This is a genomic window from Stenotrophomonas sp. B2 (assembly GCF_014947095.1).
Classification (GTDB): domain Bacteria; phylum Pseudomonadota; class Gammaproteobacteria; order Xanthomonadales; family Xanthomonadaceae; genus Stenotrophomonas; species Stenotrophomonas maltophilia_P.
The window spans coordinates 114,733-172,403 of the sequence record NZ_JADCQA010000010.1 but is presented as its reverse complement, the minus strand read 5'-3'; the positions used below and the strand labels follow the sequence as shown (position 1 = coordinate 172,403).

At 67.6% G+C, this 57,671-nt stretch carries 44 protein-coding genes and 1 tRNA gene (2 of these 45 only partly in view); 30 read left to right on the top strand and 15 right to left on the bottom strand.

Annotated elements, in window-relative coordinates; genetic code table 11:
• The 3 genes in view from rdgB to rph are tightly spaced (each overlapping or abutting the next) and all read right to left on the bottom strand, a layout consistent with a single transcriptional unit that may run on beyond the window.
• Positions 1 to 303, bottom strand: the 5' portion of a protein-coding gene (gene rdgB, locus IMX13_RS13565; RefSeq protein WP_053519467.1) for an RdgB/HAM1 family non-canonical purine NTP pyrophosphatase. The gene continues 294 nt to the left of window position 1, outside the view; 303 of the gene's 597 nt are visible here — the first part of the coding sequence; it begins with the start codon at positions 301 to 303; the stop codon falls past the left edge of the window.
• Positions 300 to 689, bottom strand: a complete 390-nt coding sequence (locus IMX13_RS13560; RefSeq protein WP_053519466.1) for a VOC family protein — start codon at positions 687 to 689, stop codon at positions 300 to 302. Before IMX13_RS13560 ends, rdgB begins: the two co-directional genes overlap by 4 nt.
• Complete coding sequence (gene rph / locus IMX13_RS13555; protein WP_193396534.1) at positions 686 to 1,411, bottom strand: ribonuclease PH; 726 nt, start codon at positions 1,409 to 1,411, stop codon at positions 686 to 688. Before rph ends, IMX13_RS13560 begins: the two co-directional genes overlap by 4 nt.
• 123 nt (positions 1,412 to 1,534) lie before the next feature.
• Here rph and IMX13_RS13550 point away from each other — a divergent pair, with 123 nt between their 5' ends.
• On the top strand, positions 1,535 to 2,395 hold the full coding sequence (locus IMX13_RS13550; protein WP_053519464.1) for a YicC/YloC family endoribonuclease: 861 nt from the start codon (positions 1,535 to 1,537) through the stop codon (positions 2,393 to 2,395).
• Between the two features lie 33 nt (positions 2,396 to 2,428).
• On the opposite strand, the gene selD is transcribed toward IMX13_RS13550, so the two are convergent.
• The 8 genes from selD to fdnG all read right to left on the bottom strand — a co-directional run bounded on the left by selD (position 2,429) and on the right by fdnG (position 12,910).
• Positions 2,429 to 3,508, bottom strand: coding sequence for a selenide, water dikinase SelD (gene selD / locus IMX13_RS13545; RefSeq protein ID WP_111186784.1), 1,080 nt, complete (start codon positions 3,506 to 3,508; stop codon positions 2,429 to 2,431).
• A 26-nt stretch (positions 3,509 to 3,534) separates the two neighbouring features.
• A tRNA-Sec gene (locus tag IMX13_RS13540) sits at positions 3,535 to 3,630 on the bottom strand.
• Between the two features lie 24 nt (positions 3,631 to 3,654).
• Positions 3,655 to 5,586, bottom strand: a complete 1,932-nt coding sequence (gene selB / locus IMX13_RS13535) for a selenocysteine-specific translation elongation factor (protein WP_193396533.1) — start codon at positions 5,584 to 5,586, stop codon at positions 3,655 to 3,657.
• Positions 5,583 to 6,998 (bottom strand): L-seryl-tRNA(Sec) selenium transferase, encoded by a 1,416-nt coding sequence (selA, locus tag IMX13_RS13530; RefSeq protein WP_319637193.1) that lies wholly within the window; start codon positions 6,996 to 6,998, stop codon positions 5,583 to 5,585. Before selA ends, selB begins: the two co-directional genes overlap by 4 nt.
• A 13-nt stretch (positions 6,999 to 7,011) precedes the next feature.
• The gene (gene fdhE / locus IMX13_RS13525) at positions 7,012 to 7,995 is read right to left on the bottom strand and encodes a formate dehydrogenase accessory protein FdhE (protein WP_193396531.1); all 984 of its coding nucleotides are present in this window, start codon (positions 7,993 to 7,995) and stop codon (positions 7,012 to 7,014) included.
• Positions 7,996 to 8,269: 274 nt separating this feature from the next.
• The gene (locus IMX13_RS13520) at positions 8,270 to 8,917 is read right to left on the bottom strand and encodes a formate dehydrogenase subunit gamma (protein WP_193396530.1); all 648 of its coding nucleotides are present in this window, start codon (positions 8,915 to 8,917) and stop codon (positions 8,270 to 8,272) included.
• A complete protein-coding gene (fdxH, locus tag IMX13_RS13515; RefSeq protein ID WP_065181684.1) occupies positions 8,914 to 9,831 on the bottom strand; it encodes a formate dehydrogenase subunit beta in 918 nt (305 codons plus the stop codon). Before fdxH ends, IMX13_RS13520 begins: the two co-directional genes overlap by 4 nt.
• A 10-nt stretch (positions 9,832 to 9,841) precedes the next feature.
• Positions 9,842 to 12,910, bottom strand: a complete 3,069-nt coding sequence (fdnG, locus tag IMX13_RS13510) for a formate dehydrogenase-N subunit alpha (RefSeq protein ID WP_146256248.1) — start codon at positions 12,908 to 12,910, stop codon at positions 9,842 to 9,844.
• 351 nt (positions 12,911 to 13,261) lie between these two features.
• Between fdnG and gmk the strand changes: the two genes are divergently transcribed.
• The 13 genes from gmk to IMX13_RS13445 all read left to right on the top strand — a co-directional run bounded on the left by gmk (position 13,262) and on the right by IMX13_RS13445 (position 33,809).
• A complete protein-coding gene (gene gmk, locus IMX13_RS13505) occupies positions 13,262 to 13,927 on the top strand; it encodes a guanylate kinase (RefSeq protein ID WP_053519456.1) in 666 nt (221 codons plus the stop codon).
• Between the two features lie 110 nt (positions 13,928 to 14,037).
• Positions 14,038 to 14,337: a DNA-directed RNA polymerase subunit omega gene (rpoZ, locus tag IMX13_RS13500; RefSeq protein ID WP_005410877.1), complete on the top strand. Its 300-nt coding sequence runs from the start codon at positions 14,038 to 14,040 to the stop codon at positions 14,335 to 14,337.
• Between the two features lie 106 nt (positions 14,338 to 14,443).
• Positions 14,444 to 16,606: a bifunctional (p)ppGpp synthetase/guanosine-3',5'-bis(diphosphate) 3'-pyrophosphohydrolase gene (locus tag IMX13_RS13495; RefSeq protein ID WP_053519455.1), complete on the top strand. Its 2,163-nt coding sequence runs from the start codon at positions 14,444 to 14,446 to the stop codon at positions 16,604 to 16,606.
• Between the two features lie 207 nt (positions 16,607 to 16,813).
• On the top strand, positions 16,814 to 17,200 hold the full coding sequence (locus tag IMX13_RS13490) for a RidA family protein (protein ID WP_053519454.1): 387 nt from the start codon (positions 16,814 to 16,816) through the stop codon (positions 17,198 to 17,200).
• 7 nt (positions 17,201 to 17,207) lie between these two features.
• Positions 17,208 to 19,319 carry an ATP-dependent DNA helicase RecG gene (recG, locus tag IMX13_RS13485; RefSeq protein ID WP_193396529.1) on the top strand — a complete coding sequence of 704 codons (2,112 nt, stop codon included), beginning with the start codon at positions 17,208 to 17,210 and terminating at the stop codon, positions 19,317 to 19,319.
• Positions 19,320 to 19,729: 410 nt separating this feature from the next.
• On the top strand, positions 19,730 to 20,668 hold the full coding sequence (locus tag IMX13_RS13480) for a nucleoside hydrolase (protein WP_053520044.1): 939 nt from the start codon (positions 19,730 to 19,732) through the stop codon (positions 20,666 to 20,668).
• Between the two features lie 88 nt (positions 20,669 to 20,756).
• Positions 20,757 to 20,999: a type B 50S ribosomal protein L31 gene (locus tag IMX13_RS13475; protein ID WP_005410871.1), complete on the top strand. Its 243-nt coding sequence runs from the start codon at positions 20,757 to 20,759 to the stop codon at positions 20,997 to 20,999.
• A gap of 296 nt (positions 21,000 to 21,295) precedes the next feature.
• The gene (locus tag IMX13_RS13470) at positions 21,296 to 22,573 is read left to right on the top strand and encodes a citrate synthase (protein ID WP_053520043.1); all 1,278 of its coding nucleotides are present in this window, start codon (positions 21,296 to 21,298) and stop codon (positions 22,571 to 22,573) included.
• Positions 22,574 to 22,860: 287 nt separating this feature from the next.
• On the top strand, positions 22,861 to 23,379 hold the full coding sequence (locus tag IMX13_RS13465) for a CS1 type fimbrial major subunit (RefSeq protein ID WP_053520042.1): 519 nt from the start codon (positions 22,861 to 22,863) through the stop codon (positions 23,377 to 23,379).
• Between the two features lie 53 nt (positions 23,380 to 23,432).
• Positions 23,433 to 26,192, top strand: coding sequence for a TcfC E-set like domain-containing protein (locus IMX13_RS13460; RefSeq protein ID WP_193396528.1), 2,760 nt, complete (start codon positions 23,433 to 23,435; stop codon positions 26,190 to 26,192).
• Positions 26,189 to 27,322, top strand: a complete 1,134-nt coding sequence (locus tag IMX13_RS13455; RefSeq protein ID WP_319637192.1) for a CfaE/CblD family pilus tip adhesin — start codon at positions 26,189 to 26,191, stop codon at positions 27,320 to 27,322. The genes IMX13_RS13460 and IMX13_RS13455 overlap by 4 nt, the downstream gene beginning before the upstream one ends.
• Before the next feature lie 22 nt (positions 27,323 to 27,344).
• Complete coding sequence (locus IMX13_RS13450) at positions 27,345 to 28,052, top strand: pilus assembly protein (protein ID WP_180875899.1); 708 nt, start codon at positions 27,345 to 27,347, stop codon at positions 28,050 to 28,052.
• 57 nt (positions 28,053 to 28,109) lie between these two features.
• Entirely contained in the window at positions 28,110 to 33,809 is a 5,700-nt protein-coding gene (locus IMX13_RS13445; protein ID WP_193396527.1) for an ESPR-type extended signal peptide-containing protein, read from the top strand.
• Between the two features lie 84 nt (positions 33,810 to 33,893).
• On the opposite strand, the gene IMX13_RS13440 is transcribed toward IMX13_RS13445, so the two are convergent.
• On the bottom strand, positions 33,894 to 34,541 hold the full coding sequence (locus IMX13_RS13440; protein WP_065181676.1) for a hypothetical protein: 648 nt from the start codon (positions 34,539 to 34,541) through the stop codon (positions 33,894 to 33,896).
• A 155-nt stretch (positions 34,542 to 34,696) separates the two neighbouring features.
• Entirely contained in the window at positions 34,697 to 37,117 is a 2,421-nt protein-coding gene (locus IMX13_RS13435; RefSeq protein WP_193396526.1) for a penicillin-binding protein 1A, read from the bottom strand.
• Positions 37,118 to 37,336: 219 nt separating this feature from the next.
• On the opposite strand from IMX13_RS13435, the gene IMX13_RS13430 reads away from it, so the two are divergent.
• The 13 genes from IMX13_RS13430 to tkt all read left to right on the top strand — a co-directional run bounded on the left by IMX13_RS13430 (position 37,337) and on the right by tkt (position 53,066).
• A complete protein-coding gene (locus IMX13_RS13430; protein ID WP_053518451.1) occupies positions 37,337 to 38,395 on the top strand; it encodes a pilus assembly protein PilM in 1,059 nt (352 codons plus the stop codon).
• Positions 38,395 to 39,234 carry a PilN domain-containing protein gene (locus tag IMX13_RS13425; RefSeq protein WP_065175741.1) on the top strand — a complete coding sequence of 280 codons (840 nt, stop codon included), beginning with the start codon at positions 38,395 to 38,397 and terminating at the stop codon, positions 39,232 to 39,234. The genes IMX13_RS13430 and IMX13_RS13425 overlap by 1 nt, the downstream gene beginning before the upstream one ends.
• Positions 39,231 to 39,887: a type 4a pilus biogenesis protein PilO gene (gene pilO / locus IMX13_RS13420; protein ID WP_053518455.1), complete on the top strand. Its 657-nt coding sequence runs from the start codon at positions 39,231 to 39,233 to the stop codon at positions 39,885 to 39,887. Before IMX13_RS13425 ends, pilO begins: the two co-directional genes overlap by 4 nt.
• The gene (locus IMX13_RS13415; RefSeq protein ID WP_053518457.1) at positions 39,887 to 40,420 is read left to right on the top strand and encodes a pilus assembly protein PilP; all 534 of its coding nucleotides are present in this window, start codon (positions 39,887 to 39,889) and stop codon (positions 40,418 to 40,420) included. The genes pilO and IMX13_RS13415 overlap by 1 nt, the downstream gene beginning before the upstream one ends.
• A 21-nt stretch (positions 40,421 to 40,441) precedes the next feature.
• Positions 40,442 to 42,412, top strand: a complete 1,971-nt coding sequence (locus IMX13_RS13410) for a type IV pilus secretin PilQ family protein (protein ID WP_053518459.1) — start codon at positions 40,442 to 40,444, stop codon at positions 42,410 to 42,412.
• Positions 42,413 to 42,585: 173 nt separating this feature from the next.
• Complete coding sequence (locus tag IMX13_RS13405) at positions 42,586 to 43,611, top strand: MoxR family ATPase (RefSeq protein ID WP_180875905.1); 1,026 nt, start codon at positions 42,586 to 42,588, stop codon at positions 43,609 to 43,611.
• Between the two features lie 8 nt (positions 43,612 to 43,619).
• The gene (locus IMX13_RS13400) at positions 43,620 to 44,549 is read left to right on the top strand and encodes a DUF58 domain-containing protein (protein ID WP_053518463.1); all 930 of its coding nucleotides are present in this window, start codon (positions 43,620 to 43,622) and stop codon (positions 44,547 to 44,549) included.
• Entirely contained in the window at positions 44,546 to 44,995 is a 450-nt protein-coding gene (locus tag IMX13_RS13395) for a DUF4381 family protein (protein ID WP_053518464.1), read from the top strand. The genes IMX13_RS13400 and IMX13_RS13395 overlap by 4 nt, the downstream gene beginning before the upstream one ends.
• Positions 44,992 to 45,996, top strand: coding sequence for a VWA domain-containing protein (locus IMX13_RS13390; protein WP_193396525.1), 1,005 nt, complete (start codon positions 44,992 to 44,994; stop codon positions 45,994 to 45,996). The genes IMX13_RS13395 and IMX13_RS13390 overlap by 4 nt, the downstream gene beginning before the upstream one ends.
• Entirely contained in the window at positions 45,993 to 47,798 is a 1,806-nt protein-coding gene (locus IMX13_RS13385) for a VWA domain-containing protein (RefSeq protein WP_193396524.1), read from the top strand. Before IMX13_RS13390 ends, IMX13_RS13385 begins: the two co-directional genes overlap by 4 nt.
• Complete coding sequence (locus tag IMX13_RS13380) at positions 47,795 to 49,489, top strand: BatD family protein (protein WP_193396523.1); 1,695 nt, start codon at positions 47,795 to 47,797, stop codon at positions 49,487 to 49,489. The genes IMX13_RS13385 and IMX13_RS13380 overlap by 4 nt, the downstream gene beginning before the upstream one ends.
• A 57-nt stretch (positions 49,490 to 49,546) precedes the next feature.
• Complete coding sequence (locus tag IMX13_RS13375; RefSeq protein WP_053518469.1) at positions 49,547 to 50,866, top strand: dicarboxylate/amino acid:cation symporter; 1,320 nt, start codon at positions 49,547 to 49,549, stop codon at positions 50,864 to 50,866.
• Between the two features lie 202 nt (positions 50,867 to 51,068).
• On the top strand, positions 51,069 to 53,066 hold the full coding sequence (gene tkt / locus IMX13_RS13370; protein WP_193396522.1) for a transketolase: 1,998 nt from the start codon (positions 51,069 to 51,071) through the stop codon (positions 53,064 to 53,066).
• A 118-nt stretch (positions 53,067 to 53,184) separates the two neighbouring features.
• Here tkt and IMX13_RS13365 read toward each other — a convergent pair whose 3' ends face one another.
• Complete coding sequence (locus IMX13_RS13365; protein ID WP_193396521.1) at positions 53,185 to 55,137, bottom strand: acetyl-CoA hydrolase/transferase C-terminal domain-containing protein; 1,953 nt, start codon at positions 55,135 to 55,137, stop codon at positions 53,185 to 53,187.
• A gap of 32 nt (positions 55,138 to 55,169) precedes the next feature.
• Positions 55,170 to 55,727, bottom strand: coding sequence for a flavin reductase family protein (locus tag IMX13_RS13360; RefSeq protein ID WP_193396520.1), 558 nt, complete (start codon positions 55,725 to 55,727; stop codon positions 55,170 to 55,172).
• Positions 55,728 to 55,848: 121 nt separating this feature from the next.
• Between IMX13_RS13360 and IMX13_RS13355 the strand changes: the two genes are divergently transcribed.
• The 3 genes in view from IMX13_RS13355 to IMX13_RS13345 are tightly spaced (each overlapping or abutting the next) and all read left to right on the top strand, a layout consistent with a single transcriptional unit that may run on beyond the window.
• On the top strand, positions 55,849 to 56,214 hold the full coding sequence (locus tag IMX13_RS13355) for a BlaI/MecI/CopY family transcriptional regulator (RefSeq protein WP_065181668.1): 366 nt from the start codon (positions 55,849 to 55,851) through the stop codon (positions 56,212 to 56,214).
• A complete protein-coding gene (locus IMX13_RS13350; RefSeq protein WP_193396519.1) occupies positions 56,207 to 57,460 on the top strand; it encodes a TonB family protein in 1,254 nt (417 codons plus the stop codon). The genes IMX13_RS13355 and IMX13_RS13350 overlap by 8 nt, the downstream gene beginning before the upstream one ends.
• Positions 57,457 to 57,671: the start of a hypothetical protein gene (locus tag IMX13_RS13345; RefSeq protein ID WP_193396518.1), read on the top strand. The gene runs 346 nt beyond the window's last position; the window shows 215 of its 561 coding nt (coding positions 1-215); the start codon lies at positions 57,457 to 57,459; its stop codon lies off the right edge, out of view. Before IMX13_RS13350 ends, IMX13_RS13345 begins: the two co-directional genes overlap by 4 nt.

Sequence of the window (57,671 nt, the reverse complement as noted above, 5' to 3'; positions counted from 1 at the left end):
CTTGGCGTTGTTGGCGGCGGCATTGGTCGGGTGGCCGGCATAGCGCGCGCTGTACAGGCCGGGTGCGCCGCCGAGCGCATCGACGATCAGCCCCGAATCATCCGCCAGCGCCGGCAGGCCGGTCGCTTCGCAGGCCGCGCGCGCCTTCAGCAGCGCGTTCTCGACGAAGGTCAGGCCGGTCTCGTCGACGTCGCCCAGGCCCAGTTCGGCGGCCGACGTGATCTGCAGCGGCAGGTCGGCAAGGATCTCCTGCATCTCCACCAGCTTGCCGGCGTTGTGGCTGGCCAGTACCAGTTTCTTCATTGACGGGGCTCCAGCAGGTCCCAGGTGTTGCCATACAGATCGCGGAAGACCGCGACCGTTGCATAGGGTTCTTCGCGCGGCGATTCCAGGAACTCCACCCCGGCGGCCAGCATCGCCGCATGGTCGCGGTGGAAGTCGTCGGTGTTGAGGAAGAACGCAACGCGCCCACCGGTCTGGTTGCCGATGCGGCTGCGCTGTTCCTCGTTGCTGGCGCGCGCCAGCAGCAGGGCGGCGGCGCTGCCGTCGGTCGGTCCGACCACGACCCATCGCTTGTGGCCCTGGTCGATGTCCTCCAGCAGTGCGAAGCCGAGCTTGCCGGTATACCAGGCGATGGCCTCGTCATAGTCGGCCACCACCAGGGTGGTCAGGGCAAGGCGCCGGTTCATGCCGACAGCGCCGCCTGCTGTGCGGCCAGCAGTTCGTTCACGCCCTTTTCGGCCAGTCCCAGCAGCGCGTCCAGTTCATCGCGGCGGAAGGCATGGCCTTCGGCAGTGCCCTGCAGCTCGATGAAGCCACCGCCATCGTTCATCACCACGTTCATGTCGGTGTCGCAGTCGCTGTCTTCGGCATAGTCCAGGTCCAGCACCGGAGTGCCGCGGTAAACGCCCACCGACACCGCTGCCACCGCACCCAGGATCGGGTTGCGCTTGATCTCGCCGCGCTTGATGAGCACGTTCACGGCGTCGACCAGGGCCACGTAGGCGCCGGTGATGGCCGCGGTGCGGGTGCCGCCGTCGGCCTGCAGCACGTCGCAGTCCAGGGTGATGGTGCGTTCGCCGAGGGCATTGCGGTCCACGCAGGCGCGCAGGCTGCGGCCGATCAGGCGCTGGATCTCCAGCGTGCGGCCGCCCTGCTTGCCACGCGCCGCTTCACGGTCGCTGCGGGTGTGGGTGGCGCGCGGCAGCATGCCGTACTCGGCGGTCACCCAGCCTTCGCCCTTGCCGCGCAGGAAGCCCGGAACCCGGTTCTCGACGCTGGCCGTGCACAGCACGCGGGTTTCACCGAAGCACACCAGTACCGAGCCTTCGGCGTGGCGGGTGAAGCCGCGTTGGATGAAGACCGGGCGGAGCTGGTCGGGCTGGCGGCCACTGGGGCGGGAATCGGACATGATGCGGGTTCCGTAAGGGCGGGGAGTACGCCGCCATGCCCGCGACCTTCACGGGGCGGGCAGGGGGGCTCTGGTGAGGGCGCTAGGGTACCATTCCCCCTTTGCACGCACCGGACACATTCCATGATTCGAAGCATGACCGCCTACGCGGGTGGCGAGCGGGTCACCCCGTGGGGCACGCTGGGCTGCGAGCTGCGCTCGGTCAACCACCGCTTCCTGGAGGTCGGCACCCGCCTGCCTGAAGAGCTGCGGGCATTGGAGCCGCAGCTGCGCGAGCGCATCGCCGCGCGCCTGAGCCGCGGCAAGCTGGATCTGGTGCTGCGACTGCGTGCGCCGGACGCGGCGGGGAATCTGCAGGTCGATGAGGCCCTGCTGGGCCAGCTCGGGCATCTGGCCCACCGCCTGACGTCGGATTTTCCCAACCTGCAGGTGAGCTTCACCGATCTGCTGCAGCTGCCGGGCGTGACCCGGGGCGAGGCCACCGATGCGGCGGCCCTGCAGGTCGAGGCGCTGGCCTTGCTGGATCAGGTGCTGGACGGATTCGTCGAAGCCCGCGAGCGCGAGGGCGGCAAGCTCGCCGCGGCCATTGCCGAGCGCGTGGATGGCATCGAGCGCATCGCGGGTGACGTCCGCACGCTGATTCCCGCCATCCGTGATGGCCAGCGTGCCAAGCTGGCTGCGCGCCTGGCCGATCTGCCGCATCCGGTCGATCCCGGCCGCGCCGAGCAGGAGCTGGTGCTGTGGCTGCAGAAGCTGGATGTGGATGAGGAGCTGGACCGCCTGTCGAGCCACATCGTCGAGATCCGCCGCGTGCTCACGCAGCGCGAGCCGGTCGGCCGCCGCCTGGACTTCCTGCTGCAGGAGTTCAATCGTGAAGCCAACACGCTGGGCTCGAAGTCGGTGGACAGCCGCACGTCCAATGCCGCGGTCGAGCTGAAGGTGCTGATCGACCAGATCCGCGAGCAGGTGCAGAACATCGAGTGATGCTGCGGGGCGCCTTCGGGCGCCCTCATCGTTTCAGCGCACGCTGACGCCGGCAGGCCCCGCCAGCAGGTGGCCGATCACCGCGGCCTGGGCAAACCCGGCGCCGGCAAAAACGGCATTCACCGCATCCACGGCGTCCGCTGCGCAGGATACGAGCAGGCCGCCGCTGGTCTGCGGGTCGGTCAGCAGTGGCTGCCAGTGGGCGGCCACGCCTTCGGCGAAATGCACCTGGCCGCCATACGAGGCCCAGTTGCGGTTGGATGCGCCGGTAACGCAGCCACGTTGCAGCAGGTCCAGGGTCTGCGGCAGCAGAGGCACCTGTGTGCTGTCCACCTCGGCGGCGACCCCGCTGGCACGACACACCTCCAGCAGATGGCCGAGCAGGCCGAAGCCGGTGACGTCGGTCATGGCATGCACGCCGTCCAGCGCGGCAAGGGGCAGGCCCACGCTGTTCAGGCGGGTGGTCGACTCGACCATCTGCCGGTAGCCCTCGGCATTCAGCACTTCTTTCTTCAGCGCCGACGAATACACGCCCACGCCCAATGGCTTGCCCAGCACCAGCACATCGCCGGCGCGGGCATCGGCATTGCGCTTGAGCCGCTGCGGATCCAGCACGCCGATCGCGGCCAGGCCATAGATCGGCTCCACCGAGTCGATGCTGTGGCCCCCGGCCACCACGATGCCGGCGTCGGCACAGGCACGTTCGCCGCCCTGCAGGATGCCGCGGATCGTGTCCTGTGGCAGCGTATTGATGGGCATGCCGACGATGGCCAGTGCGAACAGCGGCCGCGCGCCCATCGCATACAGGTCCGACAGCGCATTGGTGGCGGCGATGCGGCCGAAGTCGAACGGGTCATCGACGATCGGCATGAAAAAGTCGGTGGTGGCGACGATCGCCTGGCGATCATCAAGCCGGTAGACCGCGGCATCGTCACTGGTCTCGCGGCCGACCAGCAGTTCGGCCGGCGCAGGGAACGCCGGGGTGCCCCGCAGCAGTTCGGCCAGCACGCCGGGTGCGATCTTGCAGCCACAACCGCCGCCGTGGGCCAGCGAAGTCAATCGCTGCGGAGCCTCGGCCGACGGGGGGAGTGGGGACTGCACATGCGAGGCCATGCCGGCATCTCCTGCAGGAACACGAATGGCGGAAGGCAGCAGGAGTCGAACCTACCAGGGAGCGATCGACGCCCCCTGCTGGGTTTGAAGCCCAGCCGCATGCCCGGATGCGCATGCCTTCCGAAGGTACGGCGGTACCGGTGCAGTCAACCGTGGGCGGTGTTCCATTGCAGGTCGCCGCGCGGCCGATGCTGGTCACCGACGCGTCGAGTGTAGCCAACGCGATTGAAGAACTCCAAGATCTGGATGCTGCGCTTGCGGCCCAGGCCGATGGCATCGCGGAATGCTGCAGCATCCACCATGCCGGTTGCCTGTGACAGCCGGGCGACCGTTGCCGCCAGCGCGTCGATGCGGGCCGGTGCGTAGAACAGGTCCGGCACCACCTGGAACAGCTCGCCGCGCGCTGCGGCGCGACGCAGGACCGCACGCATCTCCTCCTCGGCGAAGCCGAGATCGGCCGCAAGCGTGCGCACCCAGGGCGGATCGAAACCACCGGCATCCAGACGCGGGAGCACGCGTTCGAGAAGCGCGCGCTCGCGTTCCGGCGGCGCATGGTCGTGGCCTGGCAGCCGCCACCACGCGCCCACGCGCTGCAACGCGCCATCGTCGAACAGGTCCTGCAGCAGCGCGTTCCAGAGACTGGTCGAGAGCGCGGGCAGGGTGCTGCGCTGCAGGCGCCCGCTGTCGACACCGGGCTCGTCCGGCCGTCGCTCGTGCCAGTCATGCAGCGAGCGGATCACCTGTTCGCGCAGCGCCTGCCAGTGCGAGGCGAGGATGATCACCGTGTCCTCGCGGGTGGCGATGCGCCGGGCATCTGCAGGGAGATCGATCTGTGCGGCCTCACGCCGGCAGTAGCGTTGCAGGGCGGCCAGCGCGATGCCGGCCGGTGCCTGCTGCAGCAGCGGCCCGACGCCGGCGCCGGCCGCGAGCTGTTCAAGGGCTGCCAACCACGCCCGGCGTGCCGGGCTGCGCCGACGTCGTTGCGGTGGATCGGGATCGAGCACGGTGCCGCCGCCCAGCGTATGCGCTGCAGCCGAATCGCGGGCGATGAAGCGGTCGCCGCACATCGCGCAGACCGGGGCATCGAACACCAGCTGCACCAGCTGGCCGTTGCCACTGTCTTCATCCTCCAGCAGCACCACATGGGCCTGCCGGTGCATCGTGCCCCAGTGGATGTGCAGCGGTGTCCAGTCGCGCAGGGGCCGCACCTGTGCCGCAAGGCGAAGGCGTACGTCGACCCGGGTGGTGGCCTGCAGCGCGCGCGGATCGGCGATCCAGTCGCCGCGGGTGATGCCGTCGCGGGCGATGGCGGCCAGGTTCAGGGCACAGCGCTGTCCCGCGGCAGCCTGTCCACTGGCCTGGTTCTGCGCATGGATGCTACGGATACGCACGTCGATGGCGGCCGGCATCAACTGCAGATGCGCGCCGACCGCGGCCACGCCGCCCTGTACCGCACCGGTGACCAGTGTGCCGTGACCGGCCAGCGAGAACACGCGATCCACCGGCATGCGGAACAGCTCGCTGCGGCGCTGGGTCGTCCCGCGGCTGTCGTTGCCGGCGGCCCAGGCATGCAGGTGGGCGCGCAGCGCATGGATGCCGGCATCCGCGCTGTCGGTGCTGTTGCAGGCGAATACCGCAGACCCCTGCAGCGGTGTGCCGGCCAGCAGGGCAACGATCTCCGCTTCGGCTTCGGCAATGCGCGCCGCATCCACACGGTCGATCTTGGTCAATGCCACTGCAGCGCGGTCCACACCCAGCAGCTGCAGGATCGACAGATGCTCACGGGTCTGCGGCATCACGCCGTCATCGGCGGCGATCACCAGCAGCGCCACATCGATGCCGGTGGCACCGGCCACCATCGTGTGCACGAAGCGCTCGTGACCCGGCACATCGACGAAGCCCAGCATCGCCGGAGGCCCCTCTGCGCGTGCGGCCTCCACCGGCACATAGGCATACCCCAGTTCTATGGAGATGCCGCGCGCGCGCTCTTCCTGCAGGCGATCGGTTTCGATGCCGGTCAGTGCCCGCACCAGGCTGGTCTTGCCATGGTCGATATGCCCGGCGGTGCCGACGATCATGCCTGCAGCGCGCTCCACTGGGCGAGGAAAGCAGCCTCATCCCCGTACTCAAGCCCGCGCAGATCAAGCCACAGCGCATCCTCGGCAATGCGCCCGAGCACCGGCCGTGGCAGGCCGCGCAGGCGCTTGGCCAGACGGTCCAACCCGGCAGCTGCAGCGACGCGGATGCGCAGGCCGGCGCTGGCCAGTTGCGCCTGTGGCTGCGCGCCACTGCCGACCTGGCTGTACATCGGCACCGCTTCAACCGCGTAATGCGCGGCCAGCGCCTGCTGCACGGAAGGCAGCAGGCGCTGTGCCTGCGCATGGATGTCTCCCTGTTCGCGGGACAGCGTGCGCAGGGTCGGCAGCCGCTGCGGCAGCAGTTCCGGTTCGCGGTACAGCGCCAGTACCGCTTCCAGCGCGGCCAGGCCCATCTTGTCCATACGCAGGGCGCGCTTGAGCGGATTGCGGTTGATGCGTGCGATGAGGTCGGCGCGGCCGGCAATGATCCCGGCCTGCGGTCCACCGAGCAGCTTGTCGCCGCTGAACGAGACCAGGTCGGCGCCCGCCGCCAGCGCTTCCTGCACTGTAGGTTCGCGCGGCAGACCGTGGGCAGACAGGTCGCACAGGCTGCCACTGCCAAGGTCCACCGCCAGTGGCAGCCCGTGCCCGTGCGCGATCGATGCCATCCGTGCAGTGTCGACCTTGGCAGTGAAGCCGGTGATGGCGTAGTTGCTGGCGTGCACTTCCATCAGCAGCGCGGTGCGCGTGCCGATGGCGCTGTCGAAGTCGGCCGGATGGGTGCGGTTGGTGGTGCCCACTTCGCGCAGCCGCGCACCGGCGCTGCGCATTACATCGGGAATGCGGAAGGCGCCGCCGATTTCCACCAGTTCGCCCCGCGACACGACTACCTCGCGGCGATTGGCCAGGCTGTTGAGCAGCAACAGGACTGCTGCTGCGTTGTTGTTGACCACGGTCGCTGCTTCGGCGCCGGTCAGTTCGCAGACCAGTGCCCGCACGCGCGCATCGCGGTCGCCTCGACGGCCCAGGGCGATGTCGAATTCCAGATCCACCGGCGCAGTCATTGCGCGGGTCACTGCGCGTACCGCGGCGTCCGGCAACAGCGCGCGGCCGAGATTCGTATGCAGCACCGTGCCGGTGAGGTTGAATACCGGCTGCAGATCCAGGCGTGCATCGGCTGCCAGCGCCGACTGCAGGGCCGCGACCACGCCGGGTTCCGCGACGGCCCGCTGCAGCTGTTCCGGTGACAGCTGGCCGCAGCCGCTGCGCTCGCGCAACCCCTGCACGTGCTCGCGCAGCAGATGGGCGATGCGGCTGCGGCCGTGGTCCCTGATCAGCGTCGACAACGCTGGCAGGCGCAGCAGGCGGTCCAGCGAGGGCAGGGCGCTGGCCGGGGCGGTGGGGGCGTGCACGCGAGGCATCGGTTCAGTCGCCGTCGGACTGCCAGAGCAGCGGATTCTGGCTGGCGCGCATGTAGCCTTCCTCGCCCAGCAACAGATCCAGCGCCAGCGTGCCGAGGTCGTCGGCGACCGGCTCCAGCGCCGGATCCTTCTCCAGATACAGAATCTTGCGGTAGCTGTGGCAGTGATCGCAGGTCTCGGCGCGGATCGCGCCTTCACGCACCACCTCGCCTGCATCGCCGTCGACCTCGGCCAGCGCGCGATAGGCGATGTCCTTGCCGGCCGCGCCGCATTGGCTGCACTGCACGCGCACGTAGTGCCACTGGCAGGCGCACAGCGAGCACGACAGATAGCGGTAGGAGGCGTAGGGTGGGCGCGCCTGCACCACACTGGCCACCGGCAACGAGCCGCACAGCGGGCACAGCCCGGGTGCATCGGCAAGCGGTTTCAGGTCGGTGGGGCGGAAGCTGGCCGCGAGTACGGCCCAGTACACCTGCAGCGCGTTCATCACCAGCAGGGCAGCGACCGCGTCCAGCGACGGTGCGTCGTCGCGCTCCAGCACCGCATGCGCCTGTGCATCCAGCCAGGTGTCAGCGGCCGCGGCAACCCGTTGCAGTTCCTGTCGGGTCTCCACAGGCAGCCCGGCTTCATCGGCGCAGTGCCGGCACAGCGCGCGCAACCAGTCGCGCCATCGGCCATCGAGCTGAAGCGTGTTGGCGGGCCGCAATGGCATGCCGGCGCTGGCCGCCGCGCTCGACTGCTGCGCGCGGGCCTGCGCCTGCAGCGCCTCGCGTTGCTGCGGCGTCAGTTCGTCCAGCAGCGCCTGTTGCGCATCGGCCAGTGCCGCCAGCAGCTGCAGGTAGCCACCGATGGCACTGCGTCCGGCCAGGCTGCGCAACCGGTCCGCACGTCCGCCGAACAGCGAGGGTGTATCCGGCAGGATGATGCGCGGGACATCGCGCGAGGCCAGCGTCTCGATCTCACCGGGTTCAAGGATGCGTTGCACCATGCGGGGCCAGCCGGAAGAACCAGCCTCCATCCTCGCCGTTGTCGACGCTGGCGTCCAGCGTGTTGCCGGCCATCTGAAAGGTCGGGGTCAGATCCGTTTTCCTCTGGAAAACGGATCTGACCCCATTGGTTGTTGCCGTGTTCATCGTGTCGACCAAGGTCGACACCCACCAACAGCAGCGGGACCCGCCCCGCCATCCTTCAGGAAGCCCGCTTTTGACGTTGACGGTGACGTTGACGTTGATCCGGCGGGTGCAGGGCCGCAGGCCCTGCCGTTACCCCTCTCCGCGCCGCCCGCGCAGGATGTCCCTGAACCACTGCCGATGGTGCTTGTAGGCCCACCCATAGGTCACCTTGCCCTGGGTCATCGCGCGCACCGAACCCTTGATCCAGATCGCGGCATAGATGTGCACCACGATGGCGCACACCAGTACCCAGCCAAACAGTGCGTGCACCAGCACCGAAAAACGGATCACGCCGATCGGGAACAGATGGCTGAAATACTGCCGCCAGATCACGAAGCCGGTCAGCAGCAACGCCGAAAGGCAGCCGATGATCGCCCAGAACAGCAGTTTCTGGCCGGCGTTGAAGCGGCCGACCGGTGGAAGTGTCTCATCCTCGTTGCGCAGCACCTCGCGCATGCCGCGCAGCCATGCGCGGTCGTCGGCGGTAGGCAGGTTGTCACGCCACATGCGGAAGGCGAGCAGGGCGAAGCCCACCACCATGGCCAGGCCGACGAAGGGATGCAGGATGCGTGTCCACGGCCCGCCACCGAACAGCACCGTCAACGGGAACAGCGCAGGGTGGAACAGGGCCAGGCCGGACAGCGCGGTCAGCACGAAGCAGATCGCCACGATCCAGTGGTTGATGCGGGTCGGAGCACGGTAGCGCACGATCTGGCGGGGGTGCGGGGCGTACTTCATGGCCGCTGCTCCTCTTCGATCTTCTTTGCTTCGTGCTCGGCCTGCTCTTCCTCCTCATCGTTGACCGTGTTGCGGCCGATGCCGATGTAGTGCAGGAAGCCCACGAAGGCTGTCGCGGCGATTGCCAGCACGCCCAGCGGCTTGGCCACCCCCTTCCAGACCTCGACCATGGGGCTGATGCGCGGGTCCTTGGGCAGGTCGGCGTACAGCTCCGGCTTGTCCACGTGCTGCAGCACGTACATCACGTGGGTGCCACCGACGCCCTGCGGGTCGTACAACCCGGCATTCTCGTAGCCGCGTGACTTCAGGTCCTCGACGCGGCCGGCGGCATGCTCGGTCATCGCCTGCTTGCTGCCGAACGTGATCGCCCCGGTCGGGCAGGTCTTCACGCACGCCGGCTCCTGGCCCACGGCCACGCGGTCCGAGCACAGCGTGCACTTGTAGGCCTTGTGATCCTTCTTGGAGATCCGCGGCACGTCGAACGGGCAGCCGGTCACGCAGTAGCCGCAGCCGATGCAGTTCTCCTCCTGGAAATCGACGATGCCGTTGGCGTACTGGATGATCGCGCCCGGCGACGGGCAGGCTTTCAGGCAGCCCGGGTCGCTGCAGTGCATGCAGCCCTCCTTGCGGATCAGCCACTCCAGCTTGCCCTTCTCGTCCTCGTACTCGCGGAACTTCATGACCGTCCACGACTGGTCGCTCAGGTCCGGCGGGTTGTCATAGCTGCCGACGCAGCTGCCGACCTCGTCGCGCAGGTCGTTCCACTCCATGCAGGCGACCTGGCAGGCCTTGCAGCCGATGCACTTGCTCACGTCGATCAGTTTGGCGACCTGCCCGGTGTGGGCGCCGCGCGCCTGCGGCGAGGGCGTGGTGGTGGCCGAGCGGCGGATGATGTCCAGCGATTGCAGTGACATGGCGTGTCTCCTACACCTTCTCGACCTTGACCAGGATGCACTTCGATTCAGGCGTCTGCGAATTGCCGTCACCGATGGCGTTGGTCAGCGTATTGGCGATGTAACCGGGCTTGGCAGCACCCAGGAAGCCCCAGTGGATCGGCACGCCCACCTGGTGCACCGTCCTGCCATCGATCTGCAGTGCCTTGATGCGCTTGGTCACCATCGCTACGGCTTCGATGTGCCCACGCTTGGAGCTGACCCGCACGCGACTGCCGTTGCCGATGCCCAGCTCGTCGGCCAGGGCTGCGCCGATCTCTACGAACTGCTCCGGCTGGATGATGGCGTTGAGCTTGCCGTGCTTGGTCCAGAAGTGGAAATGCTCGGTCAGCCGGTAGGTGGTGGCCACATGCGGGAACTCGTCCGGCGAGCCGATCTGCGCGCGGTCGCTGTCGAACACGCGCGCGGCCGGATTGTTCAGCGTCAGCGCCTGGCCTGGGCTCAGCGGGTTGCTGCGCAACGGCGTGTCGAAGGGCTCGTAGTGTTCCGGGAACGGGCCTTCGGCCATGCCGGCCTTGGCGAAGAAGCGGGCAATGCCCTCGGGATTCATGATGAACGGGCCCATGCCGCCGGCCGGGTCTTCATCGGCCTTGAAGTCGGGCACGTCGATGTTGCCCCAGTTCCTGCCGTTCCAGGCGAGCAGGGTGCGTCGTGGATCGAACGGCTGCCCGGCGACGTCGCACGAGGCGCGGTTGTACATCACGCGGCGGTTGGCGGGCCACGCCCAGGCCCAGCCCAGCGTGTTGCCGATGCCGGTGGGGTCGCTGTTGTCGCGCCGTGCCATCATGTTGCCGGTCGGCCCCCACGCACCGATGTAGATCCAGCAGCCGGAAGACGTGCTGCCGTCGTCGCGCAGGTCGCCGAACGCGGCCAGCTGTTCGCCGGCCTTGCGCACCAGCCGGGTCGGGTCCTTCGGATCGAACACATCCACCAGGGCCTTGCCGTTGTACTCCATCGCCAGTTCTTCCGGCGTCGGCAGTTTCGGGTCGGCGTAATTCCAGGCGAGGTCGCGCACCGGCTCCCACCACGCGCCGCCGTCCTTCTCGTACAGCGCCTTGATGCGGTGGAACAGCTCGGACATGATCTCGATGTCGCTGCGCGCTTCGCCCGGTGCGTTGGCGCCCTTCCAGTGCCATTGCAGCCAGCGCGAGGAGTTCACCACCGCGCCGTTCTCCTCGGCGAACGAGGTGGTCGGCAGGCGGAACACTTCGGTCTGGATCGTGCTCGGGTCGACGTCGTTCAGTGCGCCATGGTTCTGCCAGAAGGCGATGGTTTCGGTTTCCAGCGGGTCCATGCTGACCATGAACTTCAGCTTGGAGAACGCGCTGATCAGCTTGCCCTTGTTCGGTGCCGAGGCCAGCGGGTTGAAGCCCTGGCAGATGTAGCCATGGATCCTGCCTTCGTTCATCAGCTCGTAGGCCTGCAGCATGTCGTAGGGCTTGTCGAGCTTGGGCAGGTGATCGAAGCACCAGTTGTTGTCGGCGGTGGCGGCATCGCCCCACCACGACTTCATCAGACTGACATGGAACTTCGGGTAGTTCTGCCAGAACGACATCTGGTTGGCGCGCAGCGGCTTCTGCGTGCGCTTGGCGATGTAGGCGTTGTAGTCCTGCTCGTCCTGCCTGGGCAGTGTCAGGTAGCCCGGCAGCAGGTCGGACATCAGGCCGATGTCGGTCAGGCCCTGGATGTTGGAATGCCCACGCAGGGCGTTCATGCCGCCACCGGCCACGCCGATGTTGCCCAGCAGCAGCTGCACCATCGTGCCGGCGCGCACGTTCTGCGCACCGACCGAGTGCTGCGTCCAGCCCAGCGCGTACAGGATGGTCATCGCCTTGTCCTTGCCGGCGGTGGACGCGATCATGTCCCAGATCTGGCGGATGCTGTCGGCGGGCGTACCGCAGATGCGTTCGACCATCTCCACGGTATAGCGTGCGTAGTGCTGCTTGAGCAGGTTGTAGACGCAGCGCGGGTCCTTCAGCGTCGGGTCGCTGCGTACGTAACCGTCGTCGCCATACAGGTAGTCCCAGCTGGAGCGGTCATAGCTGCGCTTCTGCGGGTCATAGCCCGAGTACAGGCCGTCGGTGAAGGCGAATTCGTCCTTCACCAGGAACGACATGTCGGTGTAGTTCAGCACGTACTCGTGCTGGATGCGGTCCTCGGCCAGCAGGTAGTTGATCAGGCCACCCAGGAACACGATGTCCGTGCCGGTGCGGATCGGCGCGTAGACATCGGCCACCGCGGCCGAGCGGTTGAAGCGTGGATCGATGACGATCAGGCGGGCCTTGTTGTGTGCCTTGGCCTCGGTCACCCATTTGAACCCGCACGGGTGTGCCTCGGCGGCATTGCCACCCATTATCAGGATCAGGTCGGCATTCTTGATGTCGACCCAGTGATTCGTCATCGCACCTCGGCCTAGCGTCGGGGCAAGACCTGCCACCGTCGGGCCGTGTCAGACACGTGCCTGGTTGTCGAATGCGAGCATTCCAAGCGAGCGGACGACCTTGTGGGTCAATACCGCGGTTTCATTGCTGGTGGCCGAGGCCGCCAGCATGCCGGTGGTCAGCCAGCGGTTGACCGTCTGCCCCGCCTCGTTCTTCTGCACGAAGTTGGCGTCGCGGTCTTCCTTCATCAGCCGCGCGATGCGGTCCAGAGCGTCGTCCCAGCTCAGGCGCTTCCACTCGTTCGTACCCGGTGCCCGGTATTCCGGGTAGAGCAGGCGCGATTTGCTGTGGATGATGTCGGCCAGGCCGGCGCCCTTCGGGCACAGCGTGCCGCGGTTGACCGGATGGTCCGGGTCGCCCTCGATGTGGAAGATGCTCGGCTCGGCGTTCTTGGCGCCATCGCCGAGGCTGTACATCAGGATCCCGCAGGCCACCGAACAGTACGTACAGGTGTTGCGGGTCTCGGTGGCGCGGGTCAGCTTGTACTGCCGCACCTCCGCGAGCGCGATGCCGGGCGCGAAGCCCATCAGGGCCAGGCTGGAGCCCACCAGGGTTGTCCCGGTGACCTTCAGGAACTGGCGGCGACTCATCGAGGGCATGCCGTTCTCCTTGGATGGCAGGGAGGCGTGCAGGCCTCCGGGCTGTCGGTGGGTACGGCCGTCGAAGGGGAGAACCGCCAGCATGCCGCGAGCGTCTTTCCGGGAACGACCGCAATGCGCCGGTTATAGCACAGCCCCCCGCATGCCCATGTGGCACAAGGCCGGCCGGGTGTGGCCGGGCGCGGGGAGGGGCCGCTCTGGTAAAGTTGCGTGCCCGCACCCCGGGGAGCAGTCTGCCGGGCCTGGTTCCAGGATGTTCCGCGCAGTCCCCGCCGTCCTGGCGCGATCCTCCGCGCCATGTCTGGAACATCGAGGAAAAATTTTGCGAAATCAACCAGTTGGGTTCCGTGCATGAGCGCCCCGTCCACCCCGTCGGCCACCATCGCGCGCGGCACGCTGTACATCGTTGCCGCCCCTTCAGGCGCCGGCAAGAGCAGCATCGTCAACGCGACGCTGGCCCGCGACCCGCAGATCGCCCTGTCGATCTCCTTCACTTCGCGGGCCATGCGACCGGGTGAAGTGAACGGTGAGCACTATCACTTCGTCACCGCAGAGAAGTTCGAGCAGATGATTGCTGCGGGCGACTTCTTCGAGCATGCATGGGTGCACGGAGACTGGAAGGGCACGGCGCGGCAGTCGGTGGAACCGCAGCTGGCGGCCGGCCAGGATGTGCTGCTGGAGATCGACTGGCAGGGCGCGCAGCAGGTCCGGCAGCTGGTACCGGGCACGGTCACCGTGTTCATCCTGCCGCCGTCCAAGCAGGCCCTGCAGGACCGCATGCGCAAGCGTGGGCAGGACAGCGAGGCGGTGATCGCCCAGCGCCTGGGCGCCGCCCGCGACGAGATGCTGCACTTCAATGAGTTCGACTACGTCATCGTCAACGAGGTGTTCGACACCGCCGTGGACGAGCTGTGCGCGATCTTCACCGCCAGCCGCCTGCGCCGCGAGGCCCAGAAGGTCCGCCACGCCGGGCTGATCCAGGCCCTGTTGACCCCTGATCCGGGCGCAACTGACTGATTCCAAAAGAATCGGGTGAGGGCTGGCTTGATTTTGTCCAGCCCCTGCCGGTACACTCCGTCCCCTTTCCCTCATTCGACTGAGCGGCCGACCGGTCGCCGGGAGCCCGTATGGCCCGCATCACCGTAGAAGATTGCCTGGAAGTCGTTAACAACCGTTTCGAGCTGGTCATGATGGCCTCCAAGCGTGCCCGCCAGCTCGCCAATGGCGTGCAGGCCACGCTGGACAACAGCGAGACCGAGGACAAGCCGACCGTGCTGGCGCTGCGCGAGATCGCTGCCCGCAAGATCGACAACGCGCTGATCGACGAAGTCGAGAAGGCCGAGCGTGAGCGCGCCGAGCGCGAAGCGCTGGAGTGGGCCGCCGCGGAAGTGGTCGCCGATGAAGACATGTCCAAGAACGACGATTGATCGCATCGATCAACGTCATCGCTGGACACGCCGAACAGCCCGCCCCGTGCGGGCTGTTTCGCATTCAGGATTTGCCGTAAACGTCGCGCTGGAATAGGCTTCGGGCATGAACCCAGGCCCCACTGCCAAGGTCGCCGCAGCCCCCACTGCCGCCGTACCCGACTACGTCCTCCAGCTTGAACGCGCCGCCCATTACCTGCCGCCGGAGCAGCTGCCGCTGCTGCGCCGTGCCTGGGAAGTCGGGGCCGCTGCGCACGCTGGGCAGACACGCAAGTCGGGCGAGCCCTATATCACCCATCCTGTGGCGGTTGCGCAGGTGCTGGCCGAGCTCGGCCTGGATGTCGAAGCGCTGATCGCCGCGATCCTGCACGACACCATCGAGGACACGCCGCTGACCCGCGAGGCGCTGGCCGCCGAGTTCGGCGAGCCGGTTGCCGAACTCGTCGATGGCGTGACCAAGCTGGACAAGCTGAAGTTCCGGGACCGCCAGGAAGCTGCCGCGGAGAGCTTCCGCAAGATGCTGCTGGCGATGTCGCGCGACCTGCGCGTGATCATGATCAAGCTGGCCGACCGCCTGCACAACATGCGCACGCTGGGCGCCCAGAGCCGCGAAGCGAGGAGCCGCATCGCCCGCGAGACGCTGGAGATCTACGCGCCGATCGCGCAGCGGCTGGGCATGAGCCTGGTCAAGAGCGAGCTGCAGAATCTGGGCTTCAAGGCGTTGTATCCGTGGCGCCACGCGATCCTGGAAAAGCACATCCGCAGCCAGCCGGTGGTGCGCCGCGAGGCGATGGCGCAGGTGGAAGTGCAGCTGTCGCAGCGCCTGGCGAAGGAGGGCATCGAACACCGCCTGGTCAGCCGCATCAAGACGCCGTGGAGCATCTACAACAAGATGCGCGACGAGAACAAGAGCTTCGACCAGGTGATGGACGTGTTCGGGTTCCGCCTGGTCGTGCGCAGCGTGCCCACCTGCTATCACGCACTGGGCTCGGTGCATGCCACGTTCAAGCCGCTGGACGGCCGCTTCCGTGACTTCATCGCCATTCCCAAGGCCAACGGCTACCAGTCGCTGCACACCGTGCTGTTCGGACCGTACGGCTCGCCGATCGAGGTGCAGATCCGTACCGAGGAAATGGACCTGATTGCCGAGCGCGGCGTGGCCGCACACTGGACCTACAAGTTCGGTGGCGATTCGCCCAACAGCGCGCAGAGCCGTGCCCACGCGTGGATCGTCGAGTTGATCGATTCGCAGCGCGCGGCCGGCTCCTCGCTGGAATTCCTCGACAACGTGAAGGTCGACCTGTTCCCGGACGAGGTCTACCTGTTCACGCCGAAGGGGAAGATCCTGGCCCTGCCGCGCAATTCCACCGCGCTCGATTTCGCTTACGCCGTGCATACCGATGTCGGCAACATGGCGGTGGCCTCGCGCGTGGACAAGAAGCTGGTGCCGTTGCGCACCAAGCTGGTCTCCGGGCAGTCGGTGGAGATCATCACCGCGCGTTCGGCCACGCCCAAACCGCAGTGGCTGGAGTTCGTGGTCACCAGCAAGGCACGCACCGCGATCCGCCACCAGCTCAAGCAGCTGGAGCACGAGGACGCCGTGCAGCTGGGCCACCGCATGCTTGACCGTGCGCTGGAGGCGATGGATTCCTCGCTGGAGCGGCTGCCGAAGGGGCGCCTGGATGCATTCCTGGCCGAACACCGTTTCCCGCGCCTGGAGGCGCTGCTGGCCGAAGTCGCGCTCGGCAACTGGATGCCGACCCAGGCCGCGCAGGCGCTGATGGCCTATGCGGAACTGCGTGGCGGCCCGCATTCGCGCCACCACTCGCAGGAGAAGATCCTGATCAATGGCAGCGAGCGCGGCGTGGTCACCTTCGCGGGCTGCTGCCAGCCGATTCCCGGCGACGACATCATGGGCTACCACACCGCCGGCAAGGGCATCGTGGTGCATCGCATGGACTGCCCGAACCTGGCCGAGCTGCGCAAGTCGCCCGAGCGCTGGGTGCTGATCGGCTGGGATACCACCGTTTCCGGTGACTACGACACCTCGCTGGTGGTGGAAGTGGAGAACGGCACCGGCGTGCTGGCCCAACTTGCCGCCGCGATCGCGCAGAGCCAGTCCAACATCGAGCGCGTGGATTATCTGGATCGCGACTTCAACGCTGCCGTGCTGGCGTTCAACATCCAGGTGCGCGACCGCAACCACCTGGCCGAGGTCATGCGGCGCCTGCGCCGCCTGTCGGTCGTGCAGTCGGTGCGCCGCCAGTAAAGCCACGCCATGCGTGGATGACGTTCCGCGCACACGACGCACGAGGATGCGCCCGGCCCGGAGACCATGGGTGGATGGTGCACCGGTAGCGCCGGGCCATGCCCGGCGAGCGCGCCACGCAGCATGAACCAAACGTCGCCGGGCATGGCCCGGCGCTACCGGGTTGCTACAATCGCCGCTCTGTTTTCCAAATGCACCGGAGCGACCATGTCCCGCCAGATCATCAACACCGAAAAGGCGCCTGCCGCCATCGGCCCTTACTCACAGGCCGTGCGCGCCGGCAACACCGTGTACTTCTCCGGCCAGATCCCGCTTGATCCGGCGACCGGCGACATCGTCGGTGCCGGTGATGTCGAAGCCCAGGCCCGCCGCGCGTTCGACAACCTCAAGGCCGTGGCCGAAGCTGCCGGCGGTTCGCTGGACCAGGTCGTGCGCCTTGGCCTGTACCTGACCGACCTGGGCGAGTTCGCCAAGGTCAACGCGGTCATGCAGGACTACTTCCAGGCTCCGTTCCCGGCCCGTTCCACCATCGAAGTCTCCGGCCTGCCGAAGGGCGCCAACTTCGAGGTCGACGCGGTGATGGTCATCGACTGACGCCCCCGTGGCACGCAAGGCGGCGGTCACTCCGGTCCTGTCACCGTCCGGCGAAGCATCCCTGGCGATGCTCGCCGGCGTGGGTCCGGCCGTGGCCGCCAAGCTGCAGGCGCGTGGCCTGGCCACCCTGCAGGATCTCTGGCTTCACCTGCCGCTGCGCTATGAGGACCGGACCCGGCTGACCCGCATCGAAGACCTGCGATCCGGCGTGCCCGCACAGGTCGAAGTGCGCGTCGTCGCGGTCGAGCGCGGCATGCGCTACCGGCCGATGCTGAAGGTGGCGGTCGAGGACGAGGGGCAGGGCACCCTGGTGCTGCGCTTCTTCCATTTCCGCCAGCAGCAGGTCGGCCAGTTCGCGGTCGGCAACCGCCTGCGCTGTTTCGGTACGCCCAAGCCGGGCCACCTTGGCCTGGAGATCGTTCATCCCAGCTACCAGGTGCTGGGGCGCAACGATGATCCTGAACTTGGCGACCGCCTCGATCCGGTGTATCCCACGGTGGAAGGTGTGGGCCCGATGACGATGCGCAGGCTGATCGGCCAGGCACTGGATCGCCTCCCCGAAGAAGCCGCGCTGGAACTGCTGCCCGTCGGCTGGCTCGATGGCCTCGGCCTGCCGTCGCTGCGCGGTGCGCTGCTGACGGTGCACCGGCCGCCACCGGATGCCGACCTGGCCGCGCTGGCCGCCGGCACCCATCCGGCGCAGCGCCGGCTGGCGATGGAAGAACTGCTGGCGCACCACCTCAGCCTGCGTCGCCAGCGCATCGCGCTGCAGGCGCATCATGCGCCGCCGCTGGCCGGCCCCGGTGCGCTGGCCAAGGCGCTGCTGAAGCAGCTGCCGTTCGCCCTCACCGGCGCGCAGGCGCGCGTATTCAAGCAGATCCGCGAAGACCTCGCGCGACCTCGTCCCATGCTGCGGCTGGTGCAGGGCGACGTGGGTTCCGGCAAGACCGTGGTGGCCGCGCTGGCCGCCATGCTGGCGGTAGAGCAGGGCAAGCAGGTCGCGCTGGCTGCGCCCACCGAACTGCTGGCCGAACAGCATCTCAACAATCTGCGCGGTTGGCTGGAGCCGCTGGGTGTACGTATCGCCTGGCTGGCCGGCAAGGTCACCGGCAAGGCGCGCGCGAAGGTGATGGAACAGGTCGCCAATGGCGAAGCGCAGGTGGTGGTCGGTACCCACGCGCTGATGCAGGAGGCGGTGGTGTTCCAGGACCTCGCCCTGGCCATCGTCGACGAACAGCACCGCTTCGGCGTGCACCAGCGCCTGGCGCTGCGCGACAAGGGCGCCGGTGGCAACAGCGTGCCACACCAGCTGGTGATGACTGCCACGCCGATTCCGCGCACGCTGGCGATGTCCGAGTACGCGGACCTGGACGTATCGGCCATCGACGAACTGCCACCGGGCCGTACGCCGGTGCAGACCGTGGCCCTGAACAACGACCGCCGGCCGGAGCTGATCGAACGTATCGCCCTGGCCTGCGCGGAAGGACGGCAGGTGTACTGGGTGTGCACGCTGATCGAGGAAAGCGAAGAGCTGGATGCCACGCCCGCACAGGCCACCTTCGAATCGCTGCAGGCGCTGCTGCCGGGCGTGCGCGTGGGGCTGGTGCACGGGCGGATGAAGGCCGCCGAGAAACAGGCGACCATGGTCGCGTTCAAGGCCGGTGACATCGACCTGCTGGTGGCGACCACGGTGATCGAAGTGGGTGTGGACGTGCCCAATGCCTCGCTGATGGTGATCGAGAACGCCGAGCGTCTGGGCCTGGCCCAGCTGCACCAGCTGCGCGGTCGCGTCGGCCGCGGTTCGGCGGTGTCGCGCTGCGTGCTGCTGTACCAGGCACCGCTTTCGCAGATGGCGCGCGAGCGCCTGCAGACCATGCGCGAAACCAACGATGGCTTCGTCATCGCCGAGAAGGATCTGGAGCTGCGCGGGCCGGGCGAACTGCTTGGCACGCGGCAGACAGGCCTGGCCGGCTTCCGCATCGCCGATCTGGCACGCGACGCCGGCCTGCTGCCCGGCGTGCATGACCTGGCCGAGCGCTTGCTGTCCCAGCAGCCCGCACTGGCCGACCGCGTGGTCAACCGCTGGATCGGCACGGCCGTGCGCTACGCCTCGGCGTAAGCGGCCTCTGTGCGCTGCGCGCGGGAGTCGAGCATGGCTCGACTCTACAGACAGCGCTTTCGATCATTTCCATGTTCATCCACGCATTGCGTGGATGTGTCGACCACGGTCGACACCTGGCAGAGCAGAACGCCGTTCCGACAGACCGCGGGAAACTGTCGAAGGCGGGGTGGGTCCGGTTGCGGGGGCGTGAGCGCCATGGATGGCGCGACCGAGCCTCCAGAGATGGATTCACGGCGTCCCCCGCAACCGGACCCACCCCGCCATCCCCCAGGAAACCAGCTTTTGCCGTTGCTCTGGCGTTTGCTGTTGATCCTGCGGGTGCAGGGCGCAGCCCTGCCGAGCTCCCCCGGTCTTGCAACGGTCATCATCCCGGTCCACACTTCGTTGCCGATCTGAAGACGGCAACGATGACCCACAAGATCCCCCTGTTGATCGACACCGATCCCGGTGTGGACGACGCCCTGGCCCTGCTGATGGCCTTTGCCGATGAACGGCATGACGTGGTCGCCCTGACCATCGCCGCCGGCAATGTCGGCCTGCAGTACACCGTCCGTAACGCCCTCAAGCTCTGCGACATCGTCGGCCGTCCCGACGTGCCGGTGTTTGCCGGCAGCCCCGATCCGCTGCTGCATCCCTCCGTCGATGCCGCGCATGTGCACGGCCGTGATGGCTACGGCGATGTCGATCTGCCACCGCCGGGCCGACAGGCCGAAGCCGAGCATGCCGCGCTGGCGATCCTGCGCCTGTCGCACAAGCATGCCGGCGAACTGATGCTGGTGATGCTCGGCCCGCTGACCAACCTGGCGCTGGCGCTGAAGCTGGACCCGACCCTGCCTCAGCGCATCAAGCGCATCGTGGTGATGGGCGGCGCGGTCACCTGCCACGGCAACATCACGCCGGCGGCGGAGTTCAACATCGCCTTCGATCCGGAAGCGGCGCACGTGGTGTTCACCGCATTCAAGCACCTGCTGGTGTCGGACTGGGAAGCCACCGTCGCCCACGGCCTGCCGCTGCAGGAGGCCGAGACGTGGCTGCAGGCCGATTCGGAGCGCGCCCGCTTCTATGAGCTGATCTCGCGCAAGACCCGTGGCCTGTCCGAAGACAGCAAGGGCGGACGCTGGTACACCGCCGATGCCCTGGCCATGGCCTGGGCGCTGAACCCGGAAGGCCAGCTGCGGGTGGAATCGCGGCCGCTGAACGTGGAACTGAACGGCACGTTCAGTCGCGGCGCGACCCTCGTCGACTGGAACCGCCAGACCGGCCAGCCGGACAACTGCGACCTTCTGATGGCCTACGACCAGGCCCGCTTCGAAAGCCTTGTGCGGCAGGCACTTGGCGCGGACTGAGCGCGGATCCACGCAACCGGTTGCCCCAAGGGGCGGCCGGTGCTTATAATGCCGCTCTTGACCACCAGCCCATTTACGGTGTGAGCCCATGAAGGCCGATATCCATCCGAACTACCGCGACGTCGTCTTCCATGACGTCACCTCCGATTTCAAGATCCTGACCCGCTCCACCATGGCGACGAAGGAAACCATCCAGTGGGAAGACGGCAACGAATACCCGCTGGTCAAGGTTGAAATTTCCTCGGCTTCGCATCCGTTCTACACGGGCAAGCACAAGGTCATCGACACCTCGGGCCGCATCGACAAGTTCCAGAAGCGCTACGCGCGCTGATCTGTCGATCCCGCTCCGAACCGACGGCCGCGCTCTGCGCGGCCGTTTGTTTTTCCCCGGCGCCTGCCCAACAGGCGTTTGGATGGACAGAACACTGCGTTCGCGTGACAACGCTTTTGCCGATCCGGGCCACTCGCTGGCCGGGTTCCGGCCGCCTGCCGTCTACGACTTCCGTCTAGCACCGGGCAAATGCTGCTGTGCGATAATGGCGTGATCCACGACACAGGTCGTGGACGTCATTCACGTGCCTGACCAATGCGCTTGGGCAGGCGCCTTCCCATGAAGGAGCGCACACAGTGTCCGATCTTGATCAGGTCACGCTCAACGCCGGCGACACGTCGGTCGTTCTGCCCGTCATCAAACCCACCCTTGGCAACGACTGCGTCGACATCGCGAAGCTGACCAAGGAAACGGGGTACTTCACCTACGATTCCGGCTTCACCGCGACGGCCAGCTGCAAGTCCGCCATCACCTACATCGACGGCGACAAGGGCGTGCTGCTGTACCGCGGCTACCCGATCGAACAGCTGTCGGAAAAGTCGAGCTACGTCGAAGTGGCCTACCTGCTGATCAACGGCGAGCGTCCGAGCGCCGAGCAGCTGAAGGCCTTCACCGATGAGCTGGCTGCCGAGGCCAACGTCCCCGATTCGATCAACACCCTGATCGGCAGCTTCGCCAAGGATGCCCATCCGATGGCCATCCTGGCTGCCGCGATCGCGCAGCTGTCGGCCGTCTACCACGACGCGCTGGACCTGTCCGACGCCGAACAGCGCCGTCAGGCCGCTGTGCGCCTGATCGCCAAGGTGCCGACCCTCTCCGCGCTGATCTACCGTCACGGCAAGGGCCTGCCGGCCAACACGCCCGACACCTCGCTGGATTACGTCAGCCGCTTCCTGAAGCAGACCTTCGAGTCGGCCGACGGCCAGTACGAACTGAATCCGGACGTGGTCAAGGCGCTGGACCTGCTGTTCATCCTGCACGCCGACCACGAGCAGAACGCGTCCACCTCGACGGTGCGCCTGGTCGGCTCGACCGGTGCCAATCCGTATGCGTCGGTTGCCGCGGGCGTCACCGCGCTGTGGGGTCCGGCCCATGGCGGTGCCAACGAAGCCGTGCTGAAGATGCTGGAAGAAATCGGTTCGGCCGACAACGTGGAATCGGCCGTGCTCAAGGCCAAGGACAAGACCTCCGGCTTCCGCCTGATGGGCTTCGGCCACCGCGTCTACAAGAACTTCGATCCGCGCGCCAAGGTCATCGGCGAGATGACCAGCAAGGTGCTCAAGCAGCTGGGCGTGCAGGACCCGCTGCTGGACGTGGCCGTGAAGCTGGAGCAGGCCGCGCTGCAGGACGACTACTTCGTCGCCCGCAAGCTGTACCCGAACGTCGATTTCTACAGCGGCATCATCTACAAGGCGCTGCAGATTCCGACCGAGATGTTCACCGTCATGTTCGCCCTGGGCCGTACCTCCGGCTGGGTGTCGCATTGGCTGGAACAGCAGGTCGATCCGGAAATGAAGATCGGCCGTCCGCGCCAGGTCTACACCGGCAGCGACGTGCGCGACTACCAGGGCTGATCGCCCCGTAATCGCAACGTGGAAGAACGCCCCCGCAAGGGGGCGTTTTTTTTGCCCAGGCCAACGTTGCCCCTTGCCGGTGCGATGCCGAAAGCGTCGCATTCTGCTGGTCACGGCACGCGCGATGCGTGTGTGATGTCGCAGAAGTACGCGTAATCGGCAATCAAGAAACGTTGCATGTACACCGCAGGAGCCGATCAATACCTTGACCGCGCTGCTGGCAGGGCAGGTCCGTGCCGGCAGTGCTTCCATCCAGGAGGCAACCCAATCCATCAGAGAGAGAAACCATGTCGCACATGTTCAAGAAGGCCGCCCTGGCCGTGGCGCTCGCCGGCGCTTCGCTGACCGCGCAGGCCGCCGTGGAAACCAACATCACCGTGTGGGCGAACGTCGATCCGACCCTGTCCCTGCTCAAGGCCGACGGCACCGCGCTGCCGGACGCGGTGCAGCTGGTCTACCGCGCCGGCGGTGCCGGCCTGTCGTCGTGGACCGAAGATGTGCGCATCTTCACCAATGACACCGAGAAGGACGTCAGCGTACGCCTGGCGGCCGACGCCGTGCTGCGTCCCGACCTGGCCGCACCGGGTGCCATCAACGTGCCGCTGACGGTCAGCCTCAACGGCCGCGCCCTGGAGACCACCCCGATCGACTTCGCTGCAGACGACCTGTTCGACAGCGCGATTCCGGGTGCGTCGATCGCCATGCCGCTGCGCGTGCAGCAGACCGTGTCCGGCGAGATCAACTTCGCGGGCCTGTACAGCGGCACCGTTGCGCTGGTCGTGTCGCAGAACACCGCCGCGCCGTAATCCCCCACCGCGCCGGCCCGTGCGCGGGCCGGCCGGCCATCGGTTGTCTCCCCATGTTGATACCTGCACCTGCCCACAGCCGGCTGGCGGTCGCGCTCGCCCTGACGTTGGCCATTCCGGCCCTGCCGGCTGTCCACGCACGGCCGGTGCCGGCCGGTTTCGAAGACCTCGCCAGCGGCCAGACCGAGCGTGTCGAGGTACGCCTGTTCGGGCAGTGGGCCGGCCTGTGGTCCGCCTGGGTCACGCTGGATACGGTGCAGCTGGACCAGCCCGCGCAGGTACTGGAAGCCCTGGGTCTCAGCGCCGATGCGCGCGACGCGCTGCAGGCGGCACTGGCTGCACCGCTGCCGCGCAACAGTCATCTGGCCTGTCCCTACGGCCAACCGGATCCCGGCTGCGGCTGGATCGACAGTCCGGACGATCCTGCGCAGGTGCACGCCATCTTCGATGAAAGCGACGGGGTGTTGATGTTGTTTCCGGCACGCCGGTGGCTGCCACAGCAGAGCGCGCAGCGCTCGCCGTTCCACCAGGTGTCCGAGCAGGCACAGAACGCGCTGCTGCAGCAGCAGACCGTGAATTTCAGCGGGGGCGATGGCTATCAGGCGTTGAGCGTGCAGGGCAGCACGGTGCTTGGCGTGCTGCGCGATGGCCATGTCGCCAGCAGCTGGAACTACAGCCGCCAGGCGCGGCAGGGTTATCGCGCGCATGACCGCTTCCAGCTGGACGATCTCTACTATCGCCACGATCTTGCCCAGCGCCACTACGTGCAGCTGGGCCGCATGGACCGGCGCAATCTGTCCAGCCAGCAGGGCGGCACCTTCGGGTTCGGCATGCTGCCGCTGGATCGCTTCGAGGGGCTGCGCGTGGGTACCACGCAGGCCTACGTCGATACCGACGCGAACGTCACCTCCACCCCGTTGACCGTGCTGCTCGGCCGTGATGCACGCGTGGATGCCTTCGACGGTGATCGCCTGCTGCAGACCTTCTACCTGCAGGCCGGTGTCAACGATCTCGATACGCGCCGGTTTCCGCTCGGCAGCTACACCGTCACCCTGCGCATCTATGAGGATGGCCGCTTCGTGCGCAGCGAGGAGGCGCCCTTCAGCCGTGGCGGCGACTGGTCCGAGCGCAGCCTGCAGTGGTTCGTGCAGGGCGGGCGGCGCCGTGCGCATGCGACACGTGCAAGTGACATCGGCGATGCGTCCGACACGGCGGTACAGGCAGGGTTGCGCATCCCCCTCGCGCGCAACTACGGCATGACAGCGGGGATCGCCCGCGTCGCCGATACCGGTTACGGCGAACTGCGCCTGGAGGGACGCCAGCAGTTCGGGCGGCATGACCTGCAGGCGATGGTCGGCGTGCTGAACGGAGGCGACGGCAGCCACGGCCTGCAGCAGCAGCTGAGCTATCGCCACTACGCGTCCTGGAATGTCTATCGGCAACGCCTGCGTGGCGGTGCGTGCCAGAGCAGCACGCCGGTGCTGCATGACCGTTTCGGTTGTGTCGATGCGCTCAGTGCCTCGGTATCGGCGCCCCTGTTCGGCGGCAGCCTGTACCTGGGATACACGCGCCGGCGCAGCTTCACCCCGGAGTGGAGCCTGCCCGGCGAAGACGACGATGCCTGGACGGGCCTGCCGCCGGGCCTGTTGCCGCCTCATGTGCCGGCGCTGCGTCCTGCGCAGACCTCGCGCAGCCTGCAGGCCAGTTACAGCCGTACCCGGCAGTGGCGTGGACTGAGCATCGGCAGCCGGCTGGGGGTGTGGCAGCAGGACACCGACACCGGCAGCGGGCGCGGGCCTGCCCGTGATCGCGGCCTCTACCTGAACATTGCAGTCTCGCGGCTGCAGCGGATCGACGACGGCAGCGTGCAGCAGCGCATGGCGCTGGACATGCGCCAGCCTCAGCACAGCCGCCCGGATGCCCGCCTGGGCCTGTCGCATTCGCTGCGGCAGGAGCGCGACGGCGACGCGCGCGATCTGGGCGCCGAGCTGAGCGCGTACAACGACGACCGCTACAGCGCGCTGGCCAGCGCCCGTATCGACAACCGCTTCGGGCAGAGCGGTGCATCGGTGTCGTACTACCAGCACCACGGTGGGGGTGAACTGGCCTACAGCGGCAACCACACGTCGGGGCTGTCGCTGTCCGCACGCGGGCTGCACTGGGGCGGCGCCCATGGCGCCGATGCCGGGGTAGTGGTCAGCGTGGACGATGCGCGCGATCTGGAGCTGAGTGGCGCGGCTGCCGACATCCGCGCCGGCAGCAACCGGCGCCGCATCCTCGGCTTCGGCGAGCGCCGGCTGCTGCCGCTGGGCGGCTACCAGCGTCACCGCGTGGACGTGCAGGACGCCAGTGCGCACGACAGCGACGCCGCAGTGCGTGTCGCCCGCCTGGGCGCGGCGCAGCACGCCTTCCTGCTACCGGGAAAGGTGATCGCGCTGCCGGTCACGCTGGACGTGACCTACACCTTCATCGGCAACGCACGCGACATCGCCGGTACCCCGCTGGAAGGCGCCCGCATCCTCAATGCGCCGGTGCCCTCGCTGGGCCGCGACGGCGGCTTCATCGCCGAGTTCCCGCAGCGCGAGCCGGTGCTCTACCTGCTGCGTGCAGGCGACCTGCTGCAGTGCCCGCTCACCGTGCGTGAGCGCCGCAGCGTGGTGCTGCTGGTCGGCCAGGTGCAGTGCGAACCGCTGGCGCTGGAGCAGTTGCCGGCACCGATCCGCCACCAGGCGCGGGTACAGCGCCTGTTGAACGAACTGGCCCCGGTCGCGGGGCGCAACGAACGCAACGTGATGAGTGGAGGTGCGCGATGAGGATGATGGCGTTCGGTACGCTTCTGACGGGTCTGGTCGCGATCTCGGATGCTATGGCTCAGAGGTTGGAGATTACTCACCCAGGCCCGCACGAAGCATCGATCGTCATGCAGTTCGATCGATCGAATGCTCCTGCCGAACTTGAGCTATGGCGAAAAGAGACCGTCCTGGGATATTCGCAAGACGCAGAAGATGATTACGGAAGAATCCATCTTGTCTGCAATTCAGATACCGATAGCGAGGCAGGGAAGTGCCCGACTGAGGATACGTTGGATACGGGGACGCTTCTGTCTCGAATTCCGCTTCGATTTTCCGAGACAAGAAGCGGAATGAAGTTTGATCTTGAGGTAACGGGCAATCTGGATCGGGCTTTACCCGACAGAACGTGTGATGCCGACTTCTGGATGCGACGACCCAAGAGCCTCTGGTCGAGCCACTATGACGTATGTGGTAACCAGCATCCCTCGGGCACGGGAGTGCATCTCTTCATATCTGGGGATCAGCTCTCCCGATTGGTCGCCGGGCGGTGGGAGGCTCTGCTCATACTCCATCTGCGCGTCGGTTCAACTGGCGCTTCGTACGCGCAAGTCTTCCGGTTCGATCTGACCATCACCGATCGCGACCGCACCATGATCTACCTGCCCGAGTTCGGCATGGCCGAGCCGCTGGTGGGCCTGCAGCTGGACTACCGGCCGATTCCCTCACCCGGCACGATCGGTGGCACCGCCGTGCTGGACATGTGCCTGTACGACGGCATGGGCTCGCAGAGCGAGTATCTGGCCATCACCGCGCGTGACATGGGCCCCTCCGCGCCCGGCCGTCCGGCATCGCAGTACTCGGTCTGGCACCGCGACGGTGGGCGCGAGGCGCAGGACCGCCTCGACTACCAGCTCACCCTGGACCACAGCGGCCAGAAGATCGCCCTGCGCAACAACGAAGAGGTGCTGCTGCGCGGTATCGACACCGCCGAGCTGCGGTTGGTGATGCTGCCCGACATGAACCAGTGGGTGTACTGCGTGCCCACGCCGCTGACCCTGGAAACCCCCCGTGTGCCGGCGTCCGAGAAACGCGAGGGCTACTACGACGGCCGCCTCAAGCTCGAAATGCGCCTGCCGACCGACCGCCTCTGACCTTCCCCTGGAACCCGATCCCATGAGCAAGATTCCCCTGGCCGGCGCGCTGCTGCTGGCCCTTCTGCCAGCGGCACCGGTGCTGGCCAATCTCAACGTCCATCCGATGCGCGTGCATGCCGAAGCCGGCAAGACCACGACCGTGCGCGTGCATTCGCAATCACCGCAGCCGCAGTACGTGCAGGCCACGGTGAAACGCATCCTGCACCCGGCCAGTGACCACGAGGAAGAAGTCGATGAGGCCGTCGGCACCGCCGCCGTCATGGCGGTCACGCCAGGACGCTTCGGTCTGGCAGGGGGCGGCACGCGCCTGATACGGATCATTCCGCTGCAGCCGGTCGAGCAGGAAACCGCGTTCCGCGTCTACTTCGAAGGCGTACGCGGTCCCGATGACAGCACGCCGGAGGTACCGGTGCAGGGCGCCAGCGCCACCCTCGGCGTCAGCCTGGTCTGGGGCGTGCTGGTCAATGTGCTGCCCGCCGAGGGGCGCGTCGAGATGGCCCTGGACGGTGATCGCCTGTTGAACCGCGGCACGCTGCGGCTCGGCGTCAACCAGGTGCAGGACTGCGCCGCAGACGGCCGCTGCACCACGCACGAAATCAAACGCAGCCTTTACCCCGGCGCGGCGATGACGCTGCCGTTCGTGCCCCGCGCCGGTGGGCGCGTGGAGATCGACTACCGGCTCAGCCATGCCGGCTTCCGCGAGCACCGGCAGACGCTGCAGCCCTGACCGCCCATGACTGGCCTTGCGCCCCCAGGTTCCCGTTTCCCAACCACCGAGACATCGATGAATCGCATCTACCGTTTGATCTGGAATACCCGCCTGCGCTGCTGGGCCGTGGCCAGCGAGCACACCCGTTCGCGCGGCAAGCCGGCTTCGGCGGCACGCCCGCTTGCCGCCGCCCTGTGCGTGATGCTGGCCGCTCCCGCGTTCGCGACCGAGGTTGCATCGGATCCGTTGATCGTGCCCGACGCCATTGCGGCGGAGGCTGACGCAGCACCGGCAGAGTGGGACGCGTTGATGAGCGCGTTCATCGGCTCGCCTGCCACGTCGCGCAGTGTCGGCACTACCAGCTACCAGAACGTGCTGATCGGTGGGGGTTCCACGGTCAACAGCACCAAGGGCGTGGCCATCGGCGTGGGTTCGGTCACGGCGTTCGACGGCATCGGTATCGGCAACAATGCCAAGGGACTTGCCGGCGGCGTGGCCATCGGCATCAATGCGAACACGGGGTCCGGCGAAGGGGGGACTGCGATCGGCAAAGGCGCCACGGCGCTGGGAGTCGGGGCCGTCGCGATCGGGCATAGCAGCTACGTCGGCGCGCCTGGTAACAGTGCGGTCGCGGTCGGGCGCAATGCCCGGGCCGAGGGTAGCGATGCCACGGCGATGGGGCCGAGGGCACAGGCGTCGGGATCCAGATCGGTAGCGCTGGGCAACAATGCGCAGGCACAGGCGCAGGGTTCCATCGTCATCGGTGACGGCAGCAGACTTGCCAACGGCAACGCACACCACGCCATCGTGATCGGCAGCGGTGCGCGCTCCGGCGGCTACGATGCGGGCATCGCCATCGGCCAGAACGCCGTGACCGACGGCCACGGCAAGGCCGTGGCGCTGGGTGCCAACGCCAATGCCGGGCAGAGCAATGCAGTGGCCCTGGGCGCCGGCTCGGTCACCAGTGCCAGCAACCAGGTCTCGGTGGGCAATGACACCCTGAAGCGCCGCATCGTCAATGTGGCCGATGGCACCCTGAGCACCACCAGCAGCGAAGCAGTGACCGGCAAGCAGCTGCACGCCACCAACCAGAGCATCGCCAGCGCGACGGGCACGGCGAACGCGGCGAAGACGGCCGCAGACCAGGCTGCGACGAAAGCCGGGCAGGCCTTGGCCAGGCTGGATGGCAGCCGCATCGCGATCGGGACCGGTGCCACTGCAACGGGCACCAACAGCACCGCCATCGGCAATGCCGCCGATGCGTCCGGTGGCTACAGCAACGCCCTGGGTTTCCAGGCGTCCAGCGCCGGCAGCAACGCCGTGGCGATGGGCACCCTGGCATCTGCGGACGGCAGCAGTGCAGTGGCATTGGGTAACCGCGCGCGGACCGAGGGGGGCGACAACGGCGTGGCCATCGGCAATGCGGCATTGGCCTACAACAATGACGGTCTTGCACTGGGCAACAATGCCCGCAGCGGCGTCAATGCGGCCGGTGAGCGCGTTGCCGCGTCCAACGGCGGCGTGGCGCTCGGCACCGGCTCGCGCAGCGGCAATGGCGGCGTGGCATCGGGCCTGCGTGCCTCGGCCACCGGCGACCGTGCCGTGGCCATCGGCAACGACGCCAAGGCCGACGTGATCCATGCCACCGCACTGGGCTATCAGGCGGCGGCCACCGCCAACCAGGCCACGGCGCTGGGCCGCGGCAGTGTGGCCAGCGCCCGCTTCGCTACATCCGTCGGCAATCTGTCCGAAGCGACGGCCGAGAGCAGTGCCGCCTTTGGCGACCGCGCGCTGGCCAACCACACCGGTTCGGTGGCGTTGGGCAGTTCCTCCACCACCTCCGGCAGCAACCAGGTCTCAGTCGGTAATGCCACGCTCAAGCGCCGCATCGTCAATGTGGCCGATGGCACGCTGAGCACCAGCAGTGCCGAAGCCGTGACAGGCAAGCAGCTGCATGCCACCAACCAGAATGTCACCGCAGTCACCCAGGCAGCTACTGCGGCCCAGGCCGATGCCACACGCGCGCTGACGGCCCTGGCCAGCACCACCACCGCCGTCGGCCAAGGCGCGTCGGCCGGCAGCAATGCCGTGGCGGTGGGCCATTCGGCGAAAGCGGAGGGCTCCCACAGCAATGCCTTCGGTTACCAGGCCAGCGCGGGCGGCGCCAACGCGGTGAGCGCGGGCACCCTGGCGGGCGCCGCGGCTGACTCCTCGGTGGCGCTGGGCAATCGTGCCGCCGTGGATGCCACCTCCAGCGGCGCCATCGCACTGGGCACCAACGCCAAGGTCAATGCGCAGGCGGGCAACAGCGTCGCCCTGGGCGCGGGCTCGGTGGCGACCGGCGCCAACCAGGTCTCGGTGGGCAGTGCCACGGTGAAGCGGAACATCGTCAATGTGGCTGACGGAACGCTGAGCACCACCAGCGCCGAGGCGGTGACCGGCAGGCAGCTGCATGCCACCAACCAGAACCTCGCCACGGTGAATGCGCTGGCCAACACCGCGCACAGCATCGCCAACGATGCGCAGACCAAGGCCAACGCGCTGGGGGGCCTGCTCAGCCAGAGTGCCGGCAACAGCGACGTTCGCGTCGGTGCCAGCAATACCGGTGGCGCGGTGGACATGCGCAACCAGTCCAGCGCCAACCGTCGCGTCACCGGCGTGGCCGACGCGGCACTCAGCAGCACCAGTGCCGATGCGGTCAGTGGCCGGCAGCTGCATGCCACCAACCAGAACGTCACGCAGGTCACCGCCACCGCCGCCACGCTCAGTGGCCTGGTCGGCCAGGCGGCAGCCGGCGGCGATCTGCGGCTGGGCGCGCAGAACAGTGGCACCGTCCTCGATGTCCGTAACCAGGGCAACGCCAGCCGTCGTATCAGTGGCGTCGCCGATGGTGTGCTGAGTGCAGCCAGTACCGACGCGGTGAGTGGTCGCCAGCTCAACACCACCAACGAGAACGTGACCACGGCCACCACCCTGGCCAATACGGCGCACAGCGTGGCCAACGCCGCCCAGTCCACCGCCAACGATGCACAGGGCAAGGCCAACGTGCTCGGTGGCCTGCTCAGCCAGACCTCGTCCACCGGCGACGTACGACTGGGAGCCGCCAACAGCGGCGGCGTGCTGGATGTGCGCAACCAGGGCAACCAGGCGCGTCGCGTGCACGGCGTTGCCGCCGGTCAACTGTCGGCCACCAGCGACGATGCAGTCAGCGGCCGCCAGCTGTTCGACAGCAACGCGCAGATCGCCCGCAACCGTACGGACATCGACCGCCTGCGCGAGGACTTCGAGGGCTTCGATCCGGACCTGTCCGATGTGGTGCGCTTCGACGCAGGCGGCAATGTCGACCTTGAGGGGGGCCGCCTGCTCGCCGTGGGCGACGGACAACTCAGTGCCGACAGCCGCGAGGCGGTCAATGGCGCGCAGCTGTTCGCCACCAATACGAACGTAGCCGAGCAGGGCGCACAGATCGCATCCGCCCGGAAAGACCTGGACGCGTTGCGCGTGGACTTCGACAACTACACGCCTGACCTGGGCAGCGTCGTGCAGTTCGGCGAGGATGGCACGGTGGACCTGAAGGATGCGCGTCTGGTCGCCCTGGCTGAGGGCGAGATCGGTGCAGGCAGCCGCGAGGCGGTCACGGGCGGGCAGCTGTTCGTGACCAATGAGCGGGTGTCGGTGCTGGAGGAGGCGCAAGCCTATGTGGCTGTTGGGTACGATAGCTTGAGTATTCCAGCTGAAGTTGGACTTTTGGCTGTTGCTGTGGGCAGTGATGCAAAGGGTCTGGCTGAGGGAGCAACCGCCATCGGAAGCTTTGCCGCCGCCCGTTCGAAGAACTCGGTTGCGCTCGGAAGAGCTGCACATGTGGACGTTAATGCTGATGATGGCTTCGCTCTAGGTGCGACTTCGCAAGTCTACGAACATCGAGGTGTTTCTCTTGGTGGGGGCGCTCAGGTTCTCCGCGGATCTCAGAATGGCGTGGCATTGGGATATGGGTCTATTGCGAACGGATCGAATCAAGTCTCGATTGGCAATGACACGCTGAAAAGGCGCGTGACCAACGCAGGGAAGGGAATTGACGGTCATGACCTCACCACCGTCGACCAGCTCTCCGGCGTGGTAAACGCTCTCGGTGGCGGCGCGGGCTTTGCCGCGGATGGCAGCGTGATTGCTCCCTCCTACGGTGTGCAGGGCTCCATACACGGCACGGTAGGCGATGCACTGGCGGCGCTGGATGCAGGCGTGGACAGCAATCGTGGCGGACTGGATGCGATGGGCGCGCGCCTCGATACGCTGGATCAGGCGCGGGCGATGGCGGATGCCAGTGCCGTGCGCTTCGGCGCCGACCGTTCCGCCGTCGATTTCGGTGGCGCGCGCCTCATCAACGTTGGCGAAGGCGATATCAGCCATGCGGGTAGCCGGGAGGTGGTCACGGGTGGTCAGCTTCATGCCAGCAACCAGCGGATCGCTGGCCTGGAGGAGAAGCACCTGTATGCCATCGTAGGCTATGACGAGCTGAGCAAGCCAGCTCAAGCAGGGCTTCTGGCAACGGCAATGGGAAGTGACACATTGGCTATGGCTGAGGGAGCCACTGCAATCGGCAGTTTTGCTCAAGCCCGGGGCAAAAATTCAGTTTCTCTGGGTCGCGCGGCATTGGTTCATGAGGGTGCGGAGAATGGCTTTGCGCTGGGTGCACGCTCACAAGTGCAAGTGCTCAATGGTGTCGCACTTGGTTCTTCCGCTGTAGTTCACTCTGGCGCCACTCAGAGTGTTGCACTTGGCTCATGGTCTGAAGCGCGAGGAGCCAATGAAGTTTCATTGGGGCATGCGACTCTCAAGCGTCGCGTAACCAACGCTGCCAACGGCCGCGATGCCAGCGACCTCACCACCGTCTCCCAGCTCCGCAGCGCCTTCGCGGCTTTCGGCGGCGATATGCGCATGGATGCCGACGGCAACATCATCGCGCCGGAGTTCCACGTGCAGGGCCAGCGGCAGGCCACGGTCGGCGATGCGCTGAAGTCGCTCGACGGTGCGGTGGTCGACACGCGCCGGGATCTGGCCAGCATCGATGCGCGTTTCGAGCGCCTGTTCGACGATGGCGGCATCCGCAGTGACGGTACCGGCCAGCTGCGGCTGGCCGGGGAGCACGGCAGGGTGCTGGGCAACGTGGCCAACGGCATGATCGCGCCGGGCAGCCGCGATGCGGTCAATGGCGGTCAGCTGCACGCCGTGCAGCAGCAGCTCAACGGCCGCATCGACGGACTGCAGTCGCAGATCGACGGGTCGGCGACGGCCAGCCGCCAGGCAGCGGTGGACGACGTCGCTGGCGAGTCGCCGGCGGACAGCCAGACCCCGGCACCGCCGGTCAAGGACGCGCCGTCGGTGGCCTCCACCGACACGCCGAAGCCGAAGCCGGAAGCCGACGATCCGTTGCCGCAGGTGGACTCGCGTGCCGTGGATCAGGCGGTGAACCAGGCGCAGGCCTACACCGACCAGGCGATGGCCAGCGTGGACCGCCGGCTGGACCGGATGGACAAGCGCCTGAACCGCATGGCGGCAATGGGCAGTGCGCAGGCGGCGATGGCGATGAACACCGCCGGCCTGCAGACCTACAACCGCCTCGGCGCGGGTGTAGGCCATGCCGAAGGCGAGTCGGCGCTGGCGGTGGGTTACCAGCGCGTGCTCAACGAGCGCGGCTCGGCCACCTTCAGCCTCAATGGTGCCTTCACCAACAGCGGTGAGCGCACCGTGGGCGTGGGCTTCGGCGTGGGCTGGTAACCGGCAGGGCGACGCGGTCCGGTCGCCCTGATGCATGACGACGCCCCACGCGGTCCGCCGCGTGGGGCGTCTGCGTTGTGGGGCTCAGATGCTGCCGAGATAGCTTTCGATCTGCTCCTGGCTGAGCAGTTCACGCAGCTGGGCCTGCGAGGCGCGCCGCATCGGCTTCTCGTCGACCGGTGACAGCGGTGCCTGGCGCAGGGCGTCATACGGCAGCACGGCCAGGTCGAACGTCAGGTCCTCCGCACTGAACACCCAGACCGGCACGTCCAGGCTGCGCTCGCGGTCCAGGCGCAGCCGGCGCACGCGCGACTCGGCCGGAATGCCCTGTTCGTCCAGGAAGCGATGCACGGCTTCGGGGTCGTCGCTGTGCAGATGCACCTGCACGGGGCTGTTGGCATCGGCGGTGCCGTCCAGCACCGGGCCGACCAGGCGCGGGGCGAAGGCATGCAGGAATTCCAGTGCGCGCAACGCAGCTTCGCGACGGCGCTGCAGCTCGTTGCCGTGCTGGGGGCCAGCGAACAGGCGCTGGTACTCGCGCAGCGCATCCTCGATCTCGACATTGCGGGGCAACGAGGCATCGTCATGGATGCCGAGCCGGCTGGCCGCCTTCAGTTTGGCCTGGTGGAAGTCGCGGATACCGCCTTCGGCCATCAGGCGGGCGGCTTCGTGGGCGAGGCGGTGACGACGCTCACGGGTCTGGGTGGTGGCATGCTGGCGGGCGCGATGCATGCGGGAACTCCTGTTGCGACCTGGCTACAGACTAGCGCAACGGTGTGACATCTGCGTGGGGAATGCAGGAGGGATGCGGGGCAGGGCCCACGCTCGGCTGTCCGGGCCGTCGAGCCGGGCATGCGCCGGCTCGACGGTGACGCCCGCGGCGCGCGTCAGAAGATATCGAACGCAGCCGCGTCGGCCTGAGGGGTATTGAGGTTCAGGTCATAGTCCGTCAGGCGATCCATGTCCTCCACCTTGACCCATTCGGTCGCGCCGTTGAGCGTGGTCTGCACCATGCCGCTGGGCGGGTCGTTCTGCGCGATCGGCGTGTCCTTCAGCGCGGTGCGCATGTACTCGATCCAGATCGGCAGCGCGGCCTTGCCACCGTATTCGCGGTAACCCAGCGAACGGAAGTCATCCCGGCCCACCCACACGGTGGTTACGTACGGGCCGCCGAAGCCGGAGAACCAGGCGTCGCGGTGGTCGTTGGTGGAGCCGGTCTTCCCGCCCACGTCCTCGCGGCCGAGCACCTTGGCCTGGGTGCCGGTACCGCGCTGGACCACATCGCGCATCATCGACACCAGCTGGTAGGCGGTGCGTGCATCGATCGCGCGCGGCGCGGTGCGCGCATCCGGGTTGACCGGTGCGGCAGCGGTTTCGGTGGTGGCCTGCGCCTTGGCGGCGGCCGGGTCCGGCGTGGGGGCCGGGGCACCGAAGTTGAAGCCGTCCACGACCTGGCTGACCGGCTGGTCGCTGCTGCCGGCACAGTCGCGGCAGGCCAGTGCCGGGTTCTCCTTGAACACCAGGTTGCCGTCGCGGTCGTTCACCTGGTCGATCAGCCAGGTGTCCACGCGCGAGCCGCCGTTGGCGAACACGGCATAGCCACGGGCCACCGACAGCGGGGTCAGCGAGGCGGTGCCGAGCGACATCGACAGGTTCGGCGGCAGCTCCGATTCGGCGAAGCCGAACTCGCTGATGTACTTGCGGGCGTAGTCCACGCCCATGCCGTCGAGCAGGCGCACCGAGACCAGGTTGCGCGACTGCACCAGGGCTTCGCGCAGGCGCATCGGGCCGCGGAAGCCACCGCCATCGTTCTGCGGTGCCCAGGTCTTGCCGCGGCGGTCGCGGAACACGACCGGGGCATCAAGCACGATCGAAGCCGGGTTGTAACCCTTGTCGAACGCTGCGGCATAGACGAACGGCTTGAAGCTCGAACCGGGCTGGCGACGGGCCTGGGTGGCGCGGTTGAACTTGTTGCCGGAGAAGCTGAAACCGCCGACCAGCGCCTTCAGCGCACCGCTGTGGGCATCCAGCGAGACCAGCGCGGACTGGCCGCGCGGGATCTGGTCCAGCAGCCACTCGCCCTGCTTGTCGCCGGCGCGCACACGCACGATGTCGCCGCGCTGCACCAGCTTGCCAGGGGTCTTGTTGGTCCACCGGGCGGCACCGGCCGGCAGCACGATCTCGCTGCGGTTGGCCAGCACCACCGTGGCGCTGCCATCGGCACCGGCGCTGGCAACGATCGCCGGCAGCAGGCCGGCCTGCGCCGGGATGCCGCGCAGATGTTCGGCCAGAGCTGCGGCATCGTCGCCGGCCCCCAGCTGCACCTGCTTCTCCACGCCGTGCCAGCCGTGGCGGTGGTCATACAGCAGCAGGCCGTCACGCACCGACAGGTTGGCCGCGGTCTGCAGGGTCGAATCGATGGTGGTGGTGACGTGGTATCCCTTGTTGACCACATCGCCGCCGAAGCGCGCGATCATCTCCTGGCGCACCAGTTCGGCCACGTAGGGCGCCTCGACCTGCACCGGCGGCTCATGCGCGGTGGCATGCATCGGCACGGCCTTGGCCGCATCGGCCTCGGCCTGGCTGACGAACTTCAGATCGGCCATGCGCTGCAGCACATAGTTGTCGCGGCGCTGGCGGGCGCGTTCCGGGTTGGAGATCGGGTTACCGGAGGAGGGGAACTTCGGGATGCCGGCCAGCGAGGCCATCTCATCCAGGTCCAGCTCGGCCAGCTTCTTGCCGTAGTAGAACTCCGCTGCCGCGGCCACACCGTAGGCACGGTTGCCGAAGAAGCTCTTGTTCAGGTACAGCTCGAAGATCTCGTCCTTGCTCAGCTCGGACTCGATCTTGCGGGCCAGCAGGATCTCGGCCAGCTTGCGGGTGTAGCTGTACTCGGAACTGAGGAAGAACTGGCGGGCCACCTGCTGGGTGATGGTGGACCCGCCGGGCACGCGCTTGTCGTTGGTGGTGGCCAGCAGCCACACCGCGCGGGCGATGCCCTTGTAGTCCACGCCGCCATGTTCATAGAAGCGGGCGTCCTCGGTGGCCAGGAAAGCCTGCTTGAGCTTCTCCGGCACCTCCTTCATGGTGACCGGGGTGCGCCGGGTCTCGCCGAACACCGCCATCAGCTTGCCGTCGGCGGCATAGACGTACATCGGCTCCTGCATCTCCACGTCGCGCAGGGTCTGCACGTCGGGGAGCTTGGAGGACACAGCGTAGTAGAGACCGCCCACAGCGGCCGCACCGATCAGCGCCAGGACCAGGACAATCAGGAAGATCCAGCGCAGCCAGCGGCGGAGTCGAGTCATCGGGTTCAGATTCCGATTGCGAATTTCGTGGTCGCAGAGTATAGATTACGCAAGGTGGCGGCTGGGGTCGGCACCGGGGAGCGCAAGGGGAAACGCCAGGGGCTGCATCGTGAACCTGTGAGGGAATTCACAGCAGGGCGGTTGCCATTTGCTAAGAATACGTTATTAATGCGCGGTCGCAGTTCTTGCGTCCAAGTGCCCGTCGGCAGGGGAGAAACCGTGGGGCTCATCCCAAAAAGTCAGTCGCCGCTTATTGGCGTCGACATCAGTTCGACTGCGGTAAAGCTGTTGCAGCTTTCCCGCAGTGGCAATCGTTTCCGTGTGGAACATTACGCCGTGGAACCACTGCCGCCGAATGCGGTCGTGGAGAAGAACATCGTCGAGGTGGAGGCCGTGGGTGAGGCCATCCGCCGGGCGTTGAACCGTTCCGGCAGCAAGGCGAAGCAGGCCGCCGCCGCCGTGGCCGGCTCGGCCGTGATCACCAAGGTGATCCCGATGCCGGCCGAGCTCGACGAGAACGACATGGAAGCGCAGATCGAGCTGGAAGCGGTCAACTACATTCCCTATCCGATCGAGGAAGTGAACCTGGACTTCGAGGTGATCGGGGTGATCCCGAACAACCCGGAGATGGTCCAGGTGCTGCTGGCCGCGTCGCGGTCCGAGAATGTGGAACTGCGCCAGTCGGCGCTGGAACTCGGCGGCCTCCAGGCCAAGGTGATGGACGTGGAGGCCTTCGCGGTCGAGAACGCCTTCGCCCTGGTTGCCAGTGAGCTGCCGGTGTCCACCGACGGCGTGGTCGCGCTGGTCGACATCGGCGCCACGATGACCACCCTGAACGTCCTGCGCGGCGGGCGCAGCCTGTACAGCCGCGAACAGGTGTTCGGCGGCAAGCAGCTGACCGACGAGATCATGCGCCGCTACGGCCTGAGCTACGAGGAAGCCGGCCTGGCCAAGCGCCAGGGCGGGCTGCCGGAAAGCTACGAGATGGAAGTGCTGGAGCCGTTCAAGGAAGCCACGGTCCAGCAGATCAGCCGCCTGTTGCAGTTCTTCTACGCCGGCAGCGAATTCAATCGTGTCGATCATATCGTGCTGGCCGGAGGCTGCGCGGTTCTTGGGGGCCTGCCGGAAATGGTCGAGGAGCAGCTGGGTGTGCCGACCGTGGTCGCCAATCCGCTGGCGCAGATGACGCTGGGACCGAAGGTGAACGCGCATGCGCTGGCCCAGGATGCTCCCGCGCTGATGATCGCGACCGGTCTGGCGCTGAGGAGCTTCGACTGATGGCACGCATCAACCTGTTGCCCTGGCGCGCCGAACGGCGCAAGCAACGCCAGCGCGAGTTCTACGCAATGCTGGGCATGGCCGCCGTGGGTGGCCTGCTGCTGTCGCTGATGATCTGGTTCTACTACGACCGCCAGGTCAGCGGCCAGATGGACCGCAATGCCTACCTGCAGGCCGAGATCGACAAGGTCAAGGAGCAGAACAAGGAGATCGACCGCCTCGACGCGCAGAAGGAGCGGCTGCTGGCGCGCAAGAAGGTGATCGAGGAACTGCAGGCCAAGCGCTCGCAGATGGTCCACCTGTTCGACGCGCTGGTGCGCACCATTCCCGATGGCGTCGTGCTGACCGCCCTGAAGCAGGAAGGGGACACCCTTACCCTGGAAGGCCGCACCCAGTCCAACGCCCGCGTTTCGGCGTACATGCGCAACCTGGAGACGTCCGGCTGGATGGCCAGTCCGGAGCTGTCGATCATCGAGGCGCGTGAGCCGGACAAGGACAAGGACGGTCGCCCGGGCCCGGTATCGGACATCAAGGCGCTGCCGTATGTGTTCGTGGTCAAGGTGAAGCTGCCGGCGCAGAGCGAGGAGGCCACCGCGCCGCCGGGCCTGAATGCCGATGGCACCGTGGCACCGGCCGCAGCCGCCGAACCGGTCGCACCGCTGTCGGCCGCACCCGAGGCGGCCACACCCGCCGCACCGGCCGCACCCGCCACCGCACCCGCCACCACGCCGCCCCCGGCAACGGCCCCGCCGGCCGCCGCGCCGGCCAAGCCGGAGGGCAGCCGCCTGGCGCAGCCGCCGCAGGCCTTCCACGCCCCGTTGCAGGGGGACCGCGCATGAGCCAGAAGATCGATCTCAAGAACCTGGATTTCAACGACATCGGCAACTGGCCGCAGAAGGCCAAGATCGTCTTCTGCGCGCTGCTGGCGCTGGTCATCATGTTCGTGGCGTGGATGCTGCTGATCAGTGGCAAGCGCGAGGAACTGGAGGGCCTGGAGCGGCAGGAGACCGAGCTGCGCACCGAGTTCACCAAGCAGCAGGAACGTGCGGTGAACCTGGCGCCGCTGAAGCAGCAGCTGGCACAGATGGAGCAGGTGCTGCAGCAGATGCTGCGGCAGCTGCCGAGCAAGACCGAAATGCCGGACCTGATCATCGACATCTCGCAGACCGCGTTGTCCAGCGGCCTGTCCAACGAGCTGTTCGAACCCGAGTCCGAGCAGATCAAGGAGTTCTACGCCGAGAAGCCGATCAAGCTGCGGATGGTGGGCAGCTACCACCAGTTCGGTGCGTTCGTCAGCGGCGTGGCTTCGTTGCCGCGGGTGGTCATCCTGACCATGCACGACATCAACCTCAAGCCCAAGGACAAGACCAGCGGCAACGTCCGGGCAGGTGCGCTGGAGCTGTCCGGCACGGTCAAGACCTACCGGTATCTGGACGAAGCCGAAGTGCAGGCGCAGCAGAGCGCTGACGCCGGCAAGGAGGGCGGGAAGTGATGCGCGCACAGATCGTACGCGGTTCGATGGTGCTGGCGGTCCTGCTGCTGGCCGGCTGTGGCCGCGGCGTGACCAGCACGCCGGGCGATGCGCCGAACCTGGAGAAGTGGGTGGAGGGCGAGCGTGCGCGACCGGCGCAGCCGCTGGAGCCGCTGCCGGTGATGCAGCAGTTCGAGACCTTCGAATACTCCGCGCAGGGCATGCGCGATCCGTTCACCGATGCCTGGACCAATCCGCAGCAGGGGAACGGCGGATTGCGACCGGACCCGAACCGGCGCAAGGAGCCCCTGGAGGGCTTCCCGCTGGACGCACTGGACATGGTCGGCACCATCGGCACCGGCGGCAGCACCGTCGCGCTGGTGATGGGGCCGGACAAGGTCACCTACCGGGTCCGCCCGGGCGGCTACCTGGGGCAGAGCGACGGGCGGGTCACCGCGGTCTTCGAGGACCGCGTTGAACTGATCGAACTGGTGCCGGATGGCGCGGGTGGTTGGCTGGAACGGCCAGCGACGCTCGCGCTGGAAGATCAATGATCGTTTACTGGGGATAGCACGATGACCTTTCACCAAGCCAAGGGGCTGCGTCCCATCCGGCGCTCTACCTTGAACCGTGTCAGCGCGCTGGGAGTCGCGCTGATGCTGGCCTGCGCTCCGGCGCTGGCCGCCGCACCGGCGGAGAAACCGGCCAGCACCGCGGTGGCCCCTTCGGCCCCGGCGACAACTGGCCTGTCGGTGTCCAAGATCGATTTCAAGCGCGGCGATGACGGCGTCGGCCGCCTGATCCTGCAGTTCGACGGCCAGGGCGCGATTCCCGACCTGCGCACGCAGGGCAGCAACGTCGTGGTCGACGTGGGCAACGCGCGCCTGCCGGCCAACCTGCAGAAGCCGATGAACGTGGTCGACTTTGCCACGCCCGTGCAGCGCATCGATGCCAAGCCATCGGGCGCCGGGACCCAGCTGGTGCTGAGCACGGCGGGTACGGTGGAGTCGCTGGCCTACCAGAGCGGCAACGAATACGTGGTCGAGATCAGTCCGCGACAGGCGCCCGCCGCCGTCGGTGCGGTCAACGCCGGTACGGTCACCCAGGCGGCGAAGGCCGTCGGCCAGCGTGGCTACTCGGGCAAGCCGGTCACCTTCAACTTCCAGGACGTGCCGGTGCGCACGGTGCTGCAGTTGATCGCCGAAGAATCCAACCTCAATGTCGTGGCGTCCGATTCGGTACAGGGCAACGTGACCCTGCGCCTGGTCAACGTTCCGTGGGACCAGGCGCTGGACATCGTGCTGCGCGCGAAGGGCCTGGACAAGCGTCGCGATGGCAGCGTGATCTGGGTCGCGCCGCAGGCCGAGCTGGCCAAGTTCGAGCAGGAGAAGGAAGACGCCCGCATCGCCATCGAGAACCGCGAAGACCTGGTGACCGATTACGTGCAGATCAACTACCACAGCGCCACGCAGATCTTCAAAGCGCTGACCGAGGCCAAGGGCATCGGCGGCGGTGGTGGTGGTGGAAGTGGCGGTTCCTCGTCGCAGGAGGAAAGCGGGTTCCTGTCCACGCGCGGCCGCATCGTTGCCGACGAGCGCACCAACACGCTGATGATCAGCGACATCCCCAAGAAGATCGCACGCATGCGCGAACTGATCGGGGTGATCGATCGTCCGGTGGACCAGGTGCTGATCGAAAGCCGCATCGTGATCGCCACCGACACCTTTGCCCGCGAACTGGGTGCGAAGTTCGGCATCAGCGGCAGCCGCGACAATGTCTACTTCAGCGGCAGCCTCGACGCCAACGCCAAGACCCGCAAATCGCAGGTCGATACCGCGCTGGAAAATGCCAAGGCCGTGCGTGAGTGGCAGGCCGGTGGCAGTGTCGGTCCGGCGCCCGTGCCGACCGGCTCGACCATCGAGCGTGGCCTGAACTGGAACCTGCCGGTGGCCCTGGCCAACAACCCGGGTTCGCTGGCGCTGTCGATCCTCAACGCGGGCTACCTGCTGGATGTCGAGTTGTCGGCCATGCAGGAGGAGTCGCGTGGCGAAGTGATCTCCAATCCGCGCGTGGTCACCACCAACCAGCGCGAGGCGATGATCAAGCAGGGCAAGGAGATCGGCTACGTCACCATCAGCGGTACCGGTGCCGCCGGGGGCGCGGGTTCGACGCCGAACGTGCAGTTCAAGGAAGTCGTGCTGGAGCTGCGGGTGACCCCGACGATCACCAATGACAACCGCGTGTTCCTGAACATGCAGGTCAAGAAGGATGAAGTCGATCGCCTGATCGAACTGCAGGGCTACGGCACGGTGCCGTCGATCAACCGCCGCGAAGTCAATACCGCGGTGCTGGTCGAGGACGGCCAGACCGTGGTGATCGGCGGTGTGTACGAGTTCACCGATCGCAACAGCATCAGCAAGGTGCCGTTCCTGGGCGATGTGCCGTTCCTGGGCAATCTGTTCAAGAAGCGCGGTCGCAACAAGGACAAGGCCGAGCTGCTGGTGTTCGTGACGCCGAAGGTGCTGCGCGTGGCCAAGCAGAACTGAGCCACCGCCTGCAGCAGGTGCGAAACGGGGCCGCCATGTGCGGCCCCGTCTGCGTTGCGGCCATGCAGCCACGCAGGGCGTGGACGCTGTTCAGCGTCTCTTGATGCCATCGCCGGGGCGACCCTGCGATGATGTCGGGAACCCGTGCCGTCCTGTGCCGGTCAAAGGCCCTCATGAACCTGCCCCCGCCGATGCCCGAATCTGCAATGCCGGCTGCCACGCCGGCCACGTCCCGCCTGCACGCGGCGTTCAACACGTTGCGCGAGGCGCTGTCGGCCGAGATCGTCGGCCAGGCCGCCCTGGTCGAGCGCCTGCTGATCGCGCTGCTGGCCGATGGCCATCTGCTCGTGGAGGGCGCGCCCGGGTTGGCCAAGACCACCGCCATCCGCGCCCTGGCAGCGCGCCTGGAGGCCGATTTCGCGCGCGTGCAGTTCACCCCGGACCTGTTGCCTGCCGATCTGACCGGTACCGAGATCTGGCGCCCGCAGGAAGGCCGTTTCGAATTCGTGCCGGGCCCGATCTTCCATCCGATCCTGCTGGCCGATGAAATCAATCGTGCACCGGCCAAGGTGCAGTCGGCGCTGCTGGAAGCGATGGGCGAGCGCCAGGTCACCGTGGGTCGCCACACCTATGCGTTGCCCTCGTTGTTCCTGGTGATGGCCACGCAGAACCCGATCGAGCAGGAGGGCACGTTCCCGTTGCCCGAAGCGCAGCTGGACCGCTTCCTGATGCATGTGCGCATCGGTTATCCGGACCAGACGGCCGAGGCGGAAATCCTGCGGCTGGCGCGCGAACGTGCGCGCGGCGCGCTGGGTGAAGCCCCGGCGGCCCCGGAGAAAATGCCGATGCAGGATGTCTTCCAGGCGCGTCGCCAGGTACTGGACCTGCACATGGCACCGGCCCTGGAACGCTACCTGGTGGAGCTGGTGCTGGCCTCCCGGGATCCGGCCCGCTACGACCCCGCGCTGGGCCGTCGCATCGCGTGGGGCGCCAGCCCGCGCGGTTCGATCGCGCTGGAGCGTTGCGCGCGTGCGCGCGCGTGGTTGGCCGGCCGTGACTTCGTCACCCCTGATGATGTGCGTGCAGTGGCTGCGGACGTGCTGCGCCATCGCGTGCTGCCGAGCTACGAGGCGACCGCCGAAGGCTGGGATGGCGAACGGCTGGTGCAGGAACTGCTGGCCCGGGTGCCGGCACCCTGAGCCTGCGCATGACCGATACATCCCAGGAGCATGGAGTGTCCGCCAGCGAAGGCGATGGACTGCGCCCGCAGCTGGCCGAGCTGGTGGCGCTGCGCCGTCTGGCCCAGCGTCCGCCGCCGCCCCGTCGCGGCCGCGCCGGCAATGCGGGGCAGGCACCGTCGCCGCTGCGCGGGCGCGGCATGGAGTACGCCGAATCGCGCGAGTACGTCGCCGGTGACGATGCCCGTCATATCGACTGGCGCGTGACCGCGCGCACCGGTCGTGCCCATACCAAGCTGTTCCAGGCCGAACGCGAACGGGTCAGTCTGATCGTGGCCGATACCTCGCCTGCGCTGTATTTCGGCACCCGCGTGCGCTTCAAGTCGGTGCAGGCCGCGCGTGCCGGCGCAGTCGCCGCCTGGTCGGCGCAGCGCCGCGGCGACCGCATCGGGGCGCTGCGCGGCAGTGACCGCGAAGCGCCGGTGGCGCCAGCCGGCGGACCACGTGGCGTGCTGCGCGTGCTCGACGCGCTGACGCGCTGGTATGCGCAACCTCCGGCCGATGATCTGGGTCTGGAGCGCGCGCTGGACCACGCGGCGCGCGTTCTGCGTCCGGGTGCACGGCTGCTGGTGCTGGCCGACCCGCAGCAGGCCATCCGCATTGCGCCGGCGCGATGGGGAGCGCTGGCCCAGCATCACGACCTCAGCCTGGTGCTGCTGGTCGATCCGCTGGAGCTGCAGCCACCGTCGGCGCCCCTGCAGTTCCTTGCCGCCCAGCAGCGCATCGGACTGGACCTGCGCCGCGGCGACGTGCAGGCGCAGTGGCATGCGCATTTCGTTGAACCGCTGCAGGAACTGCAGCGCCAGCTGGGGGCACGCCGCATCGATGTGCAGGTACTGAGCAGTGATGCGGCCAGCGATGCCTGGCTGGCGCCGGCGCCTACCGAGGTACCCGCATGAGCGCAGCGCTGCCCCTGCGCGATGTGCAGCTGCCACCGGCACCGTCGTGGTGGCCGCCGGCCCCCGGCTATCTGATGATCGGGGCGGTTCTGCTGCTGGCGCTGCTGATCCTCGCCCTGCTGTGGTGGCGTCGCCGTCGGCGTCAGCAGCGCTGGTTGCAGGCGTTTGATCGCGAGCTGGCGGGCGCGACCGATGCCGCCGCTGAGGTGGCGGCCATTGCGGGCCTGCTGCGCCGTGCCGCGCGTCAGGCACGGCCGGGCAGCGAAGCGTTGCATGACCACGCCTGGTGGCAGCGGGTGGATCCGCAGGCGACGTTGCCGGCGGCGCAGCGCGATCTGCTTGCCGAGGGCGCGTACCGGCCGCAGGTGGATGCGGCCGATGTCGCAGTGCTGCGCCGCTGGGCACGCGGACGTTACCTGGCGATGCTGCAGGAGCGGCGCCGATGAGTGCACTGGCGAGTTACTGGCCCTGGCCGGACCTGCAGCTGGCCTGGCCATTGGCGCTGTTGGCGGTGCCGTTGCCGTTGCTGATGCTGGCCTGGAAGCGCCGTGCCGCCCCCGGCGCTGCGCTGCGCGTGCCCTATGCCGCGACCGAACTGGAGGCCCTGGCCGGAGCAGGCCGTATCGATGCGCACAGGTGGCGTGCGCTGCTGCTGTGGCTGGGCTGGATCGCGCTGTGCGTGGCGCTGGCGCGGCCGCAGCAGTTGGGCGAGGCGATCACACCGCCGCTGCAGGGGCGCCAGATGATGCTGGCGATGGACGTGTCCGGCAGCATGGGCGAGGCCGACATGGTGCTCGGCGGTCAGGCCGTCGATCGGCTGACCGCCGCCAAGGCCGTGCTGGCCGACTTTCTTGACCGTCGTGCAGGCGATCGCATCGGCCTGCTGATCTTTGGTGATCGGGCCTATACGCTGACCCCGCTCACTGCCGACCTGGCCAGCGTCCGCGACCAGCTGCGCGACAGCGTGGTCGGCCTGGCCGGGCGCGAGACCGCCATCGGCGATGCCATCGGCCTTGCGGTCAAGCGCCTGCGCAGCCAGCCCGAGGGCCAGCGTGTGCTGATCCTGCTCACCGATGGCGTCAGCAATGCAGGCGTGCTGGAACCGCTGCGTGCGGCGGAGGTAGCGCGTGCCGAGGGCGTGCGCATCCACACCGTCGCCTTTGGCGGCGATGGCAGCATGCGCTTTCTCGGCATTCCGATTTCCGCCGACCAGGACCCGGTGGACGAGGCGACGCTCAGGCAGATCGCCCGGATGACCGGCGGCCAGTTCTTCCGCGCCCGCGACACTGCCGAGCTTGCAGGCATCTATGCCGAGCTGGACCGGCTGGAGCCCATCGCGGAGAAGGGGCCGGTCCTGCGCCCGCGCGATGAGCGTTATCCCTGGCCGCTGGGCGTGGCGCTGCTGCTCGGTGCGCTTGCGTGGGCATGGCCGGAGCGTCGTCGATGATCGCCCTGGCATCCCATCTGCCGGACTGGAACGCGCTGCATTTCCTGCGGCCTGACTGGCTGTGGGCGTTGGCCGCGCTGCCGTTGATCGTGGCCGTAGCGGTGTATCGACAGCGCCGCAGCGATGCATGGCGGCAGGCGGTCGATGCCCATCTGCTGCCCCATCTGCTGGCGTCGGGGCCGCGCCGTCGCATGCGCCTGCCGTGGGCGCAGCTGCTGGGCTGGACGCTGGCGTGCCTGGCCCTGGCCGGGCCCAGCTGGCGACAGCAGGCGCAGCCGATGTTCCAGGCCAGCGCACCGTTGCTGGTGGTGCTGGACCTGTCCAGCCGGATCACCGCCACCGACCTGCCGCCGTCGCGCCTGCTGCAGGCGCGGGCCAAGATCGGCACCTTGCTGCGCGCCCGCGAGGGCGGCCAGGTTGGGCTGATCGTCTATGCGGACGATGCCTATACCGTCGCTCCGTTGACCGAGGATGCCAGCAATGTCGCGCTCTATCTGGACGCGCTGTCGCCGGATGTCATGCCGCGCGATGGCCAGCGTGCCGATCGTGGCATCGATTGGGCGACACGGCTGATGCGGCAGACCGGCGCGCCCCAGGGGCAGATCCTGGTGGTCACCGACCAGGCTGACGATGAGGCCGAACTCGCTGCTTCGCAGGCCCGCAGCCTGGGGCTGCAGGTGTCGGTGCTGGGTCTGGGAACTCCGGGCGGTGCCGCGTACCGCGACAGCAGCGGCCAGATCCGCCAGGCCGCGCTGGACGAAGGCCGCCTGCGCGCCGTGGCGACGGCCGGCGGCGGCCGCTATGTGCGGATCGCCGCCGATGATCGCGACCTGCGCGCGCTGGGTGTGCTCGATGCACGTGAAGGCACAGCGCTGCAGCGGCCGGGTACCGGTCACCAATGGCGCGACGAAGGCTTCTGGTTGCTGCCGCCGTTGATGCTGCTTGCGCTGCTGGCGTTCCGACGGCGTGCGCTGCTGGCTGCCGTGCTGGCGGTCGGCCTGTTGCCGTGGACGGACGGCGCGCAGGCGCAGGCACAGACGCGGCCGGTGCAGGGCACGCTGTGGAAGCGGGCGGACCAGGTGCAGCATCAGCGTCTGGCCGAAGGCGTACAGGCCTACCGCCAGGGTGACTTCGCACGTGCCCGGCAGCAGTTCGAAGGGCTCGACACCGCGGCCGGCTGGTACAACCTCGGCAATGTGCTGGCCCGCCAGGGCCAGTACGACGATGCCATAGCCGCCTACGATCGCGCACTGGCCCTGCACCCGGGGATGGCCGACGCGGTGGCCAACCGTGCGGTTGTCGATGCTGCACGCAAGCGCAAGCCGCCGGGTGGCCAGCGGCAGAACCCGGGACAGCAGAATCCGCCCCGGAAGCCGTCCTCGACGCCGCAGGATCAGCAGGGCCAGCCACAGCAGGGCCAGCCGTCGGGGCAGGGACAGCCGCAGGCGCCCTCGCAGCGCCCCCCGCCTTCGGACTCCGGCGCGCAGCCGCAGCCGCAGTCGCGGCCTGGTGAGCGTGGTGATCAGGGGCCGCCGTCACCGCCCCAGGCCGAGGACGCCCATGCGCAGGCCGAGGCCGACGCGCAGCAGCGACAGCGCATGCAGCAGGCCATCGAACAGGGGCGCGAGGGCCGGGAGAAGAATGATCCGACCGTGGCGGGCGATGACGGCCGCACGCCGCGCCAGCGCGAGGAACAACAGGCGGTGGACGCCTGGATGCGGCGCGTGCCGGATGATCCGGGCGCGTTGCTGCGTGCCAAGTTCCAGCTGGAAAACGAACGCAGGAAGAGGGAAGGGCGATGAACATGCACGGCCTACGCCGGTGTGCGGCAATGCTGCTGCTGTGGCTGCCATTGATGGCCTGGGCAGAGCCGCGGGCATGGCTGGACCGCGATCGCATCGCGATGGGGGATACGGTCACCCTCAACGTGCAGAGTGATGCCGGTGCGCCGGACTTCACGCCGCTGCGCAGTGACTTCGATCTCAGTGGGCAGACCAGCAGCCGCCAGGTGGAGTGGAGCAACGGCAGCATGCAGCAACGCAGTCTGTATGGCGTGGCGCTGACACCGCGACGCAGTGGCGCGCTGACGATCCCGGCCCTGCAGGTGGGTACTGCGCAGACCGCACCGCTGACGTTGCAGGTGGACGCCGCCGCCCCGGTCACCGCTGCCAACGGTGCGGCCATGGCGTTCATACAGACCGATGTCGACGATGACACGCCCTACGTGCAGCAGAGCGTTGGCGTGGTCGTGCGCCTGTTCTTCGCCTCGCAGCTGGCCTCCGGCGAGCTCATCGTGGATACGCCCGCCGGTGCCTCGCTGCAGCGGGTGGGCGACGACCGCACCGGCGTGAGGCAGGTCAATGGACGCCGCTACAACGTGGTCGAGCGCCGCTTCCTGCTGATTCCCGAGCGCAGCGGGACACTGCGCCTGGCCGGCGCGCGCTTCAACGGCCGCAGCGCAGGCGGCTTCTTCGATGACTTCTTCGGAGGGGGCGATGGCCGCATGAACGCCACCGGCGCCGACCGCACGCTGCAGGTGCAGGCACAGCCGGTGCAGGCGCCGCAGCCGTGGCTGCCGTTGCAGGGCCTGCAGTTGCGCTATACCAGCGCGCCGAGTACTGCGCGTACCGGCGAGGCCGCCACCATCGTGGTCGAAGCGATCGCCGAAGGTGCCACCCGTGCCCAGTTCACCGACCTTCCGGTTCCGGACCTCGGCACGGCGGCGCAGGTGTTCGCCGAACCGGCGCAGTACGAAGAGACCTTCAACGGCAGCACCCCGCGGTTGAAGATCACCCGTCGTTACTCCGTCGTGCCCCGCGAGCCGGGTCCGCTGCAGGTGCCGGGGCCGAGGGTGTCATGGTGGAACGTGCGCGACGGCAGCGCGCAGCAGGCACGACTGCCGGACCTGGCACTGACGGTCAGCGCCGGTACGGGCACTGCCGCGCCCGCCCCGCCGCCGCCGATCGACACCGATGCAGCGCTGCCCGACGACGACACGCGCATTGCGGCCACCGATCCGATCGCCTCGGGGACGCCGAGCCAGCCCTGGCCCTGGATTGCCGCGGTGATCGGCCTGGCGCTGCTGTGGTTGCTGACCCTGCTGTGGGGCTGGCAGCGCGGACGCGGTGGGCCGTCCATGCGCGGTGCCACTCGCCCGCCGGGGCCGCCGTCCGGGCCGGAAGCCAGCGAAGGACGCGGCAGCGTCGCCGAACTGCGCCGGGTGCTGGACGGCGAGGGCTTCGACCAGGTCGAAGCGCAGCTGTGCGCGATGGCAGGTGTACCGCGGCTGGAGCAGGTCATCGCCAGGCTGGGTGATCCGATCCAGCGCCGAGTGCTGCAGGACCTCCAGCAGGTGCGATGGGGCGGGCAGGGAGAGCCGGCACCGCTGCGTGTGCGGTTGCGCGAGGCCTTCCGTGACGGACCACACTGGTCGGGGACCGCCCGCGGCACCGACACTGGGCTGGCGCCGCTGTATCCGCAGCGCCGAACCTGAACCGGCGCCGCTTGCGCGCTTTGTTAGAGTGCATTCATTTTTCGAGGAAACCTGCGTATGACAGCAGCTGCCGCCGGCAAGAAGACGTTGCCCCTGCACTGGAAGATGGGCATCGGCTTCGCGATCGGCCTGATCCTGGGACTGACCGTGCACGCCCTGGGTGGCAGCGTCGATGGTCTGCAGACCGGTGCCAAGTGGGTCATGGACTACATCACCACGCCTGCATCGGGGCTGTTCCTCAACCTGATCTTCATGCTGATCGTGCCGTTGATCTTCTCGGCGCTGATCATGGGCGTGTCGGAGATGGGCGACATCCGCGCCCTCGGCCGCATCGGCTGGAAGACGCTGGCCTATACCGTGCTGCTGTCCGGCATCGCCGTGGCCATCGGCCTGGTGCTGGTCAACCTGCTCAAGCCCGGCGTCGGCGTCGATCCGCAGACCGCCGCGCTGATGCTCTCGGAGAACGCCGAACGCAGCAAGGAGATCGTCGCCGGCATCCATGGCACGCCGAAGGGCATGGACATGCTGCTGTCGATCGTGCCGAGCAACGTGCTGCAGGCGGCCTCCGACAACGGCGCGATCCTCTCGCTGATGTTCTTCGCGCTGATGTTCGGCATCGGCATGGTGCTGACCGATGACGAGAAGGTCGCCCCGCTGCGCCGCGCCATCGAAGGCGTGTTCGAAATCTCGATGACCCTGATCAACCTGGTCATCCGCCTGGCACCGTATGCGGTGGCCTGCTTCATGTTCAACCTGGCCGCGCTGTTCGGTTTCGAGCTGATCATCCGCCTGGGCGCCTACGTGGGCGTGGTGGTGCTGGCACTGGGCCTGCACATGGTGGTGACCTACGGCGCCGCCGTGTGGCTGTCGGGCCGTTCGCCGCTGTCGTTCTTCCGCGATACCCAGGAAGCGACGGTGATGGCCTTCTCCACCGCCTCCAGCAACGCCACCCTGCCGACCGCGCTGCGCGTGGCCGACCAGATGGGCCTGCCGCAGCGCGTGTCCCGCTTCGTGCTGACCGTGGGCGCCACCGCCAACCAGAACGGCACGGCGCTGTTCGAGGGCGTGACGGTGATCTTCCTGGCCCAGTTCTTCGGCGTGGACCTGAGCATCGGCCAGCAGATCATGGTGATGGCGGTGTGCATCCTGGGGGGCATCGGTACCGCGGGCGTGCCGTCGGGTTCGCTGCCGGTGGTGGCGATGATCTGCGCCATGGTGGGGGTCAACCCGCTGGGGATCGGCCTGATCCTGGGCGTGAACCATTTCCTGGACATGTGCCGCACGGCGCTGAACGTGACCGGCGATCTGGCGCTGACCACCCTGGTGGCCAAGGGCGAGGGCCACGACGGCCCGGCGCTGGTTCCCGACCGCGACTGAGTCCTGGCGACCTGATCGGGGTCGGATTCCTTTCCGCACGGAAAGGGCGCCGACCCCTTTTCACATGCGGAATCCGGCGGAGATCACGACGTTGCCGGCCAGCGCCCGCACGACCTGGCAAGTGGAACTGACCCCCACCCGGTGACTATGGGACAATAGGCCGCCCGCACGTCCGCGGCCGCCTCCCGATTCCGACAGAACCATGACGCAGCCTACCCGTCGCCAGTTGGCCAACGCCATCCGCTTCCTTGCCGCCGATGCGGTTGAAACCGCAAAGTCCGGCCACCCCGGCATGCCCATGGGCATGGCCGACATCGCCGAAGTGCTCTGGAACGACTACCTTCGCCACAACCCGAGCAATCCGCACTGGTTCAACCGCGACCGTTTCGTGCTGTCCAACGGCCACGGCTCGATGCTGCAGTACGCGCTGCTGCACCTGAGCGGTTACGACCTGCCGATCGAGCAGCTCAAGCTGTTCCGCCAGCTTGGCAGCCACACCGCCGGTCACCCGGAGCGCCATGAAACCCCCGGCGTGGAAACCACCACCGGCCCGCTGGGCCAGGGTTTCGCCAATGCCGTGGGCTTCGCCCTGGCCGAGAAGCTGCTGGCGCAGCGCTTCAACCGTCCGGAACTGGAAGTCGTCGACCATCGCACCTGGGTGTTCATGGGCGATGGCTGCCTGATGGAAGGCGTCTCGCATGAAGCCGCTTCGCTGGCCGGCACCTGGGGCCTGCACAAGCTGGTCTGCTTCTGGGACAACAACCACATCTCCATCGATGGCAACGTCGAAGGCTGGTTCACCGACAACACGCCGGAGCGTTTCGAGGCCTATGGCTGGAACGTGGTCCGCGATGTCGATGGTCACGACCCGGAGAGCATCAAGGCCGGCATCGAGGCCGCGCTGTCGCAGAGCGACAAGCCGACCCTGATCTGCTGCCGCACCACGATCGGCTTTGGTTCGCCGAACAAGGCCGGCAAGGAATCCAGCCACGGTGCTCCGCTGGGCAAGGACGAGCTGGAAGCCACCCGCAAGCAGCTGGGCTGGGAGTACGGCCCGTTTGAAATCCCGCAGGCCATCTACGATGGCTGGCGCGCCAACGGTGCCGGCACCCTGCGCCAGGCCGAATGGGAACAGCTGTTCGACAAGTATGCGGGCCAGTATCCGGCCGAAGCCGCTGAACTGACCCGTCGTTCGCACGGCGAACTGCCGGCCGACTTCGTTGCCCAGGCCGACGCGTACATCGCCAAGGTCGCAGCTGAAGGCCCGACGATCGCCTCGCGCAAGGCCTCGCAGCTGGCCATCGAGGCCTTCGCGCCGCTGCTGCCGGAAATCGTCGGCGGCTCGGCCGACCTGGCGCACTCCAACCTGACCCTGTGGAAGGGCAGCACCTCGGTCGCCAGCGACGACGCCAACGCCAACTACGTGTACTACGGCGTGCGCGAGTTCGGCATGACCGCGATCGCCAACGGCCTGGCGCTGCATGGCGGCTTCATTCCGTTCGATGCCACCTTCCTGGTGTTCAGCGATTACGCCCGCAACGGCGTTCGCATGAGCGCGCTGATCCCGGCCCATGCCATCCACGTCTACACCCACGATTCGATCGGCCTGGGCGAAGACGGTCCGACCCACCAGCCGGTGGAGCATCTGGCCTCGCTGCGCTACATCCCGAACAACGACGTGTGGCGCCCGTGCGATGCCGTCGAGTCGGCGGTGAGCTGGAAGGCGGCGATCACCCGCCAGGACGGCCCGAGCTGCCTGGTGTTCAGCCGTCAGAACCTGCCGCACCAGCCACGGAGCGCCGAGCAGATCGCGCAGATCGAGCGTGGCGGCTACGTGCTGGCCGACGCCGCCGGTACCCCGGACGTGATCCTGATCGCCACCGGTTCGGAAGTCTCGCTGGCCACGGAAGCGAAAGCCGAGCTGGACGCGGCCGGCCTCAAGACCCGCGTGGTCTCGATGCCGTCCACCGATGTGTTCCTGCGCCAGGATGCGGCATATCGTGAATCGGTGCTGCCGAACGCCGTGCGCAAGCGCGTGGCGGTGGAAGCCGGCGTCACTGGTTTCTGGCGCCAGTTCGTCGGCCTGGACGGTGCGGTGATCGGTATCGACACCTTCGGTGCCTCGGCCCCGGCCGACCAGCTGTACAAGCACTTCGGCATCACCGCCGCGCACGTGGTGGACGCCGCCAAGGCGCTGTAAGCAGCATCGCGATGTGATGCAGGGAAGGCCGGCGCAAGCCGGCCTTCCCTTGTGGGCGGGCGCGGGCCCCGGCCGGGGGTAGGGGCGGCTGGCGGGGCTGGCCCCGGCGCTACCGGCTTCAGGCCGTGCGTGCCAGCGCCAGCCGCAGCAGGCGCGCGTCCAGCCGCTCGTGGAAGTCCTTCGGTGACTGCAGGCCCATGCGCTGCAGGTACACCGCATCGCCATCGCCGGCCGGTTGCCGCAGCGCTGCCCAGACGGTACGCAGCTTGTCGCCGCGGGTCTGCGTGTTGGCCTTCAACCAGCCCAGCGCCTTCACCAGCACCTGCTCGATCTCATTGAAGTCGCTGCCCAGCGGGTAGTCGGGCAGAGTGCCGTCGGAACGGAAGGGTGCCAGCGCTGCGGCCAGGGCCTGCGGTGTATTGCGCTGCAGCCGCTGCGGATCGGGCTGCGTCGTGGCCAGCAGCTTGCGCGCGGCCTGTGCCTGCTGCAGCAGGCCCTGCTGGAACGGCGCCTCGGTGATCGCCGCCATCGCCTGCACGCAGTCCTCGTCGGTCAACCCGCGCAGGTCGGCGATGCCGTACTCGTCCAGGTAGATATCACGCAGATGGCGGGGAATGGTGGTGTGGCCATAATTCCAGCGCACGTTCGATTCGCGATGGCCCTTGTCATCGCGCGCGGCGCGGAACATCAGCACGCTGCGTGCTTCCGGCAGGGCATGGGCCATCGCCACGAAGTTGTACTGGCCGCCGACGCCGGAGACCACGCGGCCATCGTCCAGGGCATCGGAGACCGCCGCGCCCAGCGCAGTGGCCATCATGCAGGAATTGAAGAAGCGTGCATGGCGGCGCTGCAGGCGCTCCAGCGTCTCGTTGCCGCCGTAAAGCTGGTTGATCTCACTGATGCGGCGCATGCCGATGGCGCGACGTTCATCCGCCGGCAGCTCGCGCAGCCACTGGTAGAACTCCGGCGAGCCCAGGTAGAACGCGCCATGCAGGTATTCGCCTTCGGCGGCCAGCGTGGCATGGTCGATGGACAGCGTGCTGCCGTTCTCGATGCGCTGCATCAGCGCGAGGTCGTCATGCACCTTGCGCTTGATCACGCCGGTCTGGACCAGCCGCCGGAAGCCCTCGTTGAGCATCTCGCTGCAGCCGTACAGGCCGATCTCGAACGGCTCCAGGCCGCCGATTTCCTGTACCAGCGGATGCCGCGCAAGCTGCGGATCCAGCGCGTGCAGCACGCGCCGGTAGCGTGCGTTGTCGGTATGCCGCAGCACCAGTGCATGGCTGAGTGCATCGGCCAGCGTGCCGATGCCGATCTGCAGCGTGCCGCCATCGCGCACCAGGGTGCTGGCATACAGGCCGATCGCATAGTCGGCGTCGGCGACCGGCTGCCGCGGCAGGCCGAACAGCGCCGGATACGGCGGCGGCGGGGTGATGACCAGATCGAAGAAGGACACATCGACCGTGGCGGTGCCGCCCAGATAAGGCAGCTGCGGATCGATCTCGGCCACCATCAGCGGACGCGGCAGGCCGCGTGCGGCGATTGCATCGAGTGTGTCCTGGGTGATGTCGTTGTTGCAGGACAACGAGAGGCGGCGATCGTCCGGGCGCATCGCCACCTTCTGCACGATTACCTGCGGCGCGCGCTGGGCCACCGCATCTGCGGCATGGGTGTAGTTGAGGCTGGTGTAGCTGGACTGCGCCTGCCGGGAACCGAGCAGGGCGCCGGACTGCATGTAGAACTCCTCCACCTGCACATGGGCGGGCAGTGCGTCACGGGCGATCGCGTCGGCGTAGGCCAGGCGGGGGAAATCCTCGCCGAAATGGCGCTGCGCGAAGGGGCCCAGGAAGCGGGCCTCCAAGCCGCTGCCCCGCACCTTCGGCGGATTCAACGACAGCGCAGTGTAGAGCTGGAGGGGGTGCGAGGGATCGTTCTCGACCCGTGCATACAGTGCATTGAGCAACCGGTGTGGCTTGCCCAGCGCCAGCGGTGCTCCGATCCGCAGCGGCCCTTTCACGCGCGCGAACAGCCAATCGACGGCGGCGTCCAGGTCGGTGAGGTGTTCGGTCATCCGGGGCAGTCCTGCGTAAGGGGGTTCCGGCATTACAGCATGTCGGGCTTGAACCGCCGTCGACGCGAGACTTCCGCACCGGCCACCATGAAGCGGCCGTCGCCGCGGTAGTGCACGGTGCGCGGTAGTTTCGGCCGTTGCGCGACGTGGGCACGCACGATCTCCCAGATGAAAAGGTTGCTGGTCTCGATCTGGCTGTCGTCGTACAGGCGGCACTCGAAGCACGAATGGCACTGGCCGACCAGCGGCGCGCCGACCTCGCGGGCGGGCAGGGCATCCAGGCCGAAGTGCGCGAACTTGTCGACCTCCCGCCCGCTGCAGTTGCCGATGTCCACTACGGTATCGAGCAGCTCCACGCCCGGCACATTGATCACGCATTCGCCGCTGCCCCGCGCCAGCGCGAAGCTGTGGTTCTCGTTCCACAGATAGGTCGCCACCAGTGATGGCGAGAAGCCCATCACCATGTGCCAGCCCATCGTCATCAGGTTGCGCTGGCCACGCCACGCGGTGCTGACCAGCACGATCGGGCCGGGTTCGAGGAAGCGGCGGGCCTGTTCGACGGGGAAATCCTTCTTGGGCAGCGGTTTCATGCGCACTCCGGGGCCGGGACGGCCGATGCTGGGCCAGGGCGCATGAAGTGCAGGTCGATGGAAGGCTTGACAGCGGCTTTGATTACGTGCGTAATCGAATTGTCGATTACGGGCGTAAACAATGAATCCGATCAGTGAAGCCGAGGCGGTCGTGATGGAAGTGCTGTGGCAGCAGGCGCCCCGCGGTGCCGATGAGGTGGTTGCCGCACTGGCCCACCGGGACTGGGCCGAACCGACCATCAAGACGCTGCTCAACCGCCTGCTGACCAAGGGCGCGATCGCTGCCGAACGCGAAGGCCGCCGCTATCTGTATCGGCCGCTGCTGCAGCGCGAGGCCTGGGTCGCGGCTCAGAGCCAGGACTTTCTGGGCAGGGTGTTCGAAGGACGGGTGGCGCCATTGGTTGCCCATTTCAGTGAACGCGGCCAGCTCAGCGCGCAGGACATCGCCGAACTGAAGAAACTGATCCAGGAGCTGGACCATGAGTGAGGTGCTCGACAGCGTGTGGCGGGCCAGCGTGTGGCTGGCGCTGGCGGTGATCCTGCTGGCGGCGATGCGGCCGCTGCTGCTGCGGCTGGGAGGGCCCTCGCTGGCCTATCGCAGCTGGTGGTTGTTGCCCCTGCTGCTGGCAGGCCTGTTGCTGCCGTTGCCTGCGCTGCCCCTGCTGCAGCATGTGCCGACCCTGCCCCTGAACGTGATGCCTGTCGCGCCGGAGGGCGAGCCCACCCAGGTCATGCGCTGGCCGCAATGGTTGCTGCTGGCCTGGATGCTTGGCGTGGCGATCAGTCTGCTGCGCAGCCTGCGTGCGCAGCAGCGCTTCGAACGTGTCCTGGGCCGTCTGCAGGCGCGTGCCGACGGCAGCTGGCAGGCCAGTGCCGATCCCGGTCTGCCGGCCCTGGTCGGCCTGTGGCAGCCGCGCATCGTGGTCGGCCCCGATTTCGACCAGCAGTTCGATGCACGCGAGCAGGGGTTGATCCTGGCACATGAACGCAGCCATCGCCGCAATGGCGATCACTGGGCGAACGGCGCGTTGCTGCTGGCACGCGCGGCATTCTGGTTCCATCCGCTGATGCCGTGGGCAACACGCAGGTTCCTGCGCGACCAGGAACTGGCCTGCGATGCCCGCACCATTGCCACGCAGCCTGCGCTGCGCGGACTTTACGCCAGCACGCTGCTGAAGGCGCAGCTGGTTCACCCGGTTGCGCCGGCAGTGTGTCACTGGCGCAGCCAACCCGTGTTGAAGGAGCGAATCGCCATGTTGAAGCAGTCCAAGCGGAAGGCATTGCCGTGGGTGTCCGGGCAGGTGCTGGTGGTCGGGGTGTGCGCGGGCCTGGCCACGGTGGCGTGGGCAAGCCAGCTCGGGATGGCCGGCGTGTCGTCGATCGGCGTCGAGCCAGCCGAGTACGCGCCGGCCGATGCCGCTGCGGCCGGCCTGCAGCGTTCTGCGCAGGTCGAGAGGATGGCACCGCCGAAGTATCCGGAGTCTGCGTTCCAGCAGGGCCTGACCGGCGTCGTCACCTTGAAGGTCGAGATCGACGCAGAGGGCAGGCCGACCGACGTACAGGTGCTCAGTGCCACCAATCCCGGTGTGTTCGATGCGGTGTCGATCACGGCCGCCAAGGGCTGGACCTTCAGGCCGGCCCTGAAGGATGGGCGTCCGGTGGCTTCCGCCGTGCGCATTCCGCTGACGTTCTCCATGAGTGAGGACGAGAGGGAAGCGGAGCGCGCGCGGTGAGGCAGGCCGCGCTTCTGTTGGCCACGCTGCTGGCCGGCTGTGCCACCCAGGAGCGACTGGGCACCGTTGACACCCGCAGCGAGAGTGTCGGCCATCAGCGGTTGCAGCCCACAGCGGCGGGCGGCAGCGGCCAGGTGCAGGCCTATGCGCTGGCGGCGGGCGAAGGCTATCGGATGCCGCAGCTGTATGCGGCGCCTGATCCGAAGGTGGG

What these genes read in the sequence shown, in the direction of transcription:
- tkt (WP_193396522.1), top strand. Translation starts at nt 51,069, where the DNA reads ATGACGCAGCCTACCCGTCGCCAGTTGGCCAACGCCATCCGCTTCCTT.
- selD (WP_111186784.1), bottom strand. Translation starts at nt 3,508, where the DNA reads ATGGCCTCGCATGTGCAGTCCCCACTCCCCCCGTCGGCCGAGGCTCCG.
- IMX13_RS13455 (WP_319637192.1), top strand. Translation starts at nt 26,189, where the DNA reads ATGAGGATGATGGCGTTCGGTACGCTTCTGACGGGTCTGGTCGCGATC.
- IMX13_RS13560 (WP_053519466.1), bottom strand. Translation starts at nt 689, where the DNA reads ATGAACCGGCGCCTTGCCCTGACCACCCTGGTGGTGGCCGACTATGAC.
- gmk (WP_053519456.1), top strand. Translation starts at nt 13,262, where the DNA reads ATGAGCGCCCCGTCCACCCCGTCGGCCACCATCGCGCGCGGCACGCTG.
- IMX13_RS13385 (WP_193396524.1), top strand. Translation starts at nt 45,993, where the DNA reads ATGATCGCCCTGGCATCCCATCTGCCGGACTGGAACGCGCTGCATTTC.
- IMX13_RS13495 (WP_053519455.1), top strand. Translation starts at nt 14,444, where the DNA reads ATGAACCCAGGCCCCACTGCCAAGGTCGCCGCAGCCCCCACTGCCGCC.
- IMX13_RS13360 (WP_193396520.1), bottom strand. Translation starts at nt 55,727, where the DNA reads ATGAAACCGCTGCCCAAGAAGGATTTCCCCGTCGAACAGGCCCGCCGC.
- IMX13_RS13380 (WP_193396523.1), top strand. Translation starts at nt 47,795, where the DNA reads ATGAACATGCACGGCCTACGCCGGTGTGCGGCAATGCTGCTGCTGTGG.
- IMX13_RS13490 (WP_053519454.1), top strand. Translation starts at nt 16,814, where the DNA reads ATGTCCCGCCAGATCATCAACACCGAAAAGGCGCCTGCCGCCATCGGC.
- IMX13_RS13440 (WP_065181676.1), bottom strand. Translation starts at nt 34,541, where the DNA reads ATGCATCGCGCCCGCCAGCATGCCACCACCCAGACCCGTGAGCGTCGT.
- IMX13_RS13475 (WP_005410871.1), top strand. Translation starts at nt 20,757, where the DNA reads ATGAAGGCCGATATCCATCCGAACTACCGCGACGTCGTCTTCCATGAC.
- IMX13_RS13400 (WP_053518463.1), top strand. Translation starts at nt 43,620, where the DNA reads ATGACCGATACATCCCAGGAGCATGGAGTGTCCGCCAGCGAAGGCGAT.
- IMX13_RS13415 (WP_053518457.1), top strand. Translation starts at nt 39,887, where the DNA reads ATGCGCGCACAGATCGTACGCGGTTCGATGGTGCTGGCGGTCCTGCTG.
- rpoZ (WP_005410877.1), top strand. Translation starts at nt 14,038, where the DNA reads ATGGCCCGCATCACCGTAGAAGATTGCCTGGAAGTCGTTAACAACCGT.
- IMX13_RS13350 (WP_193396519.1), top strand. Translation starts at nt 56,207, where the DNA reads ATGAGTGAGGTGCTCGACAGCGTGTGGCGGGCCAGCGTGTGGCTGGCG.
- IMX13_RS13445 (WP_193396527.1), top strand. Translation starts at nt 28,110, where the DNA reads ATGAATCGCATCTACCGTTTGATCTGGAATACCCGCCTGCGCTGCTGG.
- IMX13_RS13465 (WP_053520042.1), top strand. Translation starts at nt 22,861, where the DNA reads ATGTCGCACATGTTCAAGAAGGCCGCCCTGGCCGTGGCGCTCGCCGGC.
- pilO (WP_053518455.1), top strand. Translation starts at nt 39,231, where the DNA reads ATGAGCCAGAAGATCGATCTCAAGAACCTGGATTTCAACGACATCGGC.
- IMX13_RS13355 (WP_065181668.1), top strand. Translation starts at nt 55,849, where the DNA reads ATGAATCCGATCAGTGAAGCCGAGGCGGTCGTGATGGAAGTGCTGTGG.
- IMX13_RS13375 (WP_053518469.1), top strand. Translation starts at nt 49,547, where the DNA reads ATGACAGCAGCTGCCGCCGGCAAGAAGACGTTGCCCCTGCACTGGAAG.
- IMX13_RS13395 (WP_053518464.1), top strand. Translation starts at nt 44,546, where the DNA reads ATGAGCGCAGCGCTGCCCCTGCGCGATGTGCAGCTGCCACCGGCACCG.
- selB (WP_193396533.1), bottom strand. Translation starts at nt 5,586, where the DNA reads ATGATCGTCGGCACCGCCGGGCATATCGACCATGGCAAGACCAGCCTG.
- IMX13_RS13550 (WP_053519464.1), top strand. Translation starts at nt 1,535, where the DNA reads ATGATTCGAAGCATGACCGCCTACGCGGGTGGCGAGCGGGTCACCCCG.
- fdhE (WP_193396531.1), bottom strand. Translation starts at nt 7,995, where the DNA reads ATGGTGCAACGCATCCTTGAACCCGGTGAGATCGAGACGCTGGCCTCG.
- IMX13_RS13450 (WP_180875899.1), top strand. Translation starts at nt 27,345, where the DNA reads ATGAGCAAGATTCCCCTGGCCGGCGCGCTGCTGCTGGCCCTTCTGCCA.
- IMX13_RS13460 (WP_193396528.1), top strand. Translation starts at nt 23,433, where the DNA reads ATGTTGATACCTGCACCTGCCCACAGCCGGCTGGCGGTCGCGCTCGCC.
- IMX13_RS13390 (WP_193396525.1), top strand. Translation starts at nt 44,992, where the DNA reads ATGAGTGCACTGGCGAGTTACTGGCCCTGGCCGGACCTGCAGCTGGCC.
- IMX13_RS13425 (WP_065175741.1), top strand. Translation starts at nt 38,395, where the DNA reads ATGGCACGCATCAACCTGTTGCCCTGGCGCGCCGAACGGCGCAAGCAA.
- rph (WP_193396534.1), bottom strand. Translation starts at nt 1,411, where the DNA reads ATGTCCGATTCCCGCCCCAGTGGCCGCCAGCCCGACCAGCTCCGCCCG.
- IMX13_RS13520 (WP_193396530.1), bottom strand. Translation starts at nt 8,917, where the DNA reads ATGAAGTACGCCCCGCACCCCCGCCAGATCGTGCGCTACCGTGCTCCG.
- IMX13_RS13405 (WP_180875905.1), top strand. Translation starts at nt 42,586, where the DNA reads ATGAACCTGCCCCCGCCGATGCCCGAATCTGCAATGCCGGCTGCCACG.
- IMX13_RS13410 (WP_053518459.1), top strand. Translation starts at nt 40,442, where the DNA reads ATGACCTTTCACCAAGCCAAGGGGCTGCGTCCCATCCGGCGCTCTACC.
- IMX13_RS13480 (WP_053520044.1), top strand. Translation starts at nt 19,730, where the DNA reads ATGACCCACAAGATCCCCCTGTTGATCGACACCGATCCCGGTGTGGAC.
- IMX13_RS13365 (WP_193396521.1), bottom strand. Translation starts at nt 55,137, where the DNA reads ATGACCGAACACCTCACCGACCTGGACGCCGCCGTCGATTGGCTGTTC.
- fdxH (WP_065181684.1), bottom strand. Translation starts at nt 9,831, where the DNA reads ATGTCACTGCAATCGCTGGACATCATCCGCCGCTCGGCCACCACCACG.
- IMX13_RS13435 (WP_193396526.1), bottom strand. Translation starts at nt 37,117, where the DNA reads ATGACTCGACTCCGCCGCTGGCTGCGCTGGATCTTCCTGATTGTCCTG.